The organism is Bradyrhizobium forestalis (assembly GCF_002795245.1).
In the GTDB taxonomy this organism is placed as follows: Bacteria; Pseudomonadota; Alphaproteobacteria; order Rhizobiales; family Xanthobacteraceae; genus Bradyrhizobium; species Bradyrhizobium forestalis.
In genome coordinates, this window is the sequence record NZ_PGVG01000028.1 from 1 (window position 1) to 56597 (window position 56597).

The window sequence follows — 56597 nt, forward strand, 5'->3', positions numbered from 1 at the left end:
GTAGATAGTCAAGGCTGGCCGAAGGCCACCGCCGAAAGGCGGGGCGCAGCCGCCTTGACTACCGAGCACGATGCCGCATCCTCTGCGTTCGATCGATCCCTTGACACGCAAGACGGTAGATCTGCGCTCCGCTTCGCTGCGCTTGTCCGGGACGACAGCCTACACTTCGACTCCCACCATCACGTCAATCGCGCCCTTCACGATCGCCTCCAGCTCCTTGCGCGGCACGCGGGCGCGCGAGCGGATGGCAATGGTGTGGATGGTGGCTGATGCGATCTGCGCCAGCGCGAACGGATCGGCGCTCTCCGGCAGCTCGCCTTTCTCCTTGGCGCGGCGGAAGCAACTGGCAAAAGCCTTGTCGAGGCCGGTAAGGCCGTCCAGCACCATGGCGCGAATCTCGGGATCGCCAACGGCCTCGGACGCCGCGGTCACGACCGTGAAGCAACCGCGCGGTCCGGTGTCGCCGGACAGATAGATGTCCAACGCGGATGCGTAGATGCGCTCCAGCCGCTGGCGCAGCGGCATCTCCTGGCGAAAGATCTCGACCATGGAAGCGCCGGCCTCCTCGCGATAGCGCTGGTAGCTCTTGATGTAGAGCTCGCGCTTGTCGCCGAAGGCGCCGTAGAGGCTGGGGCGGTTCATGCCGGTTGCTGCGCTGAGATCGTCGAGCGAGGTGGCCGCGAAGCCTTGCTTGCGGAACAGATCGAGCGCCTTGCCGAGCGCGATATCGGGCTCGTAGGCGCGCGGACGGCCACGGCGCTTAGGTTCGCCGCGGCGCTCGGGTTCGCCGCGGCGCTCGGGCTGATTGGCAGCAGCTGGCGGCTTCGATTTTTGTACCATCTCGCAAAATAATCCTTGACCGTACTCATATTATGCAAGATGGTACAAAAATCAATCTGGCCAGGTTGAGCGACACCCAAAAAGGAATTGCCCAAGGAGGCTACAGATGGATCTCTATTTCTCGCCGCTCGCCTGCTCGATGGCGACACGCGTCGCGCTGTATGAAGCCGGCGCCGAGGCGAATTATCTCGAAGTCGATCCGCCGACCAAGAGGGTTTTGAACGACGGCTCCGACTTCCGCGCCGTCAATCCGATCGGCCTGGTGCCGACGCTGCGCACCGACGAGGGCGTGGTGCTGACCGAGAACGCCGCCATCCTGCAATATGTCGCGGACCGTTTTCCGCAATCCGGCCTCGGCGCCACGGCAGGTATCGAGCGCACCCGGCTGCATCAATGGCTCTGCTTCATCGGCACCGAGCTGCACAAGGGCCTCTTCATCCCCGTGCTCGACCGCAAGGCGCCGCAGGAGACGAAGGCCTATGCGCTGGAGAAGAACCTGTCGCGGCTCGACTATCTCGACGACTACCTGAAGGGTCGCGAGTTCCTGCTCGACCATTTCAGCGTGGCCGACGCCTATCTCGTCACGGTCATCAACTGGACCATGGCGACACCGCCGATCGAGCTTGCGAAATGGCCGAACGTAAAGGCCTATTATGAGCGCCTGCGTCAGCGGCCTTCGATTGCCAAGGCGATCGCGGAGGAGTTCGAGCTGTACAAGGCCGAGCTCGCGCGGAAGAAGGCGGCGGCGTAAGGCCAACGCGATCTCCGTAGTTCGCACGGCAGCGACACCGTCCCGGCTCAGCTGGGACAGCGTCGTTCCGTCGTGAAGCTCGATTATCTCGGCGCCTGCAGCACGATCCCATAGCGGCCGTAGATCCGGTCGATCGTGCCGTCGCCTCGCAGCCGCTCCACTGCTCCATCGATGGCTTCGCGCAACGCATCGTCCGGACGGATCATGCCGACTGCGACGTTCCAGTTGAGATCGGCCGTGCTCTCATCACGATCCAGGATCCGGAGCGCCTTGTCCGGATGCGTCAGATTGAAATAGCTCGCCGCGGTAGGCGTGACAGCGGCGGCATCGATCTCGCGGTTTGACAGCGCCTCGAGGCTGTCGCTCTCGAAGCCGAAGGTCGACGTCGGCACGTGCCGTTGACCGATGATCATCGCTGCGACCGATCCGACCTGCACCCCCACCTTGGTGCGCTCATTGAGGTCGTGGAACGAGGCCAGCGTGCTGGATAACGGCACGGCAAGTGCGACACCTGTGCGATAGTACGGCTTTGAGATCCTCAGGCGGGTCTCGCCTTGCGCCTCGCGGTCGGCGATCACATCGAGCAGAATGTCACAGCCGGCGCTCCGCATCTGATATTGCGTGATGATCCAGTCCAGCCGCAGCGACACGCCGAGCTCGCGTGCCAGTGCCTGTCCCAATTCAACCTGAAATCCGGGAGGATCGCCGGCCTTGCTCGCGAAGGGGAGCGAGTTGGGATGGGCGCATAACCCGAGCGCGCCTGACGAACGGATCGCGTCCAGCGTTCGCGCCTGCGCCGGACCGAACAGTCCGATGACGGCGCCGACTACAAGCGGGAGAACTGTCTTCATTCCGCATTTCTCGTCTCGATGGGCCGGCCTTGGCGACTTAACCTTCGCGCGGCTTCAAGGCGCGGATGTATTTGACGATCAGGTCGATCTGCGCGTCGGTGAAAGCCCCACCGAATGCCGGCATCGCACCAGACTTGCCGCTCTTGATGCGGTTATGCAGAAAGTCATCGTCGCGTGGCGAATTCATCAGCTGCGGCCCCTTGCCCGCGGCCCGGCCGCCGTCGGAGTGACAAAATCCGCAGGTCCCCGCGAACAACTGCTCGACGTCGAATGTCCCGTTCTCGGGTGCAGGGGTGGCGGACTGCGCTTGAACCGGTGCAGCATGGAGCGATGCGGCGCCCAGCACGGCCGATAGCAGCGCGGCGAAGGTCTTCAGATGCAATTTCAAGGTAACAGCTCCACGTCCTGAAGCGTGCCTGCAATTTCAATGCACGGGGAGCAAGCTTGCGCCTGCTCCCCGGCAATCTGCGATGATCTATTTCAGGCTGAAGACGACCAGCGCGCCGTCGTCACGCGGCATGCTCTTGTAGATGCCGCCGAAGTTCGGCGCGTATTCGTCTGCCAGCATCCCGCCAAAGCCTGCGGCCACGGCGATGTACTGCTTGCCGTTGACGGAATAGCTGACGATGCCGCCCTGATGGCCCGTGCCGTTGTTGTGATTCCACAGCTCGGTCCCGGTTTCGGCATCGTAGGCATGGAGGATGCCGCGGGAATCGGGCACGAACACCAGATTGCCCGCGGTCGACAGCACACTGCCAAGCGGCGGCTCGGGATAGCGAACCTCCCACTTCTTGGCCCCGGTGATGGGATCGCGCGCGTCGAGATGTCCATAAATCTCGCCGCCCGGAGGGGGAGCCATCTTGAAGTCAGCGCCGATATTGAGCTGGACCTGGGGTGTGGTGACCGGCGTCGTCTTCTGGATGTCGAGCGTCATGCACCATTCCTGGCCAATCTTGTAGTACAGGCCCGTCTTTGGGTTGTATGATCCGGCGTTCCAGCTGATGCCGCCGCCGATGAATGGGCAGAGCGGCGGTTCGGTGACCTTTCCCGCAGTGAAGTCGCGGCGACCGATCAAGGCGCCCGTCTTGGGATCGATATCCTTGACGAAGTTGATGTTCTCGACGAGCCGCCAGACATTCTTCACGGCAAGATTGCGGTCGTAGACGAAGACGAAACCGCCCTTGTTCGGATGGACCACGAACTTCTGGCCGTCGCGCTCCAGCATCACAAACTCGCCGACGGCGCTGTCGAAGTCCCAAGCGTCGTGCGGCAGTTCCTGATGATAGAATTTCAGCTTTCCTGTATCGATGTCGAGACCGATCACGGAGCTCGTATAGAGATTGTCGCCGGGACGCGCACCTTGCGTCTTGTAATCGGCGCCCGACCAATCGTAGAGCGGCGCCGGATTTGCGGTGCCCCACAGGATGGTGTTGGTCTCGGAGTCGTAAGTGCCCGGCATCCAGCCGCCGCCCCCGCCTGTGCGCCAGGAATCGCTTCCCCACGTCTTCATGGCCTCGTCGGTGCCTGCAACTGTCAGGAACTCCCACTTCTTTTTCCCAGTGGTAGCATCCACGGCGAAGATCGGGCCGCGGCCCGGCCATTCACCGCCTTGCGCGCCGATGATCACCGTACCCTTGGCGTAAAGCGGCGCACCGGTGAAACCAACCGTGAGCTTCTGCGAGTCGATCAGCCTGGTTTCCCAGAGGACCTTCCCCGACTTCATGTCCAGGCCAATAAGCCTGCCATCCATGGTGCCGACAAAGACCTTGCCCTCGCCGAGCGCCACACCGCGATTGTAGGGAGAATGGGTCTGCCGGGCGATCAGCGTCTCGTCCAACTCCGGAAAATGGGTCCAGACCACCTCGCCGGTCGTGCCGTTGAGCGCGAAGACCCGGCTGTACGAGCCCGTGTAGTAGAGCATGCCATCAGCCACGAGCGGCATTGATTGCAGGCCACGGGTAGAGCGGCCGGGAATATGGATCCAGGCAACGCTCAGATTTCGGACGTTGCTCGCGTTGATCTGCGCGAGAGGGCTGTAGTGATAGGATTTGTATGAACCGTGATAGGTCAGCCAATCGTTCTGGCCGGCATTCTCGATCCGCGCAGTATCCACGGTTTGGGCCAACGCTGACGACACGATCAGTGTTGCGCCGGCAACAAGAGGTAGACCAGAATTACACCAACGCTTCTTCATCCGTTCCTCCCGCTCTTATTGATTTGTTGAACTTGCGTCTTGCCAAGTCGCCGCGAGGGATGTCAGCAGCTCGCTATGTGTCGGTTCCTCCCCATCGCGTATGAGCTGCCAACAGTTCTCACTCCCTCTCGGCGGACGTCGCCAAAAGAGCTACATTCTTTGGATCGATTGCTGCAGCGCTCCTGCTCGCTCTCATAGAGTACGCCGGATGAAAGGGAGCGCAAAGATGGAATGCGTGGCCGGCGCGAATTTGACGCGCGAGTCGGATGGAAACGTCAGCTGCGCTTACCGTTTATCTCTCAAGATGTCGCTGCCGGCGCTGGCGGCCGCGCAAGCAGACGAGACATCCTCCACGCAAGTCATTATCCGTACAGCACCCGCGGCAGGATCGTGACGATTCCGGGCCAGAGCGTCAGCAGCAGCACGAAGCCGATCATGATCATGAGATACGGCATCGTGACACGCGCGATGTAGCCGAGGCCGTCCTCGGTCAAGCCCTGGATCACGAACAGGTTGAAGCCGACCGGCGGCGTGATCTGCGCCATTTCGACGGCGAGCACGAGGAAGACGCCGAACCAGACCTCATCGAAGCCGGCGCCCTTCACGATCGGCAGCACGATCGGCAGCGTCATCACGATCATCGAGAAGCCGTCGAGGAAGCAGCCGAGCACGAGATAGAAGACGATCAGCGCCACGATCAGCATGAACGGCGACAGGCCGAGGCCCTTGACGAAGGCGGCCACCGCCTGCGGGATGCCGAGGAAGGCCGCGGCATTGCCGAGGATCGAGGCCCCTAACACGATCAGCGCGATCATCGAGCAGGTGACGACCGAGCCGATCAGCACGTCGTGCATTACCTTCTGCGACATCGAGCCCTGCGCCCAGGCCACCAGCCCCGCGCCGAGCACGCCGACGGCGGCGGCCTCCGACGGCGTTGCGAGCCCGCCATACATCGAGCCGAGCACGCAGGCGATCAGGAACAGTGCCGGCGCGAGGTCCTTCAGCGCGGCGAAGCGCTCGCCCCACGGCACTTGCGAAAGCTTGGCTTCCGTCTCCGGCACCATCGCGGGCTTGAGGCTCGTATGCAGCATCACCCAGGCCATGAAGGTCGCGGCCAGCAGGAATCCTGGCAGCACGCCGGCCGTGAATAGTTTCAGGATCGAGACATCACCGAGCACGCCGTAGATGATCATGATGTTGGACGGCGGAATCAGGAAGCCGAGCGTGCCGGCGCCGGCGAGCGAGCCGATCGCGATGTCGCGGGAATAGCCGCGGCGCAGCAGTTCGTTCAGCGACATGCGGCCGATCACCTGCGTGGTCGCGGCCGACGAGCCGGAGATCGCCGCGAAGATGGTGCAGCCGATCACGTTGACATGCAGCAGGCGGCCGGGCAGCAGACCAGCCCACGGTGCCAATCCCTGAAACAGCGATCGCGACAGGCGGGTGCGAAACAGAAGCTCGCCCATCAGGATGAACAGCGGCAGCGCCAGCAGCTCCTGCGTGGTCAGGATGTTCCAGGCATATTGCGGCAGCAGCTTGTCGAGCGGGATCGAGCGGAACATCGCGAGCAGCAGCGTCGCGGTGAGCGCAAGCGTAAGGCCGATCCAGACGCCGCAGGCCAGCAGCGCAAACAAGATCGAGAACAGTGCAACGACTTCGATGGTCATGCGATCTTGGATCCGGGAGCGGGCGATGCGGTCATTCGACGGGCGAGGCCTTCATGCGATGATCCTCCAGCGGCAGGCCAAGCGCGGCCTGGATCGCGCGCGCCAGGAACTGGAGCGTCAGCAGCAGCATGCCGAAGGTGACGACGGCTTCCGGAAACCACAGCGGCGTGTCGCTGGAGGTCGAGACCTGGCCGCGCACGAACGCGCTCCAGGCGAATTTCGCCATGGCCGAGGTCAGGAACGCCATGAAGGCGAAGCCGGCCGCCGCCGAGAGGATCTCGAGCGCGCGCTGCACCGGCGCTGGTGCATTCTTCAGCAGCAGCACCACGCGGATATGGCCGCCGACGCGCAAGGTCATGGCTGCGCCGAAGGTGAAGGACGCCGCCATCAGATAAGACGAGTATTCCCACGCGATCGAGATGGTCGGCGGGAAGAACGGCAGGAAGTTCGAGAGGAAGCGGGTTGCGACCTCGCACAGCATCAGCAAGGTCAGTGTGAGCAGACAACCGCCACCGATCCAACCGTCGAGCCGGCCGAGGCGATCGATGCCATCGAGGACGATGCGCAGCGGCGCGGGCGCCGCTGCATTGAGGCTTTGCGGTGCTTCGGGCGAAATGCTCACCACGGCTCCAGCCCTCAGCCGCGCTTCATTTCGGCGAGATAGGCCCGCACCGGCTTGTCGGCAGCCGGCACGCGCTTGAGGAAGGCATCTAACTGCGGCGCGGTCTTGGCCCGGATGTCCGTCATCATGGCTTCCGAGACCGGCACCACCTCCATGCCGCCTTCCTTGAGGCGGGTGAGGCTGTCGACATCGGCCTTGAGCGAGTTCGCCCAGAAGCCCGGCTCCATCTTTGCCGCGATATCGGAGACGAGCTTCTGCTGGTCGGCGCTCAGCGCCTTCCAGGAATCGAGATTGACTGTGAGCATCTGCGACGACCAGACATGGTTGGTCGGGTAGACGTATTTCAGGAATTCCCAGAACTTGCCGTCGACGCCCGACACCGACGAGGTGGAGACGCCGGCCACCGCGCCAGAGGCGAGTGCGGGAATCGTCTCGCCCCAGGGAATCATCACCGCCGCCATGCCGATCGCATTCAGCATGTCGACCGCGTTCTTGTCGGGCACGCGGATCTTGATGTTCTTCAGGCCCTCGACGTCGGAAACCTTCGCCTTGAGATGCAAATATTGCGTCGGCCACGGCACGATATAGAGGATCTTCTGGTTGTTGCGCGCGGCGATCTTCTCGTATTCGGGCCGCACATATTTATGCAGCACCTTGAGCTCGTCCACCGAGCCGCAGAGGAAGGGAATGCTCTCGAGGCCCATGAAGGGCTCGTCGCCGACCTGCTGGATGTTGAGGACATCGGCGAGCGGCACCAGACCGTCGCGCACGGCGCGTAAGTGCTCGGGCCCCTTGAAGCCGAGCTGGCCGCCGGCCTTCACGGTGATGGCGACCGTGCCACCGCTCTGCTTCTTCACCTCTTCCGCGAAGGCCATCGCGTTCTGGGTGTGGAAATTGCCGTCGGGCCAGACCGTCGACATGTCCCAGCTTGTCGTCGCCGCCCGTGCACGGGTGGAGATGTGGCCGGCGGCGAGCAGCGTCGCTGCCCCCGCGGTGAAATTCCTTCGCGTGATCATTGCTCCCCTCCGTTCGCTATGCCCGACGCCGGATGGCGTCACCGCGCATACCCATAAACTGAAGCCGCATTGTCGGCAGACACGAGGCCGCTTTCGATGTCGCCCTTGACGGCCGCCCGATCGCGCTCGGTTGGCGCACCGATGCCGGCACCGCCGGGCGTCAGCACCACCAGGCGATCATCCGGAGGCACCTGCTGAAAGCCCTTTCCACGCAACTTCTTCCCGGATTTGAGGCCGACATAGCCGGCCTCGCCGTTCCGGCCGCCATCGCGGCCGCGCGGCGGATGATCGATGCGGTCGAACGCAGCCAGGATATCGAACGGCGCATCGACGCCGCTGCCGACCTCGATGATCTGGCCGAGGCCGCCGCGGGTGCGCCCTGCCCCGCCGGAATCCGGGCGCAGCTCCTTGCGCCAGAAGATCAAGGGCGTCTGCGTCTCCGCGATCTCGCCCGGCGTGCCGCGCACGCCGCTGGGGTAGGCGGTCGCCGACAGCCCGTCCTTGCCGAAGCGCGCGCCGGTGCCGCCATTGGAGGTCACCGCCATGGAGAACCCGTAATTGCCGCCGACGCCGCTTCGTGTCTGTCCGCGCACATTGAGATTCCACAGGCACGAGGTGCCCTCCGCCGGCACGCGCTCGGGAATGATCTGGCGCAGGCAGCCGAACACGACGTCCGGCAGCATCTGGCCGATGACGTGGCGCGAGGCGACCGGCGCGGGCTTCGGCGCATTGAGGATCGCGCCCGCCGGCGCCGACACCGTCAGCGGCGACAGCGAGCCGGCATTGTTCGGGATCTGCGAGGCGACGACGCAGCCGAGGCCGAACACGGTGTAGGCGGTGGTGTAGGACAGAGGCACGTTGATGCCGAACTTCGAGGCCGCGGATGTGCCGTCGAAATCGACGTGGATGCCCGTATCCGAGATCGTCAGCGTCGCGGCCAGCGTGACCGGGGCATCATAGCCGTCGACCACCATGGTGTTGCGCCAGCTGCCCTTCGGCAGCTTTGCGATCTCGGCCAGCACGGCCTCGCGCGAGCGATCGCAGATGTAGTCGCCGAGCTCGTCGAGCGTATCGATGCCGAACTCGGTCATCATCTCGACCAGGCGCTCGCAGCCGACGTCGTTGCAGCCGGCGAGCGAATAGGTGTCGCCCTCGGTGTCGATCGGCAGCCGCGTGTTGGTGCGGATCATCGCCATCAGCGTCTCGTTGACGACGCCCTGGTCGATCAGCTTCAGCATGGGGATGTAGAGCCCTTCCATGAACACGTCGGTGGCGTCGGGCCCGAAGCCGATGCCGCCGATGTCCATGAGATGGCTCGTGCAGGAGAACAGCGCGACGACCTTGCCGTCCTTGAAGCAGGGCGTGGTGACGACGAAGTCGTTGAGGTGGCCGGTGCCCATCCAGGGGTCGTTGGTGATGTAGGCATCGCCCTGCTTCATCGTCTCGATCGGAAAATGATCGATGAAGTGCTTGACCGATTCCGCCATCGAGTTGACGTGACCGGGCGTGCCGGTCACCGCCTGCGCCAGCATGCGCCCCTTGAGGTCGAACACGCCTGCGGAGAGGTCGCCGCATTCGCGCACGATCGGGCTGAAGGCGGTGCGGAGCAGCACCTGCGCCTGCTCCTCGACCACGGCGATCAGCCGGTGCCACATGATCTGGAGGTCGATCAGGCTCGCGCCATTTGCCTTGCTCATGATCAGGCCGCCTTTCGTTCCATGACGATGCTGCCGGCACCGTCGATATGCGCGTCAAAACTGGTCGAAACAAAAGTAGACGTCTCGTCTTCCGCGATCACGGCGGGGCCCGCGATGGTCGCACCCGGCGCCATGTCCTCGCGGCGATAGAGCGGAATCTCAATCACCTCACCGGCCCGCCCGTCGAAGAATTTGCGGCTGCCGGACGCCTTGGCCGCAGGCTTGCGCGCGACGGAAGCAACGGCGGGCGGATTGCGCGCCTCGGTGGTGGCGAGGACCGACCAGCTCAACACCTCGATCGCCGCGCCTGGGATCGGCCGCTCGAACATCGCGGAATAGTCAGTCTCGAATTTCTGGCGCAGGCCGGCAAGATCGGCTGAGGTCAGCGGCTGGTTCGGCAGCTCGACGGTGATCTCGTGGCCCTGGCCGACATAGCGCATGAAGGCCGCGCGGCGCTCGCGCACCGGCGCGCCGGCTGCACCGGGCTCGACCAGCGCCCGCGCCTCGGCCGCCATCTCCTGCAAGAGGTCCGAGACGGCCTTGGTGTCGAAATCGTCGAGCCGCACATGGCGGCTGCGCACCAGCTCATAGGCGATGGGAGCCGCCAAGAACCCGACGGCCGAGCCGACACCGGCATTGGACGGTACGATCACGCGGGAGACGCCGATCTTCTCGGCGACGCGGGCCGCATGCAGCGGCGCGGCACCGCCGAACGCGATCAACGTGTGCTGGCCGACCACGGCACCGCGCTCGACCGCATGCACGCGCGCCGCGCTCGCCATATTTTCGCAGACCACCTCGTGCACGGCATAGGCCGCGGTTTCCGCCGACAGCCCCAGCGCCTCACCGACATCGCGCAGCAGCGCCTGTTTCGAAAGCTCCGGATCGAGCTTGATGGTGCCGCCCGCGAACGCGTCAGGATCGATCATGCCGAGCGCAACGTCCGCGTCGGTCACGGCCGGGCGCTGGCCGCCGCGGCCGTAGCAGGCGGGCCCCGGCTCCGACGAGGCGCTCTCCGGGCCGACGGTGACGCGCTTCATCGCGTCGACATGGGCGATCGAGCCGCCGCCGGCGCCGATCTCGACCATCTCGATCACGGGAATGCGCACCGGCAGGCCGGAGCCCTTGAGGAAGCGCGCGGCGCGGTCGACCTCGAACACGCGTGAGGTTTCCGGCTGGTATTTCTCGATCAGGCAGATCTTTGCGGTGGTGCCGCCCATGTCGAAGGACAGCACCTTGCTCTCGCCGAGGCGCGCCGCGATCTGCGCCGCGAAGATCGCGCCCCCGGCGGGGCCGGATTCGACGAGGCGCACGGGAAAGCGCCGCGCCGTCTCGATCGAGGTCACGCCGCCGCCTGACGTGACGAGGTAGATCGCGCCGCGAAACTGCTCGACATGCAAGGCATCGGCCATGCGGGCGAGATAGCCGTCGATCAGCGGTTGCACATAGGCATTGGCGACCGCGGTGGAGGTGCGCTCATATTCGCGGATCTCCGGACACACCGCCGAGGACACGGTCACGGATATGCCGGGCAATTCCTCACTGATGATCGCCGCAGCGCGGCGCTCGTGCTCGGGATTGGCGTAGGAGTGCAGGAAAGCGATCGCCACGCTCTCGACACCAAGCTCACGCAATTTCGGCGCGAGCGCGCGCACCGAGGCTTCGTTCAGCGGGAGGCGAACGGCGCCATGGGCGTCGATGCGCTCGGGCACGGTGAAGCGCAGGGAACGCGGCGCCAGCGGCTTCGGCTTGTCGATGCCGAGATCATATTGATCGTAGCGGCTCTCGGTGCCGATATCGAGCACGTCGCGGAAGCCATCCGTCGCGATCAGCGCGGTTTTTGCACCGCGGCGCTCGATGATGGCGTTGGTGGCGAGGGTGGTGCCATGAATGAAGACGTCGATGTCGCTGATATGCGCGCGCGCGTCGGTGAGAATGAGCCGCATGCCGTCAAGCACCGCCTGCTCGGGCCGCTGCGGCGTCGTCAGCACCTTGCGCGTCTTGCGATCCTGCCCCACGTCCAGCACGATGTCGGTGAACGTGCCACCGATATCGACGGCAAGCCGCACCTCGGCTCCCTCAAGCATTCCAAATTCTCCGGCTGATCGTCAAAACTCAGGGTGAAAACTGAGCAATTTTCATACCAGCGAGTGCGTCGGTCGAGAAGGCGGTTTTGCGTGGCACCTATGCAGCATTGCCAACGTGGCTGGGTCAAGCTCCCGTGCAAGTCAGGGCCGGTTGTTCGACCGGCCCTGACCACACTCTTTCTGGAAAGACGGCATTGCTCATGAAGGGCTGGGCAGTGCGCGCATGAATTCAACGAGAGCGGCACTGACTTCGCCTGGTCGCTCCTGCTGGGTCCAATGGCCGCACCCCGGAAGCATCTGGACCTTTCGCAGGCCGGGAACGATTGTCTTCAGATTTGCGAGCAACTGATCCGTGCCGGGAAAAGACAGCAGGAAGTCGCGATCGCCCGCCATGTAGAGCGCGGGTATTGTGACCTGAAGCCCAGTCAAGGCGCCCGTGATTTCCCAGTTGCGATCGAGATTGCGGTAATAATTCAGCGCGCCGCGAAAGCCGGTGCGCTTGAATTCCTCGCCATAATGGTCGATGTCGCGTTCGCTGATCCACGACGGCAAGGTTGGCGGCGCGCCGGGTCCTTGCAGGAATCCGCCGCCTTTCGGGACGATCGCGAGGTTCGGCGTCGTCCCGCCGGCCGCGCGCGCCGCGGCCACGCCGTCGCCGGACGCGCCAAACAGCATGTTGCGAAGGGTCGCACGCGGATCGCGTCCGAGCTCCGCCTCCGCAGGACCCGGCTCCTGGAAATAGAGCTGATAGAACTGCGCAGCCTCGGTGTGTGGCATGAGACTAGTCGGTGGCGCCTTGGCGCGCGGCCGGAACGGGACGCTGAGCGCGGCGATGGCCCTGAAGCGATCAGGCCGCGTGAGAGCCGCCTGCCAGGCAACGCTGGCGCCCCAATCATGCCCGACAATGACGGCGGTCGGCGCGCCCAATGCGTCGAGAATGCCGACCATGTCTCCGACGAGGTGCAGGATCGTGTATTGGTCGATCGCCTGCGGCGCATCGCTCTTGCCATAGCCGCGCATGTCGGGAGCGACGACACGGAAGCCGGCGGCAGCAAGGTCGTCGATCTGATGCCGCCAGGAGTACCACGTCTCGGGGAAGCCGTGGACCAGTAGCACCAGCGGCCCTTCGCCCTGCTCGGCGATGTTGATGTGGATTCCATTCGCTTCGATAATTCGTTGCGTTGTCTTGGTCATGTTTTCGTCCCGTTCCGAATTTGCCGCAGAGGCATTTGATGACGCTGTGCCTGGCACCACTTGCAATGCGAGCGGAGCCAGGGCCGCAGCCAAGAACTGGCGTCTGTCCATGAGCATCCCTCCCGCCTAGGCCGTCGCCTTCGCGGCGGGCGCCGGCGCAAGCAGCTCGGATTTTCGCTCGCGAACGAATTGTTCGAATGTCTTGGGCTCAGCACCGCCGATCTTTTCGATGGTATCGGTAACGGCGAAGCGTGCGGTCTCGGCCGAGAGCCGGGCGGCCCGCAGAGACTTCCAGAGCGAGGAGAGGTGCTCGACCGCGTGCGCGTTCCAGCCGCGCGCCAGAACCTCGCTGCGCCACTCCTCGTCGCTGATTTCTTCGTAGTGGATGTCCCTGTCGAAGACGCGCGCGAACGCCCTGACGATGTCACCGACCGAATTGACGCTTCCGATGATGGGATACGCGGATCCCGCGGCTTGCTCCGAACCGGCGAGCAGACCGACAGCGACCCGCGCGACGTCCTCAGCCGAGATCAACGGCAGAATGGTGCCTTCATCGCCGAGCGGCAAGCGGATCGCGCCGCGCTCCGGCAGGTTCGCGCCGACGAGACGCGCCACGTTCTCGTAGAAGACGGTGGCGCGCAGATGCAGCGGCCCGACGCCCGCCCATTCGAACAGCTGTTCGGACAAATAGTTCTGCCGCATCCGCGGTGTCGGCGCATCGATGGACGACTGGTACATCACGAGGTTGACGAGCCGCGCAATGCCATGCCGCCGCGCCGCGAATGCCATCGCCGCGGTTGCTTCCGCCAATCCGTCCTGGACCGGATAGGCGAAATAGATCGACGAGACGCCCCTCGTCGCCTGTTCGACGGAGCGGACGTCAAGAAAGTCGCCGACGAAAATCTCCGCACCGAGTGACTTCAGCCGATCGGACCGACTGTCGATTTGACGCACGAAAGCTCGAACTTGGTGACCTTGCTGGAGCAGCATCTCGGACACATGCCGGCCGGTCTGACCTTGAGTGCCCCCTGCCGCGGAGGTCACGAGGGTAATCTTTGTCATCGTCTCGTCCTTTCCCGTTTCGCCTGGTTCTGGTACGATGCGGTACCACGCCAGCAGCGATATGGTACCGACTGGTACCAAGTCAAGGGGAAGCAGAGGAAGATTGCGTCGATGAGTCCGAAGATCGAGCCGCGCGAAGACGACGCCGAAGGGCCTGAGGTCCGGAAGCGGATCCTGAGCGCAGCGCTTTCCGCGTTCATGGAAGGTGGTTACGCGCAGACCAGCACCCTGGAGATCGCAACGCGCGCACGCGTTTCAAAACGCGAACTCTATTCGTTGTTCGGCAACAAGGAGGCGATGCTGGTCGCATGCATCACCGAGCGCGCCGAGCGGATCAAGGCACCGACGGACCTGCCCGCGATCCGAGACAGGGAGATGCTGGCCAAAGTGCTCACTGCATTTGGGACGAAGCTTCTGACGGAAACGACCGATCCGGTCGTCGTCGCCGTATTCCGGCTGGCGATATCCGAAGCCGTCCATGCGCCAAAGGTCGCGCATGCGCTGGATAGCATCGCCCGCAAGCCCATCCGCGATTCGCTGCGAACGATCATGACGAACGCCAGATCAACAGGCCTCGTTGCCGGTGAGCCCGAAGCGACGACCGAGACGTTCCTTGGACTGTTGTGGGGAGACCTGATGACGGGTCTGTTGCTGCAGGCGGCCAATCGCCCGAGCACCGGCGAGATCGCGCGGCGAGCAGGCGAGGCGTCAACGGCGTTCCTGCGGCTCTATCCGAAGCCCGGCTAGCCGCCGCCCTCTCTCAGAGCAGGAATGCAAGCGCCGCTTCGCAGCGCTCCTCGACCTTCAGCGTCAGGAGATCGTCGGCGCGGGTGCGGCCGAGATTGACCGCCGCAATCGGAATGTTGCGCTGCGCGGCCGCCCGCACGAAGCGGAAGCCGGAATAGACCATCAGCGAGGAGCCGACGATCAGCATCGCATCAGCCCGCGCCAGATGGTCCTGCGCGGTGGCGACGACATCGCGGGGGACGTTCTCGCCGAAAAACACGACGTCGGGCTTGAGGATACCGCCGCAGGCCTCGCAGGCCGGCACCTTGAACGACGAGAAATCCGCGTGCTCGAGATCGGCGTCGCCGTCCGGCGCATCCGCGGCATCGAGCGTCAGCCACGCCGCGTTCATGCGTCCCAACGTATCCTGAAATTCGTCACGCGGAGTCTTGCCGCCGCAGCCCATGCAACGGACGAGATCGAGCCGGCCATGCAGGTCGATCACCTGCCGGTGGCCGGCGGACTGATGCAGCCGGTCGACGTTCTGGGTCAGCAGCATCCCGCAACGCCCGTCGGCCTCGAGACGTGCCAGCGCATGATGCGCATCGTTCGGGCGCGCCTGGCCGAACCGCCGCCAGCCGATCAGGCTGCGCGCCCAATAGCGCCGGCGCGTCTGCGCTTCCGACATGAAGGCCTGGAAGTTGACCGGCTGGGTCCGCTTCCAGTTGCCGTGGCTGTCGCGATAGTCGGGAATGCCTGAATTGGTGCTGCAGCCGGCGCCGGTCAGCACGAACAGACGTTCGTGCCGGCCGACGAAATCTTCGAGCGGTGGTTTTGCCGGCGGAGGATTTGTCATGGCGCAGATGTAGTCCGCGCGGGCGGGTTTTGCCAGATCACGACAGTCGCGGCGGATCGGCGGCTATCGCGGAGGCCGGCGCCCGGTGAGATCGAGCGGACGGGCCTTCTCTTGTCCTGCAATGCGGGCAGCTTGCTGCAAAGTCAGCCGGAATTCATCCCGCTTCTCGTGCACCGAGGCGATTGCATGCCCGACCGCGACTCCGAGGCCGATCAATGCGGCTTCGGACAGCTGCAAGCTTGCCTCGATCGTCTCCGGCACCGCATCGGTGGCGCCGATCGCATAGAGGTGACGGGCATGATCGGCGTCCCGCGCCCGTGAAACGATCAGCACATCCGACCGCACCGCGCGGACCCGCTCGACGACGGCATCGATCGCTGGTCGCGACTGAATGGTGATGATCACACCGGTCGTCTGCATCAGGCCGCAGGCTTCGAGGAAGCCCGGTTCTGTCGCATCACCAAAAAAGACCTTGTGACCGTCGCGGCGGTCGCGCGCCACGGCAACAGGGTCGTGATCGACCGCGATGTAGTCCAGGCCATGGCTGGTCAGCAGCGAGCAGACGACCTTTCCAACGCGGCCGTAGCCAACCACGATGGCCTGCGCCCGGTCGCCGGGCGGCCGAACCGCGAGTTCAGGATCGAGCGCGCGCTCGTGACCGAGCTTCGCGGCCAATCGCCGGCCGAGCATGCCCAGAAGCGGCGTCAATGCCATCGTCACGGCGGTGATGGCAACGGCAAAGCTCGACACGCGTGGCTCGATCAGGCCGCCGGCCGCCGCCATTCCGATGCTGACGAAGGCGAATTCGCCGACGGGACCCAGCAAGAAGCCGATTTCGATCGCCGCCGGCCAAGAGAGTTTGAAGAGGCGACCCAGGATGATGAGCACGATCGCCTTGCCGGCGAGAATGCCGATCACGGCTGCCAGCAGCCATCCAGGCTCGCGCATGAACACGCGGAAGTCGATGGCCATACCGACGGTGAAAAAGAAGATGCCGAGCAGCAGGCCCTTGAACGGCTCGACGGTGGCCTCAATAGCCTTGCCATACTCGGTTTCCGCAAGCATCAGTCCTGCAACGAATGCTCCGAGCGCCATCGACAGGCCGGCCTGGTGCGCGGCAAGCCCCGCGCCGACGATGACGAACAAGGTCGCGGCGACAAACAACTCCGTCGAATGAGTGCCCGCGACCATCTGGAAGAGCGGACGCATCAGCAGCCGTCCGATCAGAATGAGAAAAGCGACCGCCACAACCGCCTTCAGGATCGCAGTGGAGATGTGCGTCACGACCGAGCCACCGCTGCCTGCGCCGAGCACCGAGACGAAGACGAGAATGGGGACCACGGCGAGGTCCTGGGCCAGCAGCACCGAGAAGCTGGCGCGACCCGCAGTGGTGGCAAGCCGCCGTTCGGCGGACAGCAGCTCGAGCACGATCGCTGTCGAGGACAGCGCCAGGCTTGCGCCAAGGATGACGGCAGTATCGGAGCTCTGCCCGGAGAGAAGCGCCGCGCCGAATATCATGGCGGACGCCGCCAGTACCTGCAGGCCGCCAAGCCCGAAAACCAGCCGCCGCATCGTGACGAGCCGCCTGAAAGACAGTTCGAGTCCGATCAAGAAGAGCAGGAATACGATGCCAAGATTGGCGATACCCTGGACGTTCTGCGCGTCCGTCACGGTAAACCAGTACAGAAACGGGACTTCTCGAACGAGCGAGCCGAGCCCGAGCGGACCGAGAATGGCGCCGGCACCGAGATAGCCCAGCACCGGATTGATGCCCCAGTGGCGGACGATCGGCACCACGACGCCGGCGGTCCCGAGGACCACCAGCGCGTCACTGTAGGCATTGATGTTGATCGTTGTGGTCACGAGCCCTTCATCTACCGGCGCTTGCCAATAGCGGCAGCGCCGTCCCCGGTCGATAGCACACGGCGCCGCAGACCCCTACCCGGCCCGACCTCTATCCCCGCGCGGGACACGTGGTCCGAAGCCGACGTTTAGCTCGCCCAGTTCTCGCGAAACTCCGGAAACAGCGTCAGGCCACCACAGGCATAGATCGTCTGCCCTGTGATGTAGCTCGCATCATCCGAGGCGAGGAAAGCGAACACGGCCGCGATCTCTTCCGGTGTCCCCACGCGGCCAAGCGGAATGTGGCTGGTGACGACGTCGCGTTTTTGCGGATCGCCCGTCCAGGCCGCGTTGATCGGCGTGTCGATCGCGCCTGGACCGACCGCATTGACGCGGATGCCGCGGCCGGCGAACTCCAGCGCCAGCGTGCGCGTCAGACTGGCCATTCCGCCCTTGCTGATCGAATAAGCGAGATAGCCGGGCTTCGGGACGATCTGGTGGACGCTGGAGCAATTGATGATGGAGCCCCCTCCGCCGCGCGCGACGAAATGCGCGAGCGCCTTCTGCGCGCAGAGCACGGCGCCGTTGAGATTGACGTCGATGATCCGGCGATAGGTTTCGACGTCCAGCGCCTCGCTCGGTGACTCCCTCTGGAAGCCGGCATTGTTGACGAGGCAGTCGAGCCGCTTCCAGCGCGCCAGGACCGTCTCGAACATCGCGGCAATGTCCTGCTCGTTACCGATATCGGCCTTGACGATGAAATGGTCGAGCTTGCCGTGGCCGCGGTCGGTCGACGCCGTCCGCGCCAGCGCCAGCGCCTCCTCGGCCTTTTCAGGATGATCGAAATAGTTGATGGCAACCGTCGCGCCCTCCTGGGCGAGGCGGATGGCGACGGCGCGGCCGATCCCCTGCGAGGCGCCGGTCACCAGCGCGTATTGACCAACGAGGCGCGAGGGAAGGGAGGTTGAGCGATCGGTTTGTGGCATGAGTCATCTCCGGGATGCCTGATCATCGACGGAACCGGCTTTTTGTTCCATCTCCGAGCGCATCGCTGCGATTCATCCGGCGCGGCGGGCGAGCGGCGAGGTCAGGATCTGATACAGGATGATGGCGCCAAAAGTCGCGGTGCCAATCCCGCCGATCGTGAATGCGCCGAATTTGAGCGTGAGATCGCCGGCGCCCGCGGTCAGCGCCACGGCGATGGTGATCAGGTTTGCGGGATTGGCGAAGTCGACCTTGTTCTCGACCCAGATTCGTCCCGCCATCGCCGCGATCAACCCGAACAGCACGATCGAGAGGCCGCCAATGACTGCGCCGGGGATCGACAGAATCAACGCGCCGAATTTCGGTGAGAAGCCGAGCACGATCGACACCGCGGCGGCGAAGGCGAACAGCAAGGTCGAATAGACCTTCGTCGCCGCCATGACGCCGATGTTCTCGGCGTAGGTGGTGACACCCGTGCCGCCGCCGCAGGCGGCCACGATCGTCGCGAGGCTGTCTGCGAACAGAGCGCGACCAAGATAGGCATCGAGGCTCCGGCCCGTCATGGCGCCGACGGCCTTGATGTGCCCGAGATTCTCGGCGACGAGAATGACCGCAACCGGCGCAATCAGAAAGATCGCATCGGCCTGAAAGGTCGGCGTGGTGAAATTCGGCAGACCGAGCCACGGCGCGGCCGCCAGTTGCGCGAAATCGATCGGCTTGCCGAAACCGAGGCCGTTCGCGAACAGCAAGTACAGGAGATATCCGCCGATTGCACCGGCAATGATCGGCAGGCGGCGCCACAGGCCAGGCGCTGCAACGGCAACCACGCCGATGATCAAAACGGTCGCGAGCCCGACCCAGGTGTCGAACGCGCCTCCGCTCACCGCCTTGACCGCCACGGGTGCGAGGTTGAGGCCGATCGCGGCGACGACGGCGCCGGTGACGGCCGGCGGCATCAAGCGCTCGACCCAGCCGACGCCGGACCACATCACAATCAGGGCGATCACGCCGTACAGTACGCCGGCTCCGACGATGCCGCCGAGCGCAACCGACAGGTTCGGGTTCGGTCCCTGCCCGGCATAGCCGGTGGCGGCGATAACGACGGCGATGAACGCGAAGCTCGAGCCAAGATAGCTCGGCACGCGCCCGGCGACGATGACGAAGAAGATCAGCGTGCCGACGCCGGAGAACAGGACCGCAACATTGGGATCGAACCCCATCAGCAGCGGCGCGATGATCGTCGCACCCGACATCGCGACGCAATGCTGGAGACCGGAGACGACGGTCTGGCCCCAGGACAGCCGCTCCTCCGGCATGATCACGCCCGAGGTCTTCAACGTCCAGCGCGGAAAATAGCCTTGCTGGTCCGAGCCTGTTGCAGTCGACATGTTTCCCCCAATTGCGGCGCCACGACCGATCTTCGTGCGAACAGACAAAAACGTGATTGTCGCTTCTGCGGCGGCCATCACATGATGCAGCTCATGCAAGATTCAAATCCTGCAAGATCAATGCGTTCCGGGGCTCACTCTATGACACAAGTTGCGATCCAGCCAGCCATCCTCCGCCGGCACCAGCCCTGGTACAAGATCCTCTACGTCCAGGTTCTGATCGCGATCGCGCTCGGCGTGCTCATCGGCTACTTCTATCCTGATCTCGGCAAGGCCTTGAAACCGCTCGGCGACGGCTTCATCGCGCTGATCAAGATGATGATCGCGCCTGTCATCTTCTGCACCGTGGTGCACGGCATCTCCTCGATGGGCGATCTCAAGCGTGTCGGCCGGGTCGGGCTGAAGTCGCTGATCTATTTCGAGACGGTCTCGACCGTCGCGCTCGCGGTCGGACTCCTGGTCGGCGAGGTTCTCCAGCCCGGACATGGCTTCAACATCGATGCCGCCACGATCGACCCGAAATCGGTGGCGACCTACGTCACCAAGGCCAAGGAGGAGGGCATCGTCGCCCATCTGATGGCGATCATCCCCGACAGCTATCTCGGCGCCATCGCACGCGGCGATCTCCTGCAGGTGCTGCTGATCTCGATCCTCTCGGGCTTCGCCATCGCCTTCCTCGGCAAGGCCGGCGAGCCGATCGCAGATGCAATCGACAAGGCCGCAAAGATGTTCTTCGGCATCATCCGCATCATCGTACGCGTCGCCCCGATCGGCGCCTTCGGCGCGATGGCGTTCACCGTGGGGGCCTACGGACTCGGCTCGCTGCTCAATCTCGCCGCGCTGATCGGCACGTTCTATCTCACCAGCATCCTGTTCGTGCTGATCGTGTTAGGTGCGATCGCGCGGCTGGCGGGCTTCTCGATCCTGCGCTTCATCGCCTATATCAAGGACGAGCTTCTGATCGTGCTCGGCACCTCGTCCTCGGAGACGGTGCTGCCGCAGATGATCCAGAAGATGGAGCATCTCGGCGCCTCCCGCTCCGTGGTCGGCCTCGTGATTCCAACCGGCTACAGCTTCAACCTCGACGGCACCAACATCTACATGACGCTGGCGACGCTGTTTTTGGCGCAGGCGACCAACACCCATCTGACCATCTGGCAAGAGCTCGGCATTCTGGGCATCGCCATGATCACCTCGAAGGGTGCCTCGGGCGTGACCGGCGCCGGCTTCATCACGCTCGCCGCGACGCTCTCGATCGTGCCTGATATTCCGATCCAGTCGATCGCCATCCTGGTCGGCATCGACAAGTTCATGAGCGAATGCCGCGCGCTGACCAACCTGATCGGCAACGGCGTCGCCTGCGTCGTCATCAGCATGTCCGAAGACGAGCTCGACCGTGAGGCGCTGCACGAGACCATGGCCCACCCGCTGGAGATCGGAGAGGCGCTGGAACCGGGCGGGGGTGCATAGCACCACGCCCAGTCAGATGCGGTAGTTTCCCGGAGTGGAAAATCGCCGAGATACGCGTCACAACAATGGCGTTGGGATCACGGATTGATACTCATTTTTTCCACCCGACGCGCTGGGGGCAGGGCGTCGGGTTTTTGAAAATCACTGCTAAGACTCAGCTGATATATTCAGGCCGCGAGGCGGGATCAGGTGATCCCGCCATGCTCACGTTGCGCGTTGGCGGAAAGATCGAACCGACGCGCAATCCCGATCGCTTGCAGAAACGCCTCGTCGTGGCTGACGACGAGCAACGCACCGTCGTAGGCGCTCAGGCCCGCTTCGACGGCTTCGATCGATTCAATGTCGAGATGATTGGTCGGCTCGTCCAGGATCAGCAACGATGGTGGCGCTACTCCGCCAAGCACGCAAGCAAGGCCCGCACGGAACATCTGCCCTCCGCTCAGGCTGCCGACTGCTTGCAAGGCCGCATCAGCACGAAACATGAACCGCGCCAGCGCGGCATGGCATTCGTTCGCCCCCGCCTTCGGATTGAGGCGCTGGAAGTTTCGCAGGATCGAGAGCGCGGGATCGAGCAGGCTAACCTTCTGGTCGAACAGGGCGAAGTCCGGCCTCACCCGCACGGTGCCGGAGAGCGGCCGCAGCTCGCCCGCGATCAGTTTCAGCAGCGTCGTCTTGCCGGAACCGTTCGGGCCGATCAGCGCGACCCGTTCCGGTCCGACAATCGTAAGCGAAAGATCGCGCAAGACCGGCTGCTCCGGCCGATAGCCCGCACTGACGCCGTCGAGCCAAAGCACCTCCCTGCCCGCCGGCAGGCCAGTCACGGGTAACCTGATCGAGAGTGGCTGAAGAATCTCGATACGCTGGCGCGCCGTGTCCACGGCATCGATGGCCTCCGCGCGCCGCCGCTCGGCGATTTGCGCGTTCTTGCCGCCACTGTCCTCGCTGCGATCCTTGCGTGCATCGGCCAGGATGCGCGGCATGTCGCCCTTGGCGCGCTTCTTCCTGCCGCCGCTGTCCTTGCGCGCTTTCCTTTCCGCGGCCTCTTGCGCCTTGCCGTCGATCTCGGAGAGACGCTTCTCTGCCTGCGCGAGGCCATGCCTGACAGCGGCGAGTTCGACAGCCTTCTGCTCACGATACCGGCTCCAATTGCCGCCGTATCGCGTGGCTCCGAGCGACGTCAGCTCGACGATCGCATCCATGGTCTCCAGCAGGCTCCGGTCGTGGCTGACGACGATCGCGCCGCCGCGCCAGGAGGCAAGGAGATTGGCCACCGCCCTGCGTCCGTCCTGGTCGAGATTGTTGGTGGGCTCGTCCAGGAGCAGGAAGTCGGGTTCGGCAAACACCAATGCGGCAAGACGAACCCGCGTGATCTGGCCCCCGGACAGGCAAGACAGCTCCGTGTCGGGAGACGGATCGAACCCGAGGCGCGCCAGCGCGGCCTCGAGCCGCATGTCGAGCGTCCAGTCGATCGCGGCGATATCGTCGGCCGAGGCTTCGCCGCGCTCCGCACGGCGAAGCAGGTCCAGCGCCTGACGGGCGCCGAACAGGTCGGCCACGGTCGCTCCGGCAAGGACCTGCACATTCTGACGTAACAATCCGATGGCGCCGTTGATCAGAATGCGCCCTGATTGGGGAGCATGTTCCCCTAGGATCGACGCAAGCAGCGTCGTTTTCCCGACGCCGTTGCGGCCGACGAGACCGGTTCGCTCAGCCGCGAATGTCAGATCGATGTTGGAGAGAAGAGAACGGCCGTCAGGCGTGGACAGCGACAGGTCGGACAGAATGATCGAAGCAGGCATGGAATTCCCCGTGGGCAAGGCAGGTGGGCTTTGCGGTCGGGGTGAAATCCATGGCTGCGACTATCCTGATCGAGGAACTCCCTAGGTAGTCCCATCGAAGGGCGAGATCAAGGCGCGGCGCGAAGGACGACAGCGCAGAGAGCGCTGACGCCTTCGCCGGCCTATCGCGTTCAGCCCTTGAGCGCGGTGACCACCACCTCGATCAGCGCGCCGCCGCCGAGATCGGCGACGCCGACGGTGGCGCGCGTCGGCAGATTGTCGCCGAAGAACTCGGTCCAGGCCGCGTCCATCTCCTTCTTCTTGGAGAGATCGGTGACGAAGATCGAGGCGCTGACCACGCGCGACTTGTCGGTTCCCGCTTCCTTCAGATAGCCGGCGATCTTGCCGAGGATGTTGCGAGTCTGCTCGCCCATCGAGACCGAGGTGTCGTCGGCGATGGTGCCGCCGAGGAAGACGAAGCCGTTTGCTTCGACGGCGCGGTGCATGATGGGCGTGCGGATGCTGCGGGTGATGCTCATGATGTCCTCTTCTTAGAGCGTGGAGGGATGGAAGCGGTCGATGCCGAGATCGCCGATTCGGGTCTGGGTGCCGCCATTGACGATCAGTTCCGCCATCACGGCGCCGGCGCCGGGGCCGAGCTGGAAGCCGTGCAGCGAGAAGCCGAACTGGTGATAGAGGCCCTTGTGGCGGGAGCTCGGCCCGAACACGGGGATATCGTCCTTCATCTTGGCCTCGATGCCGGCCCAGGCGCGGACGATGGTCGCGCTGCGCATCACCGGAAACAGCTCGAACACGGTCTGCGCGCTGGTCGCAAGGCTCTTCCAGTCCAGCACCGTCTCGTTGCGCTCCTGGTAGGGCGTTGCGAGATGGCCGCCGCCGATCAGCACCGTGCCGTTCTTGAACTGCTTGAAGGAGAGCTTGCGCCCGCGCAGGATCACGACGGGATCGATGAAGTGCGGCACGCGCGAGGTGATCATCAGCATCGGCGCCACGGTCTCGACCGGCACGGGCTCGCCGAGATCAGCCGCGATCTTGCCGGCCCAGGCGCCGGCCGCATTGACCAGCACCGGCGCAGCATAAGTCTCGGCGCCGACATCGACGTACCAGAGGCCGTCGCGGTAGCGGATGTTGCTGGCGACGACGCCCTCGCACACAGCGGCACCAAGCTGCTCCGCCTTGCGGCGGAACGCCGTCGTCGTCTGCGCCGGATTGGCGGCGCCGTCACGGCGCGAGACCACGCCGCCGGGACAGGTCTCGGCCACCGCAGGCACCAGCCGGCGCAGCTCGGCCGCGTCGATCAGCTCCTCATGGGTGAAGCCGAGCGCATTGAGCTCGGCGACGCGCGCGCGGCAGACGGCGAGCTCGTCCTCGTTCTCGGCAACCAGCACCTGGCCGTGGCTCTCAAAACTGCAATCGTCGTCGAGGAGATCGCTGATCTTTTCCCAGATCCCCATCGAGCGGATCGAAAGCGGGATCTCGGGAATGTGCCGCGCGAGCTGGCGCACGCCGCCGGCGTTGACGCCCGAAGCGTGGCGGCCGGCATAGTCCTTCTCGATCAGCACCGGCTTCAGGCCGGCAAGGCACAGATGCAGCGCGGTCGAGCATCCGTGGATGCCGCCGCCGACGACGATCGCATCCACGTTTTTCGTCATCCGCGCACCACCGCCTTGACGTCGTCCTCGGTCTTCGGGACGGCGGCGAGCTCGGCGAGCGTGATCGGCTTCACCGGCGCGCGCAGCCGGTAGTAGCCGATCTCCTGCGGAGTCTTGCCGCGCGCCTGCGCCATCAGCTCGGTGACGGTGAGGCCGCAGAGCCGGCCCTGGCACGGACCCATGCCGGTGCGGCGATAGGCCTTGAGCTGGTTCGGCCCGGTCGCGCCGATCGCGACGGACTCGAGAACGTCCTTTGCCGTCACCTCTTCGCAGCGGCAGACGATGGTATCGCCCGAGGGAATGCGGAACTGCGGCGACGGGCGGAACAGCGTGTCGAGGAAGACCCGGCCGCGCTCGGCCTTGGCAAGTTCGGTACGGAGCGCCGCCATCGGCGCGAGCTTCGCGGCAGCGGCGGGCGCCAGCGCTTCCACCGCGGCACGCGCGGCAATGCGACCGCGCACCACGGCTGCATTGGCACCACCGATGCCCGCGCCATCGCCGGCGATCGCGATGCCGGTGACCGACGACATGCCGCTCGCGTCCAGCACCGGCGACCAGCACAATTGCAGATCATCCCAGCGATGCTCGACGCCAGCCGCCATCGCCAGATTGACGTTGGGCACGACGCCCTGATGCAGCAGCAGCAAATCCGCGGGAATGGTCTCGCGCTTGCCGCCGGCGACATAGCTCACGCTGGCGAGCTGGCCATCACCGGAGGCCGCAAGCTCGGTGACGCCGGAGACGACCTGCACCTTCGCCTTCACCTCACGCATCATGGAGAGGCCCTTGGTGAAATAGGGCGACGTCAGGAAGGCAAAAGCGTGCGGCAGCGCGGCGAAATAATTGCCGCGCTCGGTGGTGTCGAGGATGCGGTCGATACGGCCGCCGAGGCGGAGGATCTGCGCGGCGAGCAGCCAAAGCAGCGGCCCCTGCCCCGCGATCACGGTGCGGCCATCGGGCACCAGCGCCGAGGACTTCAACATGGTCTGCGCCGCGCCCGCGGTCATCACGCCCGGCAGCGTCCAACCGGGAATCGGGAACGGTCGTTCCAGCGCGCCGGTCGCGAGGATCACGCGCTTCGCCTTGACGAAGGCCGAGGCGCCGCCGATCGAGACGGCGATCTCAAGGTTGCGGTCGAGGCTCCAGACCGTCGCGCGCTGGATCACCTCCGCGTTGCTGGCGCGCAGCGACTGCACGAGATCGGCACCGACCCAATAGTCCGCACCGAGCTGATTGCGGTCGGTCACTGGCGTGGAAGAGATGGCGCGAAACACCTGGCCGCCGGGGCCGACGTTCTCGTCGAGCAGCAGCGTGGAAAGACCAGCATCGGCGGAGGTCGAGGCGGCAGCGAGGCCGGCGGGCCCGGCTCCGATCACCACGACGTCGTAATCTTCGCGCTTGGGAGCCACAGTCATTTTCCGATCTCCCGCTTGCCCTTCTGGATTTCGACCTGCATGCCTTCAGCCACCGGCACGAGGCACCCCTGCCGGTTACCGACGCCGTCGATGGTGACGAGGCAGTCGAAGCACACGCCCATCATGCAATAGGGCAGACGCGGCGCGCCGCTCACCGCGGTGGAACGCCGCGCGTCAACGCCGGAGGCCAATAACGCCGCGGAGACGGTGTCGCCCTGGCGCGCCGCGACTGCAACGCCGTCGACGAAGATCTGCACCTGTGGCCGCTTGTCCTGTTCGGATCGTCTAAACATGGGATGCCTCTTGGCTCCTTGATATCTCTAGTAGCCGCTGTTGTTCGCCGCGCCCGCGCCGCCAAAGCGGCTCGCCGAGAACGCGCCGACCAGCTCCGGCTCGAGCGCACCTTGCGCCACCATCCGCGCGATCTCGAAAGCGTGGTTGGAGGCGAGCGTCACGCCGGAATGGCAGCAGGCGAGGAAGGCGCCGGGATGCGTCTCCGACTGGTCGTAGATCGGAAAGCCGTCCTGCGGCATGACGCGGATGCCGGACCAGCTCCTGATCACGTTGAGCCGCGACAGATGCGGGAACATGCGCTGCGCGCGGTCGGCCATGACGCCGCTGATCGAGGGCTTCAGCGTGCGATCATCGAGCTCGTCTTCCTTGCTGTCGCCGATCATCACCGTGCCCTCGTCGGTTTGGCGGATCGTGGTCAGCGGATGCGGCAGGAACGGCACGGTGCGCTCGGTCACGACGACCTGGCCGCGGGTCGGCCCCATCGGCGCATAGAGGCCAACCATCGGCGCCAGCGTCTGGTTGGCATTGCCGGCGGCAAGCACGATCTTAGCGGCACGCAGCTCGCCCTCGGGCGTCGTCAGGCGGAATTCGCCGCCGCTCTTGCCGATCGCCGAGACCGGACGCTCCGGAAAATAGTCGATGCCGAACGCCTTGAAGCCGGTGTGGAACGCGCGGAACGTACGCAGCGAATTGACGTGGCCGTCGAGCGGGCAATAGCTGCCGCCGGAAACTTCGGGCCCGATCAGCGGCAGCGATCTCTTCACCTCGGACGCCGAGAGCATCTCCATCTTGTAGTCGGCCGCGCCGACCTGGTTGTGCATGCGCTTGACGAGCTCTGCGCGCTGGCCGAATTCGTCCTCGCCGAGCGTGAGGTGGAAGCCGCCGTTCTGCTGCAGGGCGACATCGAGCCCGGTCTGCTGCTTCAACTCGGAGGCAAGCCGGCCCCACGCCTGCGAGGCCTGCACGGTCCACACCGTGTAGGCCGGCATGCCGAGCCCCTTGCTCTGCACCCAGACCAGCGCGAAGTTCGCGCGCGAGGCGCGCTTGGTGATGTCGCCTTCGTCGAGCACGGCGACCTTCTTGCCGAGGCGGCCGAGGCCCCAGGCAATGGCGGAGCCGAGCAGTCCGCCGCCGACGACGGCGACGTCGTATTCTCCTGACATAGGTTCTCCTATCGCCCCGTATCGCCCTTGCCGGCGAGCACGCGGTCGAGCCCGTAGAAGCGGTCGAGCAGAATGAGGGCGGTCATGGTGATCGCGATCACGCAGGCCGAGACCGACGTCACCAGCGGATCGATGTTGTCCTGGATATAAAGGAACATGCGCACCGGCAACGTCTCGGTGCCGGGCGCCGCGAGAAAGACGGTCATGGTGAGATCGTCGAAGGACTGGATGAAGGCGAGCGCCCAGCCGCTGATGACGCCGGGCAGGATCAGCGGCAGCGTCACGCGACGGAACAGCGTCCAGCCGCCGGCGCCGAGCGAGACTGCCGCCATCTCAACCGTGCGGTCCATGCCGGTCGCCGCCGCCAGCGTCAGCCGCAGCGCGAACGGAAACACGATGATGACGTGGGCGATGATCAGCGCCGCAAAGCTGCCGCCGAGCCCGGCCGAGGTGAAGAAGCGCAGGAAGGCGATGCCGAGCACGACATGCGGAATCATCAGCGGCGACAGGAACAGCGCCGCCAGCGCATCGCGGCCGCGGAAGCGGTAGCGCGCGATCGCGAGCGCGGCAGGCACCGCGAACAGCAGCGCCACCAAGGACGAGAGCGCCCCGAGCCCAAGGCTGACCCAGAAGGCGTGAATGAATTCAGGGTAGTTCGCGATGGTCCTGAACCAGCGCAGCGAGAAGCCGTTGGTCGGCAGCGACAGGAAGCCCTCAGGCGTGAAGGCGACGAGGCAGACCACCAGGATCGGCGCCACCATGACGATGACGAAGATGGTGTGGAAGATCAGCGCCAGCGGGCCGTTCCGTCTCATCGAAACACCTCCGCATAGCGGCGCTCGATCAGCGCGTTGCTGCCGACGACGATCAGCACCAGCGCGACCAGCAGAAGCGTCGCCACGGCAGCGCCCAGTGGCCAGTTCAGCGTGTTGAGGAATTCGTCATAAGCGAGCGTCGCCGCGACCTTGAGCCGGCGGCCACCGATGATCGCGGGCGTCGCAAAGGCGCTGGCCGAGAGCGAGAACACGATGATCGCGCCCGACAGCACGCCCGGCATGATCTGCGGCATGACGATGCGGCGGATGATGGTCGCAGGGCCCGCGCCGAGCGACATCGCGGCGTTCTCGATCTGCGGATCGAGCCGCTGCAGCGCCGCCCACACCGAGAGCACCATGAACGGCATCATTACATGCGCGAGCGCGATGACCATGCCTGTCTCGGTGAACATGAAAGGAAGGGGCGAACGGATCGCGCCAAGCGACATCAGTAGCTTGTTGACGAGCCCGTTGTTGCCGCCGAACAGCAGCGCCCAGCCGAGCGTGCGCGCCACCACCGAGATGAGCAGCGGCCCCAGGATCACCAGCAGGAAGAAGCTCTTCCAGCGGCCGCTCATGCGGTTGAGGATGTAGGCTTCGGGTGCACCTAACAGAGCGGTGAGCAGCGTGGTCAGGATGGCAATGCGAAACGTCCGCCAGAACATCTCGGCGTAATAGGGATCGGTCGCGATCTCGTGCCAGTTCTTGAGGATGAAGACCGGCTCGATGCCCTTGTACTGGCCCCAATCGTGGAACGACAGCATCACGGTCATCGCCAGGGGGATCAGCAGCACGCCGACGAACAGCATCAAGGCGGGCGCGGTCAGCGCCCACGGCGCACGTGCACTGCGCTCCTCGGCGGCCGCGCTCATGCGCCGGCCCTCGCGCGCACGCTCATGTCCTCGGGACGCCAGGTAAGGTGAACCGCCTCGCCTTCGCCAGGCTGCGCCTGTCCGTCGTTCTGGCGGATCACGATCGCCGGGCCGCATTCGCTCTCGCACTGGAACAGCCAGTGATTGCCCTGGAAGATTCGCGTGACGATCTTTGCGGTGAGGCCGGCATCGTCGAAGCCAATGCGCTCGGGGCGAACGCTGACGGTGACGGGGCCGCTGAGTCCGGCCGGCGCCGGTGCGCGCCAGGAGCCCGCAACCAGCTGCGTCGGCGAGACGGTCCGGTCGATCGTCGCGGCAAAGTCGTTGGTCTTGCCGAGGAACTGCGAGACGAAGGCCGAGGCCGGCTTCTCATAGGTCTCTTGCGGCGTGCCGATCTGCTCGATCTTGCCCTGGCTCATCACCACGATGCGGTCGGACAGCGACATCGCCTCGTTCTGGTCATGGGTGACCAGGATCGTGGTGGTGCCGATGGTGCGCTGGATCTGGCGCAGCTCGATCTGCATCTCCTCGCGCAGTTTTGCGTCGAGGTTGGAGAGCGGCTCGTCGAGCAGCAGCACGCTCGGCTTGATCACCAGCGCCCGTGCCAGCGCCACGCGCTGCTGCTGGCCGCCGGACATGCGGCGGGGGTGGCGGTCCTCGTAACCGGCAAGGCCCACCATCGCGAGCGCGGCGCGGACGCGCTCGGCCCGTTCGCCGCGCGGCACGCCACGCATCTCGAGGCCAAAGGCGACGTTCTCCGCCGCGGTCATGTGCGGAAACAGCGCGTAACTCTGGAACACGATGCCGAGCCCACGCTTGGCCGGATGGATCGCGGTGAGATCCTTTCCCTCGAGGCGAATCGCGCCACGCGTGGGATCGAGGAAGCCCGCGATCATCTGCAACGTCGTGGTCTTGCCGCAGCCGGACGGGCCGAGGAAGGAGATGAACTCCCCCTTCCCCACCGACAGACTGAAGTCATCGACCACAGTCTGCGTGCCGAACTGTTTTGCGACCCGATCGAGCTCGAGATAAGCCATGCGCTGTCTCCGCTACCGACGATCAGATCAGCGCTCGACCTCGCGATTCCAGCGCTTGGTCCACTCCTCGCGCTTCTCGTTGATGACGGTCCAGTCCGGATTATAGAGTTTTGCCGCGCGCTCGCCGATCGGCGCCATCTTGCCGAGCTCGGGCGGGATCACCAGCGATTTCAGCACCGGGCCGTAGCCGTAATCCTTCAGCATCACGAGCTGAACCTTGGGATCCAGCAGCATCTTGACGAAGCTCGCGGCCAGCGGCGAAGCATTGGGCTTGGCGATCGGACACGCCGTGGTCAGCAGCGTTGCCGCGCCTTCCTTCGGATAGACGAAGTCGACGGGAAAGCCGGTGTTGGCAAAGCTCTGCACGCGGCCGGTGCCCCACACCGCGATCACGGCCTGGCCGGACTGGAACAGCTCGGTCATCTTGCCCGGCGACGGCTCATAGGCGAGCACGTTCGGATTGATCTCTTCCTTGAAGATCTTGAAGCCGGAATCGACATTGGTCTCGCCGCCGCCATTCATCTTCGACAGCATCACCAGCGCTTCGAGACCGTAGGTGTTGTTGATCGGCGGGATCACGAGCTGTTTTGCGTATTTCGTGTCCTTCAGGTCGTTCCACGAGGTCGGCGGCGCCCAGCCTTTGTCTTTGAACACCTTGGTGTTGTACATCAGGCCGGTCGCGACGATGCCGATCGCGACCGCGCGATCGTCCTTGAAGCGCGCGGTGCCGTAGAGATCGGCCGGCAGGCCGTCGAGCTTGCCGCAGAAGCCGAGCTGGATCGCCTGATACATCGGGCCGTCATCGACGATGGCGACGTCGATCTGCTGGTTGCCCTTCTGCGCCTGAAGTTTCGCCAGCGTGTCGGTGGAGTTGCCGGCGACGTACTCGACCTTGACGCCGTTCTCCTTCTCGAAGGCCGGGATCACCTCGTCGCGGATCGTCTTCTCGAACGAGCCGCCATAGCCGGCGACATAGAGCGTTTTCTGCTGGGCCGAGGCGACCGAGGGGGCGGCAATGAGCGCCGCGATGCTGACCGCTGTCAGAAGGCGAAGAGTCTTCATATGGACCGATCTCCAATACCGGAATGAGGTGATGTGCCGACGAGTCTCGCTGGCTGAAGCACGTTCCGCATTTCCTTCCGCGCCAATCCGTTTCCGATCAGGGCTCCGGCCCCCATTCGGCGGGTTTTGGCGCGATCTGAAGGTTTGAACCCTTCCAATCTGCCGAAAAAGCGGGCTGTCTCCAGTCCTGATGAAAAAGATCGCAACCTATACTTCCATCGTCCAATGAATAATGGCACCCTTTGCATGCCGAAATGTTATGGATGGAATTCGGGATGGCGCGGATCAATTCTCGGCAGGTGGAGGCCTTCCGGGCGACGATGCTGACCGGCAGCGTCACCGAGGCGGCGAAGCTGATGGTGGTGACGCAGCCGGCGGTGAGCCGGCTGCTGCGCGACCTCCAGGCGCTGCTGAAGATGGAGCTGTTCGAGCGGCGCGGCACCGGCCTGGTGCCGACCGCCGCGGCGATGGCGCTCTATACCGAGGTCGAGCGTTCCTTCGTCGGTCTCGAGCGCATCACGGCGGCGGCCGAGGAAATCCGCGGCCGGCGCACCGGCTCGTTGCGCATCGCGGCACTGCCGGCGCTGGCGAACGGATACTTGCCGCGCCTTGCCGGACACTTTTTGATGGAGCGGCCCAACCTCAACCTCGCCTTCTTCGGCGTGATCTCGCCGATCGTGGTCGACTGGGTGTTGAACAATCAATGCGACATCGGCTTTGCCGAGGTGCCGATCGCGCATTCCGGCCTGCCGAGCCAGCGGCTGCCGGCATTGGCGCGCGTCGCGGTGCTGCCGACCGGTCATCGCCTGGCAGAAAAGGAAGTATTGGAGCCGCGCGATTTCGAGGGCGAGACCTTCATCTCGCTGTCGGCGGGATCGTCGAGCCGGCATCTCGTCGACCAGGAGTTTCATCGCCATGACGTCCGCCGCGTGCTCAGGGTCGAGACCACGCTGTCGGAGATCATGTGCGGCATGGTGTCCTCGGGACTCGGGGTGTCGATTTGCGATCCCTTCACCGCGCAGGAGTTTGCCACGCGCGGCGTCGTCGTGCGGCGCTTCCTGCCGCGCATCGACTTCGAATTCTCCGCGGTCTTTCCGGCGCAGCGCAGCCCCTCGCCGGTGGCGCTGGACCTGGTCGAGACCATGCGCAAGGCGCTGGTGGCGTTCGAGGATTAGATTGAGAGTTTCGATTGCGGAGGCAGCCCCTCACCCCACCCTCTCCCCGTAAGAACGGGGCGAGGGAGTGAGAGGCCGGCGCGTCCCTCACTCTCAACCTCTCCCCGCCCTTCTGCGGGGAGAGGTCGGATCGCTCCGGCGATGCGAAGCAGCGTCCGGTGCGATCCGGGTGAGGGGCCGGGCACGACGTTGCCCCGCGTGACCGCCTATCCGACTCGCGAACCCAAATGTGGCAGCCGCTCAACCGCTGAACGCCGCCTGCGCTTCCGGCAGATCCCAGATCTTGCCGATCGCAGCACTGCCCGCTACCGTGATCGCCGCCTCGTCGGCGCCGAGATAGCGTCCCTCATCGACCAGCACGCGGCCGTCGACCATGACCTGATCGATATTGGCGCGGTTGGCGAGCGCGATCAGCGCTCGGCGCGGGTCGAACAGCGGTTGAAGATGCGGATGGCTGAGATCCACGACGGTGAGATCGGCGGTCGCGCCGGGCTCGATGCGGCCGAGGTCCGGCCGCTTGATGACATCGGACGCAATGGCCGTGTTCGCCTCGATCAACTCAGGTGAGTTCGCGACGTCGGGGCGCGCCGAGGTGATCTTGGAGATCAGCGAGGCGGCATTGAGCTCGCCGAGCAAATCCATGTTGTAGCCGTCGGTGCCGACCACGGTGCGCACCCCGTGCTCGGCGAAGCGGCTGAAGGCGGCGGTGATGCCGGCGCGCGCGAACACGCGCGGGCAATTCAACACGGTCATGCCGCGCGCGGCCATGAGCTTGAGATCGTCGTCGCTGCTGAACATGCAATGCGCTGCCATCAGGTCGGGCGCCAGCAGGCCGAGCCAGTCCAGATACTCCGCCGGCGTGCGGCCGCCATAGCGCTTGCCGATGGTCTCGACCTCGGCGCGGCTCTGCGCCATGTGCGTCGTGATGGGCACGCCGAGCTCGCGCGCCCGCGTGGCGCAGGCTTTCAAGAGATCGGGGCCGCAGGTGTCAGTGGCATGCGGGCTCATCGCAAGGCTGATGCGGCCGTCGCCGCGATTGTTCCAGCGCTGATAGAGCGCGTTCCATGTCGCCATGTCGGCTGCGCCGTCGTCGCCGGAATAGCGCACCACGCCGTCGGGACCGGCCTTGGCGTCGGACGTCGAGAACAGATAGGGCGCGCCGTAGAAGCGGATGCCCATCTCCTCGGCGGCGTCGAACATCTCCGGGATCGAGTTGCGGAACGGCTCCATCACCGTGGTGGCGCCACCCTTGAGCAGTTGGAGGATGCCGAGCCGCGCCACCGCGAGCCGCTCTTCCGCCGACAAAATATCGGCGCCGCGCTTGGTCAGTGGCAGCAGCACCGTATAGACGATGCTCTGGTTGTTCTTGCGACCGTTACCGTCCTCGGTGTGGCTGCGCGCCACCGCCTCAGAGAAGCAGTGATTGTGCAGGTTCAGAAGGCCCGGCAGCACGAAGCGGCCGGGACGATCATAGACCTGGTCCGCGCTTGGCCTGTCGCGCGTGACCGCCGCGATCCTTTTGCCTTCGACCAGAACCCAATGGTCGCGCAGCACATCCTGCGCGCCGTCTTTCCGTGACAGCACATAGCTCCCGAAGATTGCTGTGGTGCTCATGCGGGGCGTACGTTCCAGAACACGGCGGTGCCGTCGAGAATGCCGGTGATGGCCTTGCGATAGGCGGTCGGCTGCTTGTACAGGCCGATCGGAATATAGGGGATTTCCTCGAACGCGACCGCCTGGATCTCGCGGCAGATGCGCTGCTGCTCGGCGAGCTCGGAGGCCGCCAGCCACTGGCTGCGCAACTCGCCCATCTTCGTGCTCGCATACCAGCCGGCGACCTTGCCTTCGCCGCGGATGTTGGTGTTGCCGGCCGGGTTGAGCCAGTCGATGCCCTGCCAGTTGCCGACCGCCGCGCTCCAGCCGCCCTGCGGAAGCGGATCCTTCTTGAGCTGGCGCTGCAGCACCACGGCGAAATCGAGCCCGGCATATTCGACGTTCATGCCGGCCTTGCGCAGGGAGTCCACGGCGATCTCGCCGAGCGGTTTTTGCGCCAGCGAGTTGGTGGGGACGAGCAGCACGATCTTCTCGCCGTTGTAGCCTGCGGCCTTCAGGTCGGCCTTGACCTTGTCGTAGTTGCGCGGGCCGCGGAACACGTCGAGGCCGACGTCACTTGCCATCGGTGTGCCTGGAGCGAAATAGCCGATGGGCGAGACCTGGAAGGCCGGATCGGTACCCGCGACCGCCGTCATGAACGCGGACTGGTCGATTGCGCCGAGCAGCGCGCGGCGGATGGCAGGATTGTCGAACGGCGGCTGCAGGTGGTTGAGGCGCAGCATGCAGGCATAGCCTCTGGGATCGAGGACGCGCGTCTCGATGTCGCCGGCGGCCTTGATCACCGGCAAGAGGTCATGCGGCGTGGTCTCCTGCCAGTCCTGCTCGCCGGTCTGGAGTGCGGCAACGCCGGTGCCGGCATCGGGCGTGGTGGTCCAGACCACGCGATCGTAGTGCACGATCTTCGGACCCGCGGTCCAATCCGGCTTGCCGTCGGTGCGCGGCTGGTAGCGCTCGAATTTGGCATAGGCGTTGCGGGCGCCCTGCACACGCTCGTCGGCGAGATAGCGGAACGGGCCGCTGCCGATCACCTCGGTGAGCGGCTTGAACGGATCCTGGCTCGCCAGCCGCTCCGGCATCATGAAGCAGGCATTGATCGCGGCCTTGCCGAGCGCCTGTGGCAGCAGCGGAAACGGGCGCTTGAGACGGAAGCGGATGGTGCGGTCGTCGGCGGCCGACAGCTCATTGGTTGCCTCCATCAGCTCGCCGCCAAAACCGTCGCGCGCCGCCCAGCGGCGGATGCTGGCGACGCAATCGCGCGCGAGCACACGCTCGCCATCGTGCCAGAACAGGCCGTCGCGCAAGCTGAGGTCCCACTGGAGACCGTCGCCTGAGATTGTGTGGCCCGACAGCATCTGCGGCGAGACCTGGAGCGAGGAGCTCATGCCATAGAGCGTGTCGTAAACCATGAAGCCGTGGTTTCGCGACACCTGCGCGGTCGAATAGATGGGATCGACGAAGGCAAGATCGATGACAGGGATGAAGCGCAGCGTGGTCTGCGCTTCGGCACGTACGATGCCCGGCAACGACAGTGCCGGCATGGCAGCGGCGGCCTTGAGGAGCGTACGGCGGGAGATAGACATGACGAGAGGCTCCTAGTGCAGTGATATGCAGCCGCATTGTCGGTGTGCTCCCTCCCCCGCTTGCGGGGGAGGGTTGGGGAGAGGGTGCTTCCACAGCGGGACAGCCCCCAAGAGGAGAGAGCCCCCACCCGCCGCGCTTCGCGCGTCGACCTCCCCCGCAAGCGGGAGAGGTTGCAGCGAGTGCGCGGCCAGAGCGATGTCAGTAAAACGGGGCTCCATCATTTGTGCTTCACGTGTTCAACAAGACCGCGCCGATCGCAGCGGCCACCGCCTGCTGCGCCGGTTCGACCACGGGCACGCCGATCGCATCCGCGATTCCCGCGCGATGCGAGGCCATGCCGGCGCAGCCCATCACCACGACATCGGCGCGGCATTGCGTGACCAGCGCGCGGCCGGCCTCGATCAGGCGGCCGCGGATGTCTGCACCGGCCGTCTCCGCCGCGCTCGCGCCGACCGACCAGCTTCCGGCATAGCGGCTGTCGACGCCCATCACCCGCACCATGCGCTGCTGGCGGCGGATGCTCGACGGCGACAGCGCGATCACGCCGAAACGTTCGCCCAGCATCAGCGCGCGAAAGATGCCGCATTCGGCGATGCCCATCACCGGGCGGCCGCCCGCGGCCTCGCGCACCGCGTGCAGACCAGGATCGCTGAAGCAGGCGAGCACAAAGGCATCGGCATCGTCGCGCGCGACTCGATTGACCAGCGGCATCACGACGCTGTCGGCATCGCGCTGGGAGCTGATGCCCGGCGGGCCCTCGGCAAGGCCGACCACCTCGATGTCGGGCCCGCCGGCGATGCGCAGCGGCGCCACCGCGTCATCGATCGCCGCCGTCACCGACGCCGAGGAGTTGGGGTTGATGACGAGGATGCGTCGGCGGGTCATGGCATGGCTCAACGGTTACCGGCCTCGTGGCGCAGGAAGTTTTCGGCGATCTTCTCGCCGGTCGTGATCCACACATCCGGACACGACTTCGCGTAAGTCAGGAACTCGCGCAGCAGGCGCAGCCGCATCGGACGGCCGCTGCATTGCGGATGCAGCACCGTCGTCACCATCGCGCCCCAGTCGCGGACCTCGTCCAGCTCGTCCTTCCACATCGAGAGCACATGCTCCCTCGGGAAAATCGAGCGCGGGCTGAAACGGGCGGAGAGGCCGTGCATCCAGTCGTCATAGCTCGCGGTGACCGGCAGCTCGATCGTGCCGGGCCTGCCGTCGGCAAGGCGATGGCGATAGGGCCTGACGTCGTCACGGAACGAGGAGGTGTAGACGATGCCGTGACGCACCAGCGCGACGCGCAGCTCCTCGGTGAACTCGCCATAGGGCGCGCGATAGCCGGTCGGCTTGACGCCGAGCCGGCGCTTCAGCGCCTCGAAGCCGCGCTCCAGCTCCTCCTCGATCCAGGGATCGCCGGGATCCGGCAAGAGATGGTGATAGCCGTGATGGCCGATCTCGTGGCCGGCCTTCAGAATCGATTCGGCCATCGCCGGATGCGCATCGACCGACCACCCCGTGACGAAGAACGTCGCCTTGAGATCGAGCTGGTCGAGCAGCTCCAGCAGTTTTGGCGTGCCGACGCGCGCCTCATAGCCGCCATAGCTCATGGTGATGAGCCGCTGCGCATGACCTGCGTCCTTGCTGGTCCACGCGCTCTCGGCGTCCACGTCGAACGACAGGAACATCGCCGAATTATACGGCTTCGGCCAGGGATAGTCAGGTGCGGGATCCGCGGTGTTGGCCGGAACGAGCGGGATGCTCCGGAGTGCCTCACTGTCCAGCATTGATGGTCGCCTTCTCTATTGCGTTGTCGCTCAATTTCCACTTCGCCAGCAGGGTCTTGTAAGTGCCGTCGGCGATCAGCGCATCGACGGCCTCCAGCATCGCCTGCTGCAGCACCTTCTCCTTCACCGGCAGGGCAATGCCGGTGAATTGCTGCGCAAGGGTCTGCCCGACCGGCACATAGGTGCCTGGCTCCTGATCCATGATGTAGGGCAGCGTCTCGTCGCCCTGCACGGCGGCGTCGATACGTCCCTGCCTGAGCTGCGTGCGGGCATCTGCCGAGCCGTCGGTGCCGACGAACTGAATCGGATTGCTGCCGCAGTTCTTCTCGCTCCAGGCTGTGATCTGCGCCGGGAACATGGTGCGGCGGCTGGCACCGACCTTCTTGCCGCAGAGCGCGACGGCCTCCTTGAACTCCGCCGCGCGCGACTGCTGAACGAAGAAGCGCGGACCGCTGCGAAGGTAGTCGACGAAGGTCGCGGTCTCATGCCGGCTCGCATAGTCGGTGAAGCCCGACAGGATCGCGTCGGCCCGCCCCGTCGCGATCGACGGCATGAACTCGGCGAAACTGGTCTCCTGCCATTCGATCTTGACGCCGAGCTTGCGGCCGATCGCCTCACCGAGCTCGACATCGAAGCCGGAGAGCGCGTTGGTGGCGGGATCGCGGAATTCCATCGGCGGATAGTTCGGCACCAGCGCGACCTTGATGCTGCCGCGCTTGGCGATCTCAGGCGGCAGCTCGATCGCCATCACCGATGCGTTCATGGCGCCCAGGAACGCCGCCGTAAGCAAAAGTCTCTTCATCACCACGCCCCCAGTTTCAGATCACAGCCGAAAGAAATGCCTTGGTGCGCTCCTCGCGCGGCGCGCCCAACACGTCGGATGCGCGCCCCTGCTCCACGATCGCGCCCTGGTCCATGTAGACGACACGGTCGGCGACTTCGCGGGCGAAGCCGAGCTCATGCGTCACCACCATCATGGTCATGCCGCTCTTCGCCAGCTCCTTCATCACCGCGAGCACCTCGCCGACGAGCTCGGGATCGAGCGCACTGGTGGGCTCGTCAAACAGCATCAGCATCGGCTTCATGGCAAGCGCCCGCGCGATCGCGACGCGCTGCTGCTGGCCGCCGGAGAGCTGCGCTGGATAGGAGTCCGCCTTGGCCGCAAGCCCGACACGCCGGAGCAGTTCGCGCGCCTCGGCGCGTACTTCGTCGGCTTTACGCCCCTGAACCTGGGTCGGTCCCTCGGTGATGTTCTCCAGCGCGGTCTTGTGCGGAAACAGGTTGAAGCGCTGGAACACCATGCCGGTCTTCAGCCGCTGCCGCCCAATCTGTTGTTCGCTCAGTCGATGCAGCCGTCCGCCGTGCTCGCGCACGCCCAGCAGCTCGCCGTCGAGCCAGATGCCGCCGGCATCGATCGTAGCGAGCTGGTTGATGCAGCGGAGCAGCGTGGTCTTGCCCGAGCCGGAGGCGCCGATCAGGCACATCACCTCGCCGGGCCAGACGTCGAGCGAGACGTTCTTGAGAGCCTGGAACTCTCCAAAATTCTTGCTGACGGAGCGGATCGCGACGAGGGGCTTTGTCATCGCGCCAGCCGCAATGTGCCGCGGGCAAAACGGCGTTCGAGCAGCATCTGCAGCGGCGTCAGGATCGAGACCACGAGCAGGTACCAGAGCCCGGCGACGATCAGGAGTTCGATCACGCGGGAGTTGGCGTAGTAGATGTTCTCGGCGTTGTGCAGCAACTCCGGATACTGGATCACGCTCGCGAGCGAGGTCGCCTTCACCATGCCGATGAACTCGTTGCCGAGCGGCGGGATCACCACGCGCATCGCCTGCGGCAGCACGATCCGGCGCAGCGCGCGCAGCCGTCCCATGCCGATCGCCTGCGCCGCCTCGTACTGCCCGATGTCGACCGACAGCATGCCGGCGCGCATCACTTCGGAGGTGTAGGCGCCCTGGTTGATGCCGAGCCCGAGCAGCGCGGCGAGGAACGGCGTCATGACGTCGACGGCGCGCGCAGTCCACACGCCGGGAATGCCGATGGTCGGAAACACCAGCGCGAGGTTGAACCAGAGCAGCAGTTGCAGGATCAGCGGGGTACCGCGGAACAGCCAGGTGTAGCCGGCCGCCACTGACTTCAGCACCGGATTGGGCGACAGCCGCATGATCGCGACGACGATGCCGAGCAAGATGCCGAGCATCATCGCCAGCACCGCCATCACCATGGTGTTGACGATGCCCTCGAGGATGACCTTTGCGGTCAGGAAGCGGCTGACATAGGACCATTCGATCTGGCCGTTCGCAAAGGCGCGCGCAATCGCCGCCAGCACGAGGATGATCAGGGCCGCGCTGATCCAGCGAAACCAGTGCGGCTCGCGCGCGATCCGCATGCCCGACAGATCGGGAAAACCTTGCGCGAGTGCCGGCGCCGGCTTCATTGCGGCGCCGCATTGAGCATGGGCTGGGCCACCGCATTGGCTCCTAAGCCCCATTTGTCGAGAATGGCTTTATAGGAGCCGTCGGCAATCATGGCGGCGAGCTTCTCCGTCACCACCTCGCGCAAGGCGGCATCGTCCTTGCGGAACATGATGCCCTGGTAGCCTTTGGCGAAGGCCTCGCCGACGATGCGGTATTTGCCGGGCTCCTGCGTCTGCGCATAGGGCAGCGTCTCACTGCCCTGCACGGCGGCGTCGATGCGGCCCTGCTTGAGCTGATTGCGGACGTCGATCGAGTTCTCGCCCGGAACATACTGAATCGCCGGCTTGCCGGCCGGCTCGCAATTCTGCTTGCTCCACTTCTCGATCTCGACCGGGAAACTGGTGCTGCGTGTGGTGCCGACTTTTTTGCCGCAGAGATCAGTCGCGTCCTTGGCGGCGTTGTCCGCCATCACGAAGAACTGCGGGCCGGTCGCGAGGTAGTCGACGAAATCAGCGGTCTCGCGCCGCGAGGCGCGATCCGAGATGCCGGAGATGATGAAGTCGGCGCGCCTGGTCTGGAGCGCGGGGATCAGCTCGGCGAATGGCGTCTCGCTCCAGACGATCTTGAGCCCGCCGAGCCGCTTGGCGAGCTCATTGGCGAGGTCGATGTCGAGCCCGACCAGATCGTTGGTCGCAGGATCGCGATATTCCATCGGCGCGTAAGTGGAGTTGACTGTGAGCTTGAGCGTACCCGCCTGCTTGATCTCCGCCGGAAGCTCGGCGGCTTGCGCGGAGGTCACCGCAGCCAGCGTAGCAACAGCGAGAGAAAATGAGAGGCGCGTCATGTCAGCTCCTTTGCCCATGTCAGCTCTTTAGCGTCAGCTCCTTTGCCAGCGCCGTGCCGCTTGCTCAGTCGGCGTCGAGAACGGCCGGCTCGATCACGCCGGCGCGTTCGGTGATCACCCTGTATTGCTCCGGCCGCCGGTGGGCGGCGAAATTGAACATCTTGTCCTTGCCCTGGCGGCAGAGGTCGAGATCGATATCGGCGACGATCACCTCGTCAGCGAGCGTTTGCGCCTGGGCGACGATGCGGCCGTTGGGATCGACGATGCAGGAGCCGCCGATCAGCCCGGAACCGTCCTCTTCGCCCGCCTTCGCCACCGAGATCGCCCAGGTCGCGTTCATGTAGGCGTTGGCCTGCGTCACCAATGTCGAGTGAAAAGTGCGGAGCGCGCCGTCTTCCGTCGTGCCGCCATTGGGGTCATAGGCCGCCGAATTGTAGCCAATACAGACGAGCTCGACGCCCTGCAGGCCGAGCACGCGCCAGGACTCCGGCCAGCGGCGGTCGTTGCAGATCATCATGCCCATGATGGCGTGAGCCCAGGCCGAGCCGGCCCGGAAGGCGGGAAAGCCGAGGTCGCCATATTCGAAATAGCGCTTCTCGAGCTGCTGATAGCGTCCGCCCGGCCGCGGCTCGACCGAGCCCGGCAGGTGCACCTTGCGATAGCGGCCGAGAATCTCGCCGTCGCGATCGACGAGGATCGCGCAATTGTAGCGGCGGCCGTCCGGCGTCAGCTCGGCATAGCCGACATAGAAGCCGACGCGCAGCGCACGTGCGCGGTCGAACAGCTTTGCCACTGCCGGATTCGGCATGCTGCGCTCGAAATACCGGTCGAGCGCCTCGCCTTCGAGCAGCCAGCGCGGAAAGAAGGTGGTGAAAGCAAGCTCCGGAAACACCACGAGGCTGGCGCCGCGGCCGGCGGCCTCCTCCAGCAATGCGAGCATCCGCGCCAGCGTATGCTGGCGCGAATCTGCTTTTTGCGTCGGCCCCATCTGAGCGGCGGCGGCGCGAAGGACACGAACCAAGACTGCCTCCAATCTGTGCGCAGTGCTGCCTCAATGGGCTGATGAACCCTTTGATGCGACGCGCAAATCCGCTGCCATTACGGGTGAGTGGGGCTGCAAAATCAATTCGCTTTGCTATGATGTTTTGGTCCAGAGTATAATCGCCAGTGATATGAACCTGCGTCAGCTCGAGATCCTCCGTGCCGTCATCCGCCACCGCACCACGGTTGCGGCGGCGGACGAGCTGGCGCTGTCGCAGCCCGCGGTCAGCAATGCGCTGAAGACGATGGAGACGCAGGCGGGCTTCGCGCTGTTCGAGCGCGTCAACAACCGGCTGTTTCCGACCGTAGAAGCGATGGCGCTCTACAAGGAGAGCGAGGCGATCTTCGCGCTGCACGCAAAGCTCGAGAACCGCGTGCGCGATCTGCGCGAGAACCGGTCCGGGCATCTCGCCATCGTGGCGACGCCGCCGCTCGCCTACAGCATCATTCCCTCCGCACTGTCAGGGTTCCTGCGCCGCCGCCCGGAGACGCGCATGTTCTTCGACGTGCGCCGCTACGAGGGCATCATCGAGGGTGTGCTGAGCCGCGTCGCCGAGCTCGGCTTCGCGCTCGGGCTGACGCATCATCCGGGCATCGCGCATGAGGTGGTGCATACCGGCGAGATGGTGTGCGTGCTGCCGCCGCAGCATCCGCTCGCGGAACGGCCGGTGATCTCGGCCGCGGACCTGTCCGGCCTGCCCTTCATCGGGCTCGAGCGCGGTACGCGGCTGGGCGAAGCCGTGCGCGACAGCTTTGCCCGCGCCGGCGCGCCGTTCCGGCCGACGGTCGAGGTGCGCTACTGCAACACGGCCTGCGTGCTCGCGGCCGCCGGCGTCGGCGCTGCCGTGGTCGATCCCTTCTCGCCGCGCCAGAACGGCGGCAGCGGCCTCGTCGTCCGTCCGTTCGCGCCGACGACGCAGGCGGTCGCCTATATGCTATGGTCGGAAGCCGAGCCGCTGTCGCGTCTGGCCAAGGCCTTTCTCAACGAGGTCCGTAAGCAAAGCGCTCTGCTTGAGCGCACAGCGCCGCACCAGCAACATGGTGCAGAAAGCGGCTGAGCTTCCGATCACACGCGCAACCTTTGGCCTGGGGAGCACATGGCACGCATCACCATCATCGAGACTGGGCTCGTTCCTCAAAAATATCGCGAGCGCCACGGCTCGTTTCCGGACATGTTCGCGCGCATGATCCGCGCCGAGGACCCCACAGCCGCGGTCGACGTCATCAGCATCCCGAATGGCGATGCGCTCCCCGACCCGCGCAAGGTGGAGGCCGTCCTGATCACCGGCGCCGCCGCCGGCGTCTATGACGAACTGGACTGGATGGCCCCGCTGGAGGATTTCGTGCGCGCTGCCTACAGCAACAAGACACCGATGGTCGGTGTCTGCTTCGGCCATCAACTGATCGCGCAGGCGCTCGGCGGCACCGTGCGCAAATCCGAGAAGGGCTGGGGCATCGGCCGCCACGTCTATCAGGTGCTGCCGGAGAACGGCGTCGTCGACGGCGAAGCGGTCGCGATCGCCGCCTCGCATCAGGACCAGGTGATCGATCCGCCTGATGATGCGCTCACGATCCTCTCGTCCGAATTCACCCCGCATGCCGGCCTGCTCTACGCCAACGGCACCACGCTGACCGTGCAGCCGCATCCGGAGTTCGACGTGGAGTTCGCGCAAGTGTGCTGCGATCTCCGCGACGGCAAGGCGCCGGACGAGGTCGTGGCGACGGCGCGGGCATCGCTGGCGGAGCCGATGGATAATGTGAAGCTCGGTGGGGCGATTGCGAGGTTTCTGGCGCGGCGGTGATTTCACCTCGCCCCGCTTGCGGGGAGAGGTCGGATTGCATCGAAGATGCAATCCGGGTGAGGGGGACTCTCCGCGAGTCCAACTGTTACCGAATTTGCTGAGGCAGCCCCTCACCCCAACCCTCTCCCCGTAAGAACGGGGAGAGGGAGAAGAAACAGCTCAGAACGGATCCGTTCCCAGCCCCGGCACATCGGCCGGCCGCGGGCCCGGTGCAGCCCAGTGAAATCGGCGATCCTTCTCGGCAATCGCGATGTCGTTGATCGAGGCCTCGCGCCGCTTCATCAAACCGTGCTCGTCGAACTCCCACTGCTCGTTGCCGTAGGAGCGATACCACTGGCCGCCGGTGTCATGCCATTCGTACTGGAAGCGCACGGCGATGCGGTTGCCGTCGAAGGCCCAGAGGTCCTTGATCAGGCGATAGTCCTGCTCCTTCTCCCATTTGCGGGTGAGGAAGGCGACGATGGCTTCGCGGCCCTGAAAAACTTCCGAACGATTGCGCCAGCGGCTGTCCTCGGTATAGGCGAGCGACACGCGCACCGGATCGCGCGAATTCCAGGCGTCCTCGGCCATGCGGGCCTTTTGCGCGGCGGTCTCGCGGGTGAAGGGTGGAAGCGGCGGGCGCGACATGGTGGCCTCATCGGTTGATCGGGGCCGCGAATGTATCGCCGCGATTGGCGGAGTCGATAGGCCAGCACAAATCGGGCGATCACTTATCGGGCGATCACGAAATCAAATCGGCTTTCATCAGCGCGCGGATCGACTTCGGGATAGGCTGGGCGCGACCGCCGCTGATGAAGGCAACGCGGACCTCGGCTTTTACCAGCACGTCGTCGCCGCGCCGCACCTCCTGCGCCAGCATGATGGAGGCCCCCTTCACCGCGATCGGCCAGGTCACGACATCGAGCACGTCGTCCATTCTCGCGGGCTTCAAGAAGTCCAGATGCATCGAACGTACCACGAAGGCGAAGCCGGCGCCTTCCGTCTCGGTCTGCTCGAACAGCGCCTGCTGCTCGGCGCCCATCAGCCTGAGATGATTGGTGCGTCCGCGCTCCATGTAACGCAGGTAATTGGCGTGATAGACGATGCCGGAAAAATCCGTGTCCTCGTAGTAGACGCGGACCTGCATATGGTGGCGGCCGTCGCGGATCTCGCCGTCGAGATGAGCAGTCACGTCGGAAGCCTCTTCACTTGTCGGTAACCGGCCCGTTTTGCGCAAAAACAGCCGGACACGCAAGCGCGTTAGGACACAACCAGCCCTGATCTTCCCAGCGTCACCTCGACGATCTCCGGCGGCACGCCGACGCGGAGCGGCATGATGCTGCAACCGAGGCCGCCCGAGATGATGACGTCGCATTTCAGCCTGACATGACCATAGGCGAGGCGGACGCCATGCTGCGGCGGAACCGCGGGGGACCAGCCGAGCAGGCGGACCTGACCGCCATGGGTGTGGCCGGACAGTTGCAGCGCGACGCGCGCGGGCACGCGCGGCGCGATGTTGGGCTCATGCGCGAGCAGAATGATGGGCGCATCATCCGTGACCTTGGCGAGCGTCGCATTGAGATCGTCGGCACCAAAGCGCACCATGCTCCGGAAGCGGCGCGCCGGCAGGAAGGCGAGCTGATCGCCGAGCCCGGCGAGCCAGAACGGACGGCCGTCCTTGGTGAGGCGCACGACATCGTTCTCGTAGACGGGTATGCCGGCCGCCTCCAGCGCACGATGCGCGACGGTCGCCCCCTGCCCGGCCCGCTGCACCGTCCTGTCATCCCAATAATCGTGGTTGCCCATGACGGCATGGACGCCGAGCGGCGCCTTGAGGCCGCCCAGCACTCTGGCCCATTCGCTCGACGGGATGATGCGCGTGACCTGGTGCAGGCCGGCGACGTAATCGCCGAGCAGCACGATGATATCGGCGTTCAGCGCGTTGGTGCGGTCGACGATGGCCTCGATCCGATCCAGCGGCATCCAGGGATCGCAGGCATGGATGTCGGCGATGACGGCGATCTTCAGCGGAAGATCCGCCGGCCATTGCCGCGGCGTCGGATGATAGCGGGTGACGCGGAGCCGCAGCATCGGCTCGACGCCGACGCCATAGGCCGCGGTCGAAGCCCCGAGGGCGGACAGGGCGCCGATGGAACGGATGAGATGACGGCGCGTGATCATGGAAGCCCGATGGTGATGCGGCGTCTTGATGATATCTGATTGGAGCGGAATTGGGGTGCGTTCGTGCAGATCGTCTGCACGAGATTACCGAAAATTCATCAATTCCGGAACGGCGAACGCTTCAGCAGATCACTCGTCGCTATCATCCGTGCCGAACAGGCCGAACTGTGCCGCCGCATCGCGCGACGGCTCGGCGAGACCGAGATGACGGAAGGCGTGCGAGGTGAGCAGGCGGCCGCGCGGGGTGCGCTGGAGATAGCCGCACTGGATCAGATAGGGCTCGATGATGTCCTCGATGGCATCGCGCGGCTCGGACAGCGCTGCAGCCATGGTCTCGACGCCGACCGGGCCGCCGCCATAGTTCATCGCGATAGTCGAGAGATAGCGGCGGTCCATCGCGTCGAGGCCCGCGGCGTCGACCTCGAGCGCGCTCAGCGCGTGATCGGCAATCTTGCGGTCGATCTTGTCCGCGTCGGCCGCCGAGGCGAAATCGCGCACGCGGCGGAGCAGACGGCCGGCGATGCGTGGCGTGCCGCGGGCGCGGCGCGCGATCTCGTTGGCGCCGTCAGCGCTCATGCCGACATTGAGCACGCGCGCGCCGCGGCTGACGATGCTCTCCAGCTCCTCGATGGTGTAGAAATTGAGCCGGACCGGAATGCCGAAGCGGTCGCGCAGGGGATTGGTGAGAAGGCCGGCGCGCGTGGTGGCGCCGACCAGGGTGAATTTCGACAGCTCGATCTTCACCGAGCGCGCCGCCGGGCCCTCGCCGATGATGAGGTCGAGCTGAAAGTCCTCCATCGCGGGATAGAGCACCTCTTCCACCGCCGGGCTGAGGCGATGGATCTCGTCGATGAAGAGCACGTCGCGCTCTTCGAGATTGGTGAGAAGGGCTGCAAGATCGCCGGCCTTAGCGATCACCGGCCCCGATGTGGCGCGGAAGCCGACGCCGAGCTCCTTGGCCACGATCTGCGCCAGCGTGGTTTTGCCGAGACCGGGGGGACCGACGAACAGTACGTGATCCAGCGCCTCGCCGCGCTTGCGCGCCGCCTCGATGAAGATCGAGAGATTCTTGCGCGCCTGCTGCTGGCCGACGAAGTCAGACAGCGATTGCGGACGCAGCGCGGTGTCGCCGACATCGTCGCTGCGGCGCTCGGGCGAGACCATGCGGTTGGGAGTCGTCATATCGCCAGCCTGCCAAACAATCTTCCGACCAACAGGGACAGTTGAACGTTAATGAACAAGATCGCGCTCTGTACCCACACCTCGGGCTCACCGACGAAATCAAGCGACTTGGACGTCGAGACTATAAGCACGAAATACAGGACCGGCGCGAGGAGAACAACGTTCCACCAGGCCACACGACCGCGGAGCCGTCCGACTACGACGACGACCACCGAGGCAATGAAGGCCGGCAAAGCCCACATCTTCAAACCAAGCAGCGTAACTCCGATCGCGTCGCGCGAGATCGAAAAACAGCGAACGACCCGGCTGAGGAAACATCCGGAAGCCGAAAATGCAATCGTTTCGAGAATACCTGCGATCACCGTCATCAGGAAAACAACGACGAAGGCGCATCCCAAACTTACCAGCTCCGGTCTGCCTGATCTTTCAACAGCGTACAGGCCAGGACTCACTTCGCGAGCTCCTTCAGGCCGAGGCGAATGAGCTGCGCGGTCTCGGCGCCTTCACCCGCGCTGCGCGAGGCCGACGCGATCGCCGCGGCGGCCTGCGGCTGGCCGTAGCCGAGATTGACCAGCGCGGAGATCGCATCCGCAACCGGGCGCGGTGCGCGATGGTCGTCGACGGCGCCGGCGAGGTGCACCACGGCCGGGTCGACATTGGCGAAGGCCGGCGCCTTGTCCTTCAATTCGGTAACGATGCGCTCGGCGACCTTGGGGCCGACGCCGGGCGTGCGCGACACCGCGGCCTTGTCGCGCAGCGCGATGGCGTTGGCGAGATCGGAAGGCTGTAGCGTGCCGAGCACGGCGAGCGCGACCTTTGCGCCGACGCCTTGCACGGTCTGCAGCAGCCGAAACCATTCGCGCTCCTGGTCGGTGCGGAAGCCGAACAGTTTGATCTGATCCTCGCGGACGTAAGTCTCGATCGACAGCACGGCAGCTTCGCCGGGCGACGGCAGATGCTGCAAGGTGCGCGACGAGCAATGCACCTGGTAGCCGACGCCGCCGACGTCGAGGATCACAAAATCCTCGCCGTAGGAATCGATCAGGCCCTTGAGCTTGCCGATCATATCCCCACCACCTTCAGCCGGAGCGCCGCACTCTGGCGGTGATGGGCGTGGGTGATGGCGATGGCGAGCGCGTCGGCAGCATCGGCCGACGGCGGCTCGGCCTTGGGCAGCAAGATCTTCAGCATCATCGCGATCTGTTGCTTGTCGGCGTGACCGGCGCCGACCACCGTCTTCTTCACCTGGTTCGGCGCATATTCGGCGACACTGATGCCGAACATTGCGGGCGCCAGCATGGCGACGCCGCGGGCCTGGCCGAGCTTCAGCGTCGCGACGCCGTCCTTGTTCACAAAAGTCTGCTCGACCGCGGCTTCCATCGGCTGATGGTTCGAAAGCACGGCCGCGAGCCCTTCATGGATCGCGAGCAGCCGGCCCGACAGCGGCAGATCGTCCGGCGGTTCCACCGAGCCGCAAGCGACGTAGATCAGGCGATTGCCCTCGGCCTCGATCACGCCCCAGCCGGTGCGGCGCAGGCCGGGGTCGATGCCGATGATGCGAACGGGTTGGCGAATCGGGAGCGCGGTCATGGGCCAGTGATAGCGGTTGGCCCATGATAGCGAAACAGAAACAGAACAGAAGTAACAGGGGAAGTGGGGAGCGAGTGCGCCGCTGCCCACGCCATACTCCGTCGTCATACCCCGCGAAGGCGGGGTATCCAGTACGCCGCGGCTCATCCGTATTCCTCTGGCATCTCTGGAATACTGGATCGCCCGCCTTCGCGGGCGATGACGGCGGAGGACAAAGGCTAGAAGGACGCTTTACCCGCCCATCTTCGCCATCAGCGCGTCCGACACCTCGAAATTGGCGTAGACGTTCTGGACGTCGTCGTGCTCGTTGAGCAGATCCATCAGCTTGAGCAGCTTCTCGCCGGTCTCGTCGTCGACCGCGACCGTGTTCTGCGGCTTCCAGATCAGCGCGGCCTTGCGCGGTTCGCCGAACTTGGCTTCCAGTGCCTTGGCGACGTCGCGATAGCTTTCGGTCGAGGCATAGATCTCGTGGCCGCCCTCGCCGGAAACGACGTCGTCGGCGCCGGCCTCGATCGCGGCGTCCAGCACCGCGTCGTCGGAGGCGACGCTGCGGTCATATTCGATGACGCCGGTGCGGTCGAACATGAAGGACACCGAGCCGGTTTCGCCGAGATTGCCGCCGGACTTGGTAAAGAAGGAGCGGATATCGGACGCGGCGCGGTTGCGGTTGTCGGTCAGCGCCTCGACGATGACGGCGACGCCGCCGGGGCCATAGCCCTCGTAGCGGATCTCGTCATAGTTCTCGCCGTCGCTGCCGAGCGCCTTCTTGATGGCGCGCTCGATATTGTCCTTCGGCATGTTCTCCTGGCGTGCGGCGATCACGGCGGCGCGCAGGCGCGGATTCATGGCGGGGTCGGGCGTCCCCAGCTTGGCCGCGACGGTGATTTCCCGCGCCAGCTTGCCGAACAGTTTCGACTTCTGGGCATCCTGCCGCCCCTTGCGGTGCATGATGTTCTTGAATTGGGAATGTCCGGCCATGCGTGTCTCTTGAGGAATAGTCAGCCAACGGTGAGCGTGGGAAGCGCGGCCTTATAGGCCGCCAACCCACCGGAATCAAAGGGCTCTGGTAGCCTTACGGTAGCACCGTAGAGGTAGCCACCGGAATGGTCCGTGCCTAGAGGTCGGGCACCGTTAACCCTGATTTCATTCCGGCCTGCGAAAATAGCGTCCGCCCGTTCCCCGACAAGAGAGACGTGATGGCGTTCGGACTTTTTCGGAAGCGTCTGCCTGATATGGCTGTACCTGTGGCAGCTCCGCAGGCCACGCAGCCGGTGGCCAATTCCGAGCCCGCCCCGGCCAGCGAGGGCGATTCCGCCAGGGAAATCCTGGAATTGCTGGAACTCGAGCTCGGCGCGATGATTCGCCAGCTCGAGCGCGCCGCCAATTCGGTGGCCGGCGGCGCCGAGGCGACCGCCGCCACGCTTGCCGCCATTCGCGACCGCACCGACGCCCTGACCGGCCGCACCAACGCCGCCCAGTCGACCGCCTCCACCTTCGCCCATGCCGCCGACAAGTTCACCCAGTCCGCCCTGGGGATCGGCGCGCAGGTCCGCGAGGCCGGCAAGCTCGCCGACGAGGCCAGCGCCGCGGCGCAGGAAGCCCGCGCCAATGTCGACCGCTTGCGCGAGTCCTCCGCCGCCATCAGCAATGTGGTCAATCTGATCGCGCAGATCGCGCGGCAGACGACGCTGCTCGCACTCAACTCGACCATCGAGGCCGCGCGCGCGGGCGCCGCGGGAAAGGGTTTTGCGGTCGTCGCCACGGAGGTCAAGGCCCTCGCGGTGCAGACCCAGAGCGCGACGGAAGAAATCACCCGGAAGATCGATGCGCTGCAGCGCGATGCGGCCGGCTCTGCGGACGCGGTGCATCGCATTTCGCAGGCGATCGAGGCGATCCGCCCGGTGTTCGACACCGTCAACGGCGCGGTCGCCGAGCAGAACGCCACCACCAGCGAAGTCTCCGGCAATGCTGCCAGCGCCTCGGAGTTCATCATCTCGGTCGGCGAGAGCGCGGCCGAGATCGATGCCGCGACCAAGGCGGCCGAGACCCATGGCGAGAGCGTCGCCAGTGCCGGCAAGGCCGTCACCACTTTTGCCCACAAGCTGAAATCGCGCTGCGCGGTGCTGCTGCGCCAAAGCGAGCACGACGACCGCCGCAAGACCGAGCGGCTGCCCTGCCACCTCAAGTTCGAGACCACGCGCGGCGTGATGCCCGTCTATGAGATCGCGATGGAGGGCGTGCTGATCGGCGGCACGGACGCCGGCCGGCTTGCGGCGCAAGCGATGATCGAAGGCACCCTCGAAGACATCGGCGCCTGCCGCCTGCGCGTGGTCGAGCAATCCAAGGCCGGCGCCCGCGCGCAATTCCTCGGCGCCAACGCCGCACTCAACGAGAAGATCGAGGATAAGCTCTGGTCGATCCATGAGGAGAACACAGAGTTTGTCACCCGCGCTTTGGAAGCGGGCAATGCGCTGACGAAGATATTCGAGCAGGCGGTTGCGCGCGGCGAGGTTGGGATCGACGATCTTTTCGACACAGACTACGTGGAAATCGCGGGCACCAATCCGCCGCAATACCGCACCAGATATCTCGACTGGGCCGACCGCGCCCTGCCGCCGTTCCAGGAAGCTTTTCTGGCGAGGGAGCCGCGGATGGCGTTCTGCGCCATGGTGGACCGCAACGGCTTCCTGCCGGTGCACAACAAGATCTATTCGCATCCGCAGCGGCCGGGCGATGTCGCCTGGAACATGGCCAACAGCCGCAACCGGCGCATCTTCAACGATCCGGCGGGGCTCTCTGCCGCGCACAACCTGCGCTCGTACCTTGTCCAGAGCTATGCGCGCGACATGGGCAACGGGAACACGGTGATGATGCGCGAGATCGACGTCCCGATCCGCGTGCAGGGCCGGCACTGGGGCGGATTTCGCACGGCTTACAAGCTGTAGTGCACGCTCAGGCAAGACGCCGCCCCCGAATCATCCTCTAAGTCGCAAATTGGAATGGGAATGCCGCGGAGGGCCGACGAACGGCTCTGACTGGAGGAAGCCCAAGACATGTCCGCCGCACAACTTGCAGTATTGGACACCGGATCCAACCGGACACTCGCCGAACGGCTGATCGACCAGCTCGCCGACCGCATCGGCGGCCTTGGCGTCGAGCTCGCCGACATCGCCGGCAACGTCCAGGAAGTCGCGAACCGTGTCGCCAACCAGTCGGAGCGGTTCCACCACCTCCAGAAGACGGCGGAGACGATGGTCTCGGCCAACCACGACATCGCCAATGCATCGCAGGCGGTGCAATCGACCACATCGGCGGCGGTCGGCGAGATCGCGCAGTCGCGCAGCGCCGTCGACACCGCGGTCAACCATATCTCCGAGCTGGTTGCAGCCGTGGAGCGGATCGAGGCGCGCCTCAGCGCCGTCGGCTCGGCGCTGGCGCAGGTGGCAAAGGTGTCCGGCTCGATCGAGGCGATCGCGAAGCAGACCAATCTGCTTGCACTCAACGCCACCATCGAGGCGGCCCGCGCCGGCAACGCCGGCCGCGGCTTTGCGGTGGTGGCGAGCGAGGTCAAGAACCTCGCGGAGGCCACCCGCCAGGCCACGCATGAGATCTCCGACACCGTGCGCGATCTCGACGGCCAGATCGAAGGCCTGATCGGCGAGAGCAGCGACGCCTCGCAGCGCGCCAAGACCGCCGGCGAGGGCGCCCAGCAGATCTCCGGCATCATCTCGCGCGTCCAGCAGGGCTTTGCCTCCGTGGAAGCGGAGATCGACAGCGTCGCGCGCGCGGCGACCTCCAATCTCGGCCATTGCGACACCGTCATCAGCGAGCTCAACGAACTCGCAAGGGGCGTCGACCTCTCCTCGCGCGACCTCAAGAGCGCCGACGAGCGGGTGGCGAAGCTGCTCGACACCTCCGAAGGCCTGATCGCGCTGATCGCCGACAGCGGCGTGGAGACGTCGGATGCGCCGCTGATCCGTGTCGTCGTCGAGACCGCGAAGCGGATTTCAGCAGAGTTCGAAGCCGCGATCGACCGCGGCGAGATCACGCTCGACCAGCTCATGGACGAGAACTATCGCGAGATCCCCGGCACCGATCCAAAGCAGTACAACACCAGCTACGTCGCGTTCACCGACCGCGTGCTGCCCGCGATCCAGGATCCGATTCAGAAGTCCGATCCCCGCATCGTGTTCTGCGTCGCCTGGGCCAAGGGCGGGTACCTGCCGACCCACAATCCGAACTACCGCCTGCCGCAGGGCAAGGACCCGGTCTGGAATAACGCCAACTGCCGCAACCGCCGCCTGTTCACCGATCGCGCGGTGAAGAAGGTCGCGGCCAACACAAAACCCTTCCTGCTCCAGACCTACCGCCGCGACATGGGCGGCGGGCAGTTCGTGCTGATGAAGGACCTGTCCTCGCCGATCATGATCCGCGGCAAGCACTGGGGCGCCTTCCGGATGGGTTTTCGCCAGGGCTGACGGGCGTTGCGTGACGGCGTTTGAGCGTCCCTGAAATAAAAAGCTCGAAAACAACCCCATGCACAGTAGGCGGGGTGTGCGGAATCAATGGCTTATGCATCTGGCGAAATCAGACTCGATCGGCCGGGCGTGGCTCACCTCTCCCTTCGGGAGAGTTGATCCGAGCGCTGGGGCACACACTGATGCGTTCAACGATTGACCCGTCGGGCAAAACAGGGGCATAATACTAATATTCCGAAATATGACTCGTCACCATCATATCCAGCAGGATTATCGCTGGTGACTTCTTGGCGGCCGTCTGAGCAAGCGCCTCCTCCTTCGAGACGACCGCTTCGCGGCCCCTCTCCATGAACCACCTGTCAGACGACGTCTGGCAGGTGGTTCATGGTTCCATGTGCAGCGCCCGCTTTCGGCGCTGGGGGCTCAGGATGAGGCTCAGCAGCGTCGGCGCCCATTGAAATTGCTGCCGCGCGCTCGGTCCCTCATCCTGAGGGCCCGCCAATGGCGGGCGTCTCGAAGGATGGCTGCGGGCGAGCTATTCGCCACGCTTCTCCATATGCGATTGCCCTCTCCTGGAGGGGCGGCGATTGACGCGCAGTTCAACTCAACCAGAACTTCGGCGTCGCCGGCTCCAGCCTTCCCCCCACGCGCACCGGTGCGATGCGCAGCGCGAGGCCCGTCGCATCATCCGTCTCCACCGCGACGCCGCTGAGCGTTGCCGCGCCCGCCGCCGGCTCGAAGCGGCTCGACGGAATCCCCGATGTGAACCGGCGCAGCGGCTCTTCCTTCTGCATGCCGATGATGGAATCGTAATCGCCGGTCATGCCGGCGTCGGTCATGTAGGCGGTGCCGCCTGCGAGGATCTGGTGGTCGGCGGTCGGCACGTGCGTGTGCGTGCCGACGACGAGGCTGGCGCGGCCGTCGCAGAAGAAGCCGATGCCCTGCTTCTCGCTTGAAGCCTCGCAATGGAAATCGACGACGATGGCATCTGCCGCGACGCCGAGCGGACAGGCCCCTAGCTCGCGCTCGAGCGCGGCAAAGGGATCGTCGAACGGGGTCATGAAGACGCGGCCGAGCGCGTTGACGACGAGGGCGTGCTTGCCGTTCTTGGTCTCCACCAGGGCGGCGCCGCGGCCGGGCGTGCCGCGCGGATAGTTGGCGGGGCGCACCAGGCGGTCGGCGCGCTCGATGAAGACGAGGGCCTCGCGCTGGTCCCAGGAGTGATTGCCGAGCGTCACCGCATCGGCGCCGGCCTCGAGAAATTCCTGGTAGATCGCTTCCGTGATGCCGAAGCCGCCGGCCGAATTCTCGCCGTTGACGACGACGAGATCGAGCGACCAGTCCTTGACCATGCCGGGCAGATATTCGGAGACGGCCTCGCGCCCGCTACGGCCGACGACATCACCCACGAAGAGAATGCGCAACTTCAGAACTCCGGAAATCGAACACGTCCGATTCCGTTAGCACATAATCCAGCGCGACGTCGTGGGATAGTGCCGGAACCGCCTCGATCTCCTGCGCGGCAAACGCAAGCCCGATGCCGACGATGTGCTTGGCTTTGCGCAAATGCGCGAAGGTGAAATCGTAATGCCCCGCGCCATAACCGATGCGATGGCCGAGGCGGTCGAACGCCGCGAGCGGCGTCAGCATGATGTCGGGGATGACCTCGGCCGCTGCAGGCGACGGCTCGGGAATGCCGAGCGGGCCGAGCATCAGGCGGTCGTTCGGGTGGAAAATGCGGAAGATCAGCGACTGGCCGCGCGCGGTGACGCAAGGCAGCGCCAGCTTCGCGCCCTGCTCGGCGAGCTTCGTGAGCAGCGGCATCGGATCGATCTCGCTGCGGATCGGCGAATAGCCGGAGACGATGCTGCCCGGCAGCAGCTCGAACGGCAGCCCGCGCTTGGCGAGCTTGGCGGCCGCAGCAGCGCGCTTCTTCTCGCTCAGCGCATCGCGCTTGGCGAGGGCTTTGGCACGGAGCTCGGCTTTGGAGTTGGACATGCGCGTTTTCCCCCGAAAGCGAAGCCTTGCTCCGCCGTCATCACCCGCGAAGGCGGGTGATCCAGTATTCCAGAGACGCCAGTGCTAGAACCTCGACGCCGCGGCGCACTGGATGCCCCGGTCAAGCCGGGGCATGACACCGAGATTGATTGAACCGCAAGCGTGTCGGGGACGCAATTCGACAGACCAGAAGAAAACAGTGCGAAGCCGCGTACGCCGTTGAAGCACTCGATCCCGGAGTTCCCTACGAAAGTAGGTGGGCACCATATGTCCGGGCCCACGGGCCCGGCCAGGGACAGTTCCCTAAAGGATCGATAAGGCCCCGGGGATATATGGCTCCTGACGCACGTCGCAGCCTCGCTCAGGCAATCTAACAACGATACTGACGAATCGCCAGCCCGGCCGCTGCCGCGCGTTCGCACGAGATCTTACCCTCCCCTGGAGGGGGAGGGTCGGCTCACATGGAGCGCAGCGAAATGTGAGACGGGGTGGGGTGACGGTCTCTCCACGTCCAACAGTGCCCGTGTGGAGAGATCACCCCACCCCGCTCGCGCTGCGCGCGATCGACCCTCCCCCTCCAGGGGAGGGTGGCCACCATCAGCCGATCGCGATGCCGTTGCCGACGGTGCGGTTCAGGACCTGGGTCGATTTCTCGATGCGTTCGGCGGCGGCGTTCAGCGCGTTCACCACCGCGGTCTGCGTCATCCTTGCGCGCTCGACGGCGGCGTTGCGGAAGTCCCTGAGCTCGGTCAACTCCTGCTCGAGGGTTCGGACACGGTTGCTGGTGTCGATCAGTTCGTCGCACACGGTCAGCGCCGCCATCACCGTGAGGCGCGCATCGCCGATCTCGCCGAATTTTCCGCGCAGCGACTGGATGCGTGTCTCCAGGGTTTCGGCGAGCTTGAGCAGCCGCACCTCCTGGCCCTCCTCGCAGGCCATGCGGTATTGCCGGCCGTTGATGGTGACGTTGATGTGGCTCATCCATCCTCTCCGGTATCGAGCACCGAGCGTATCGTGACGATTGCGGAATCCAGCCGGTCGGAGATCTCGCGATTGGTGCGCTCGAGCTTGCGCGCCTTCACCAGCGCGCCGTCGAGCTCGTCGGCAAGCCGCGAACGATCCGCGCCGAGCGCTTGAATGCGTGCCGCAAGCTCGTTCTCATCGCGATCGGCATCGCGCCGCCGCTCCACCGCGCTTTCGAGCGCGTCGAGCGCCGCCGTGAGCCTGCGGGTCGCAATCTCGATCTCGACGGCGGACGACTCCGTCATGGCGGAACTGTTGGATACGCGATCGTTCATGCAGTCAGCGGCGGAACCTGGCGGCCTTTGCCCAGTGGCCTTTCCCTGGAGCTTGCCGTCCGGCAAAAGACTCGGTTCGGCAAGCGGTTAGAAGCAGAAATTTACGTGGCAAGCTAGGGAAGCGCAACGCCGCCGCGAAACTATGCACCGATAAGCAATTTTTGCGGCCAAACCGGCGTTTGATTGCCTTGGACTCCCGAAACCGAGATGCTATCCAACCCCAGCTCCCGTGGCCGCCAGGCTCGACCCCGCGCGGCGTGCACGGCCATCAAGCACCTCATTT

General features: G+C 65.1%; 54 protein-coding genes and 1 other RNA gene. 8 read left to right on the top strand and 47 right to left on the bottom strand.

Annotation, left to right across the window (positions count from 1 at the left end; translation table 11 throughout):
- Window positions 1-159: 159 nt before the first annotated feature.
- The gene (locus tag CVM73_RS27180; RefSeq protein WP_100234877.1) at window positions 160-840 is read right to left on the bottom strand and encodes a TetR/AcrR family transcriptional regulator; all 681 of its coding nucleotides are present in this window, start codon (window positions 838-840) and stop codon (window positions 160-162) included.
- A 106-nt stretch (window positions 841-946) separates the two neighbouring features.
- On the opposite strand from CVM73_RS27180, the gene CVM73_RS27185 reads away from it, so the two are divergent.
- On the top strand, window positions 947-1591 hold the full coding sequence (locus CVM73_RS27185; RefSeq protein WP_100234878.1) for a glutathione binding-like protein: 645 nt from the start codon (window positions 947-949) through the stop codon (window positions 1589-1591).
- Between the two features lie 83 nt (window positions 1592-1674).
- Here the strand turns inward: CVM73_RS27185 and CVM73_RS27190 are convergent, their stop codons facing one another.
- The 10 genes from CVM73_RS27190 to CVM73_RS27235 all read right to left on the bottom strand — a co-directional run bounded on the left by CVM73_RS27190 (window position 1675) and on the right by CVM73_RS27235 (window position 13981).
- The gene (locus CVM73_RS27190) at window positions 1675-2442 is read right to left on the bottom strand and encodes a substrate-binding periplasmic protein (protein ID WP_100234879.1); all 768 of its coding nucleotides are present in this window, start codon (window positions 2440-2442) and stop codon (window positions 1675-1677) included.
- 37 nt (window positions 2443-2479) lie between these two features.
- A complete protein-coding gene (locus tag CVM73_RS27195) occupies window positions 2480-2824 on the bottom strand; it encodes a c-type cytochrome (protein ID WP_245452443.1) in 345 nt (114 codons plus the stop codon).
- 93 nt (window positions 2825-2917) lie between these two features.
- A complete protein-coding gene (locus CVM73_RS27200) occupies window positions 2918-4636 on the bottom strand; it encodes a pyrroloquinoline quinone-dependent dehydrogenase (protein ID WP_100234881.1) in 1719 nt (572 codons plus the stop codon).
- A gap of 362 nt (window positions 4637-4998) precedes the next feature.
- Window positions 4999-6303 carry a TRAP transporter large permease gene (locus CVM73_RS27205; RefSeq protein ID WP_100234882.1) on the bottom strand — a complete coding sequence of 435 codons (1305 nt, stop codon included), beginning with the start codon at window positions 6301-6303 and terminating at the stop codon, window positions 4999-5001.
- A 31-nt stretch (window positions 6304-6334) separates the two neighbouring features.
- Window positions 6335-6928 (bottom strand): TRAP transporter small permease subunit, encoded by a 594-nt coding sequence (locus CVM73_RS27210; RefSeq protein ID WP_100234883.1) that lies wholly within the window; start codon window positions 6926-6928, stop codon window positions 6335-6337.
- 11 nt (window positions 6929-6939) lie between these two features.
- On the bottom strand, window positions 6940-7941 hold the full coding sequence (locus tag CVM73_RS27215; protein ID WP_100234884.1) for a TRAP transporter substrate-binding protein: 1002 nt from the start codon (window positions 7939-7941) through the stop codon (window positions 6940-6942).
- Window positions 7942-7979: 38 nt separating this feature from the next.
- On the bottom strand, window positions 7980-9638 hold the full coding sequence (locus tag CVM73_RS27220; protein WP_100234885.1) for a hydantoinase B/oxoprolinase family protein: 1659 nt from the start codon (window positions 9636-9638) through the stop codon (window positions 7980-7982).
- Window positions 9639-9640: 2 nt separating this feature from the next.
- Window positions 9641-11725 carry a hydantoinase/oxoprolinase family protein gene (locus CVM73_RS27225; RefSeq protein WP_100234886.1) on the bottom strand — a complete coding sequence of 695 codons (2085 nt, stop codon included), beginning with the start codon at window positions 11723-11725 and terminating at the stop codon, window positions 9641-9643.
- 198 nt (window positions 11726-11923) lie between these two features.
- Window positions 11924-12919 carry an alpha/beta fold hydrolase gene (locus tag CVM73_RS27230; RefSeq protein ID WP_100234887.1) on the bottom strand — a complete coding sequence of 332 codons (996 nt, stop codon included), beginning with the start codon at window positions 12917-12919 and terminating at the stop codon, window positions 11924-11926.
- 126 nt (window positions 12920-13045) lie between these two features.
- Entirely contained in the window at window positions 13046-13981 is a 936-nt protein-coding gene (locus CVM73_RS27235) for an NmrA family NAD(P)-binding protein (protein ID WP_100234888.1), read from the bottom strand.
- Between CVM73_RS27235 and CVM73_RS27240 the strand changes: the two genes are divergently transcribed.
- The gene (locus CVM73_RS27240) at window positions 13889-14728 is read left to right on the top strand and encodes a TetR/AcrR family transcriptional regulator (RefSeq protein WP_245452445.1); all 840 of its coding nucleotides are present in this window, start codon (window positions 13889-13891) and stop codon (window positions 14726-14728) included. The genes CVM73_RS27235 and CVM73_RS27240 overlap by 93 nt on opposite strands.
- A 13-nt stretch (window positions 14729-14741) precedes the next feature.
- Here CVM73_RS27240 and CVM73_RS27245 read toward each other — a convergent pair whose 3' ends face one another.
- From CVM73_RS27245 to CVM73_RS27260, 4 genes are all read right to left on the bottom strand, one after another.
- A complete protein-coding gene (locus tag CVM73_RS27245; protein ID WP_100234890.1) occupies window positions 14742-15563 on the bottom strand; it encodes an NAD-dependent protein deacetylase in 822 nt (273 codons plus the stop codon).
- 63 nt (window positions 15564-15626) lie between these two features.
- Entirely contained in the window at window positions 15627-17426 is a 1800-nt protein-coding gene (locus CVM73_RS27250) for a cation:proton antiporter domain-containing protein (RefSeq protein WP_100234891.1), read from the bottom strand.
- A gap of 128 nt (window positions 17427-17554) precedes the next feature.
- On the bottom strand, window positions 17555-18391 hold the full coding sequence (locus CVM73_RS27255; RefSeq protein ID WP_100234892.1) for an SDR family oxidoreductase: 837 nt from the start codon (window positions 18389-18391) through the stop codon (window positions 17555-17557).
- Between the two features lie 72 nt (window positions 18392-18463).
- Entirely contained in the window at window positions 18464-19777 is a 1314-nt protein-coding gene (locus CVM73_RS27260) for a solute carrier family 23 protein (RefSeq protein WP_100234893.1), read from the bottom strand.
- Window positions 19778-19918: 141 nt separating this feature from the next.
- Here CVM73_RS27260 and CVM73_RS27265 point away from each other — a divergent pair, with 141 nt between their 5' ends.
- Window positions 19919-21247 carry a dicarboxylate/amino acid:cation symporter gene (locus CVM73_RS27265; RefSeq protein ID WP_100234894.1) on the top strand — a complete coding sequence of 443 codons (1329 nt, stop codon included), beginning with the start codon at window positions 19919-19921 and terminating at the stop codon, window positions 21245-21247.
- A 185-nt stretch (window positions 21248-21432) separates the two neighbouring features.
- Here the strand turns inward: CVM73_RS27265 and CVM73_RS27270 are convergent, their stop codons facing one another.
- The 10 genes from CVM73_RS27270 to CVM73_RS27315 form a co-directional block, all read right to left on the bottom strand.
- Window positions 21433-23046 carry an ABC-F family ATP-binding cassette domain-containing protein gene (locus CVM73_RS27270; RefSeq protein ID WP_100234895.1) on the bottom strand — a complete coding sequence of 538 codons (1614 nt, stop codon included), beginning with the start codon at window positions 23044-23046 and terminating at the stop codon, window positions 21433-21435.
- 170 nt (window positions 23047-23216) lie between these two features.
- Window positions 23217-23564: a RidA family protein gene (locus CVM73_RS27275; RefSeq protein WP_028138431.1), complete on the bottom strand. Its 348-nt coding sequence runs from the start codon at window positions 23562-23564 to the stop codon at window positions 23217-23219.
- Window positions 23565-23576: 12 nt separating this feature from the next.
- Window positions 23577-24698, bottom strand: coding sequence for an NAD(P)/FAD-dependent oxidoreductase (locus tag CVM73_RS27280; protein WP_100234896.1), 1122 nt, complete (start codon window positions 24696-24698; stop codon window positions 23577-23579).
- Window positions 24695-26113 carry an FAD/NAD(P)-dependent oxidoreductase gene (locus tag CVM73_RS27285; RefSeq protein ID WP_100234897.1) on the bottom strand — a complete coding sequence of 473 codons (1419 nt, stop codon included), beginning with the start codon at window positions 26111-26113 and terminating at the stop codon, window positions 24695-24697. Before CVM73_RS27285 ends, CVM73_RS27280 begins: the two co-directional genes overlap by 4 nt.
- Entirely contained in the window at window positions 26110-26406 is a 297-nt protein-coding gene (locus CVM73_RS27290) for a (2Fe-2S)-binding protein (protein ID WP_028178984.1), read from the bottom strand. The genes CVM73_RS27285 and CVM73_RS27290 overlap by 4 nt, the downstream gene beginning before the upstream one ends.
- Window positions 26407-26433: 27 nt before the next feature.
- Window positions 26434-27570: an NAD(P)/FAD-dependent oxidoreductase gene (locus CVM73_RS27295; RefSeq protein WP_100234898.1), complete on the bottom strand. Its 1137-nt coding sequence runs from the start codon at window positions 27568-27570 to the stop codon at window positions 26434-26436.
- A gap of 8 nt (window positions 27571-27578) precedes the next feature.
- Window positions 27579-28385 (bottom strand): ABC transporter permease, encoded by an 807-nt coding sequence (locus CVM73_RS27300; RefSeq protein ID WP_100234899.1) that lies wholly within the window; start codon window positions 28383-28385, stop codon window positions 27579-27581.
- Complete coding sequence (locus tag CVM73_RS27305) at window positions 28382-29257, bottom strand: ABC transporter permease (RefSeq protein ID WP_100234900.1); 876 nt, start codon at window positions 29255-29257, stop codon at window positions 28382-28384. The genes CVM73_RS27300 and CVM73_RS27305 overlap by 4 nt, the downstream gene beginning before the upstream one ends.
- Window positions 29254-30294, bottom strand: a complete 1041-nt coding sequence (locus CVM73_RS27310; RefSeq protein ID WP_100234901.1) for an ABC transporter ATP-binding protein — start codon at window positions 30292-30294, stop codon at window positions 29254-29256. Before CVM73_RS27310 ends, CVM73_RS27305 begins: the two co-directional genes overlap by 4 nt.
- 27 nt (window positions 30295-30321) lie before the next feature.
- On the bottom strand, window positions 30322-31356 hold the full coding sequence (locus CVM73_RS27315) for an ABC transporter substrate-binding protein (protein ID WP_100234902.1): 1035 nt from the start codon (window positions 31354-31356) through the stop codon (window positions 30322-30324).
- A 275-nt stretch (window positions 31357-31631) separates the two neighbouring features.
- Between CVM73_RS27315 and CVM73_RS27320 the strand changes: the two genes are divergently transcribed.
- Window positions 31632-32531, top strand: a complete 900-nt coding sequence (locus CVM73_RS27320) for a LysR substrate-binding domain-containing protein (protein ID WP_100234950.1) — start codon at window positions 31632-31634, stop codon at window positions 32529-32531.
- 240 nt (window positions 32532-32771) lie between these two features.
- Here CVM73_RS27320 and CVM73_RS27325 read toward each other — a convergent pair whose 3' ends face one another.
- The 9 genes from CVM73_RS27325 to CVM73_RS27365 form a co-directional block, all read right to left on the bottom strand.
- Window positions 32772-34145, bottom strand: coding sequence for an amidohydrolase family protein (locus tag CVM73_RS27325; RefSeq protein WP_100234903.1), 1374 nt, complete (start codon window positions 34143-34145; stop codon window positions 32772-32774).
- Window positions 34142-35725 (bottom strand): ABC transporter substrate-binding protein, encoded by a 1584-nt coding sequence (locus tag CVM73_RS27330; protein WP_100234904.1) that lies wholly within the window; start codon window positions 35723-35725, stop codon window positions 34142-34144. The genes CVM73_RS27325 and CVM73_RS27330 overlap by 4 nt, the downstream gene beginning before the upstream one ends.
- A 229-nt stretch (window positions 35726-35954) precedes the next feature.
- Window positions 35955-36611 carry an aspartate/glutamate racemase family protein gene (locus CVM73_RS27335; RefSeq protein ID WP_100234951.1) on the bottom strand — a complete coding sequence of 219 codons (657 nt, stop codon included), beginning with the start codon at window positions 36609-36611 and terminating at the stop codon, window positions 35955-35957.
- An 8-nt stretch (window positions 36612-36619) separates the two neighbouring features.
- Window positions 36620-37504 (bottom strand): polysaccharide deacetylase family protein, encoded by an 885-nt coding sequence (locus CVM73_RS27340; RefSeq protein ID WP_100234905.1) that lies wholly within the window; start codon window positions 37502-37504, stop codon window positions 36620-36622.
- Window positions 37491-38306 carry an ABC transporter substrate-binding protein gene (locus CVM73_RS27345; protein WP_167407085.1) on the bottom strand — a complete coding sequence of 272 codons (816 nt, stop codon included), beginning with the start codon at window positions 38304-38306 and terminating at the stop codon, window positions 37491-37493. The genes CVM73_RS27340 and CVM73_RS27345 overlap by 14 nt, the downstream gene beginning before the upstream one ends.
- A 16-nt stretch (window positions 38307-38322) precedes the next feature.
- On the bottom strand, window positions 38323-39087 hold the full coding sequence (locus CVM73_RS27350) for an amino acid ABC transporter ATP-binding protein (RefSeq protein WP_100234907.1): 765 nt from the start codon (window positions 39085-39087) through the stop codon (window positions 38323-38325).
- Window positions 39084-39941, bottom strand: coding sequence for an amino acid ABC transporter permease (locus tag CVM73_RS27355; RefSeq protein ID WP_167407086.1), 858 nt, complete (start codon window positions 39939-39941; stop codon window positions 39084-39086). The genes CVM73_RS27350 and CVM73_RS27355 overlap by 4 nt, the downstream gene beginning before the upstream one ends.
- Window positions 39938-40765, bottom strand: a complete 828-nt coding sequence (locus CVM73_RS27360; RefSeq protein WP_100234909.1) for an ABC transporter substrate-binding protein — start codon at window positions 40763-40765, stop codon at window positions 39938-39940. The genes CVM73_RS27355 and CVM73_RS27360 overlap by 4 nt, the downstream gene beginning before the upstream one ends.
- Before the next feature lie 64 nt (window positions 40766-40829).
- Window positions 40830-41786, bottom strand: a complete 957-nt coding sequence (locus CVM73_RS27365) for an N-carbamoyl-D-amino-acid hydrolase (protein ID WP_100234910.1) — start codon at window positions 41784-41786, stop codon at window positions 40830-40832.
- Between the two features lie 151 nt (window positions 41787-41937).
- Between CVM73_RS27365 and CVM73_RS27370 the strand changes: the two genes are divergently transcribed.
- On the top strand, window positions 41938-42864 hold the full coding sequence (locus CVM73_RS27370) for a LysR family transcriptional regulator (RefSeq protein ID WP_100234911.1): 927 nt from the start codon (window positions 41938-41940) through the stop codon (window positions 42862-42864).
- Window positions 42865-42903: 39 nt separating this feature from the next.
- Window positions 42904-43608 (top strand): type 1 glutamine amidotransferase, encoded by a 705-nt coding sequence (locus CVM73_RS27375; protein WP_100234912.1) that lies wholly within the window; start codon window positions 42904-42906, stop codon window positions 43606-43608.
- Between the two features lie 159 nt (window positions 43609-43767).
- On the opposite strand, the gene CVM73_RS27380 is transcribed toward CVM73_RS27375, so the two are convergent.
- The 8 genes from CVM73_RS27380 to CVM73_RS27415 all read right to left on the bottom strand — a co-directional run bounded on the left by CVM73_RS27380 (window position 43768) and on the right by CVM73_RS27415 (window position 49518).
- Window positions 43768-44235, bottom strand: a complete 468-nt coding sequence (locus CVM73_RS27380; protein WP_100234913.1) for a nuclear transport factor 2 family protein — start codon at window positions 44233-44235, stop codon at window positions 43768-43770.
- A gap of 94 nt (window positions 44236-44329) precedes the next feature.
- Window positions 44330-44779 carry a tol-pal system-associated acyl-CoA thioesterase gene (gene ybgC, locus CVM73_RS27385; RefSeq protein ID WP_100234914.1) on the bottom strand — a complete coding sequence of 150 codons (450 nt, stop codon included), beginning with the start codon at window positions 44777-44779 and terminating at the stop codon, window positions 44330-44332.
- A 68-nt stretch (window positions 44780-44847) separates the two neighbouring features.
- Complete coding sequence (locus tag CVM73_RS27390; RefSeq protein ID WP_100234915.1) at window positions 44848-45768, bottom strand: metallophosphoesterase; 921 nt, start codon at window positions 45766-45768, stop codon at window positions 44848-44850.
- A gap of 129 nt (window positions 45769-45897) precedes the next feature.
- The gene (ruvB, locus tag CVM73_RS27395; RefSeq protein ID WP_100234916.1) at window positions 45898-46950 is read right to left on the bottom strand and encodes a Holliday junction branch migration DNA helicase RuvB; all 1053 of its coding nucleotides are present in this window, start codon (window positions 46948-46950) and stop codon (window positions 45898-45900) included.
- Window positions 46947-47402, bottom strand: a complete 456-nt coding sequence (locus CVM73_RS27400; protein ID WP_146006667.1) for a hypothetical protein — start codon at window positions 47400-47402, stop codon at window positions 46947-46949. The genes ruvB and CVM73_RS27400 overlap by 4 nt, the downstream gene beginning before the upstream one ends.
- The gene (gene ruvA / locus CVM73_RS27405; protein ID WP_100234918.1) at window positions 47399-48016 is read right to left on the bottom strand and encodes a Holliday junction branch migration protein RuvA; all 618 of its coding nucleotides are present in this window, start codon (window positions 48014-48016) and stop codon (window positions 47399-47401) included. Before ruvA ends, CVM73_RS27400 begins: the two co-directional genes overlap by 4 nt.
- Window positions 48013-48540, bottom strand: a complete 528-nt coding sequence (gene ruvC, locus CVM73_RS27410; RefSeq protein ID WP_100234919.1) for a crossover junction endodeoxyribonuclease RuvC — start codon at window positions 48538-48540, stop codon at window positions 48013-48015. The genes ruvA and ruvC overlap by 4 nt, the downstream gene beginning before the upstream one ends.
- Window positions 48541-48771: 231 nt before the next feature.
- Window positions 48772-49518: a YebC/PmpR family DNA-binding transcriptional regulator gene (locus CVM73_RS27415; protein ID WP_100234920.1), complete on the bottom strand. Its 747-nt coding sequence runs from the start codon at window positions 49516-49518 to the stop codon at window positions 48772-48774.
- Between the two features lie 218 nt (window positions 49519-49736).
- Here CVM73_RS27415 and CVM73_RS27420 point away from each other — a divergent pair, with 218 nt between their 5' ends.
- Window positions 49737-51485, top strand: coding sequence for a methyl-accepting chemotaxis protein (locus tag CVM73_RS27420; protein WP_167407087.1), 1749 nt, complete (start codon window positions 49737-49739; stop codon window positions 51483-51485).
- Window positions 51486-51593: 108 nt separating this feature from the next.
- The gene (locus tag CVM73_RS27425; RefSeq protein WP_100234922.1) at window positions 51594-53018 is read left to right on the top strand and encodes a methyl-accepting chemotaxis protein; all 1425 of its coding nucleotides are present in this window, start codon (window positions 51594-51596) and stop codon (window positions 53016-53018) included.
- A 599-nt stretch (window positions 53019-53617) separates the two neighbouring features.
- On the opposite strand, the gene CVM73_RS27430 is transcribed toward CVM73_RS27425, so the two are convergent.
- From CVM73_RS27430 to CVM73_RS27450, 5 genes are all read right to left on the bottom strand, one after another.
- A complete protein-coding gene (locus tag CVM73_RS27430; RefSeq protein WP_167407088.1) occupies window positions 53618-54442 on the bottom strand; it encodes a TIGR00282 family metallophosphoesterase in 825 nt (274 codons plus the stop codon).
- Entirely contained in the window at window positions 54420-55016 is a 597-nt protein-coding gene (locus tag CVM73_RS27435; protein ID WP_100234923.1) for a 5-formyltetrahydrofolate cyclo-ligase, read from the bottom strand. The genes CVM73_RS27430 and CVM73_RS27435 overlap by 23 nt, the downstream gene beginning before the upstream one ends.
- Window positions 55017-55216: 200 nt before the next feature.
- Window positions 55217-55377: non-coding RNA, 6S RNA (gene ssrS, locus CVM73_RS27440), on the bottom strand.
- 236 nt (window positions 55378-55613) lie between these two features.
- Window positions 55614-55997 carry a cell division protein ZapA gene (locus tag CVM73_RS27445; protein ID WP_061025095.1) on the bottom strand — a complete coding sequence of 128 codons (384 nt, stop codon included), beginning with the start codon at window positions 55995-55997 and terminating at the stop codon, window positions 55614-55616.
- Complete coding sequence (locus CVM73_RS27450; RefSeq protein WP_014439722.1) at window positions 55994-56314, bottom strand: DUF4164 domain-containing protein; 321 nt, start codon at window positions 56312-56314, stop codon at window positions 55994-55996. The genes CVM73_RS27445 and CVM73_RS27450 overlap by 4 nt, the downstream gene beginning before the upstream one ends.
- Between the last annotated feature and the right edge of the window lie 283 nt (window positions 56315-56597).

Bases quoted from the DNA above. Each gene is read 5' to 3' on its own strand.
- CVM73_RS27390 (WP_100234915.1), bottom strand. From the start codon at position 45,768: ATGATCACGCGCCGTCATCTCATCCGTTCCATCGGCGCCCTGTCCGCC.
- CVM73_RS27310 (WP_100234901.1), bottom strand. From the start codon at position 30,294: ATGGCTTATCTCGAGCTCGATCGGGTCGCAAAACAGTTCGGCACGCAG.
- CVM73_RS27295 (WP_100234898.1), bottom strand. From the start codon at position 27,570: ATGTCAGGAGAATACGACGTCGCCGTCGTCGGCGGCGGACTGCTCGGC.
- CVM73_RS27225 (WP_100234886.1), bottom strand. From the start codon at position 11,725: ATGCTTGAGGGAGCCGAGGTGCGGCTTGCCGTCGATATCGGTGGCACG.
- CVM73_RS27445 (WP_061025095.1), bottom strand. From the start codon at position 55,997: ATGAGCCACATCAACGTCACCATCAACGGCCGGCAATACCGCATGGCC.
- CVM73_RS27300 (WP_100234899.1), bottom strand. From the start codon at position 28,385: ATGAGACGGAACGGCCCGCTGGCGCTGATCTTCCACACCATCTTCGTC.
- CVM73_RS27190 (WP_100234879.1), bottom strand. From the start codon at position 2,442: ATGAAGACAGTTCTCCCGCTTGTAGTCGGCGCCGTCATCGGACTGTTC.
- CVM73_RS27245 (WP_100234890.1), bottom strand. From the start codon at position 15,563: ATGACAAATCCTCCGCCGGCAAAACCACCGCTCGAAGATTTCGTCGGC.
- ruvA (WP_100234918.1), bottom strand. From the start codon at position 48,016: ATGATCGGCAAGCTCAAGGGCCTGATCGATTCCTACGGCGAGGATTTT.
- CVM73_RS27305 (WP_100234900.1), bottom strand. From the start codon at position 29,257: ATGAGCGCGGCCGCCGAGGAGCGCAGTGCACGTGCGCCGTGGGCGCTG.
- CVM73_RS27360 (WP_100234909.1), bottom strand. From the start codon at position 40,765: ATGACGCGCCTCTCATTTTCTCTCGCTGTTGCTACGCTGGCTGCGGTG.
- CVM73_RS27235 (WP_100234888.1), bottom strand. From the start codon at position 13,981: ATGACAAAGATTACCCTCGTGACCTCCGCGGCAGGGGGCACTCAAGGT.
- CVM73_RS27260 (WP_100234893.1), bottom strand. From the start codon at position 19,777: ATGTCGACTGCAACAGGCTCGGACCAGCAAGGCTATTTTCCGCGCTGG.
- CVM73_RS27180 (WP_100234877.1), bottom strand. From the start codon at position 840: ATGGTACAAAAATCGAAGCCGCCAGCTGCTGCCAATCAGCCCGAGCGC.
- CVM73_RS27370 (WP_100234911.1), top strand. From the start codon at position 41,938: ATGAACCTGCGTCAGCTCGAGATCCTCCGTGCCGTCATCCGCCACCGC.
- CVM73_RS27255 (WP_100234892.1), bottom strand. From the start codon at position 18,391: ATGCCACAAACCGATCGCTCAACCTCCCTTCCCTCGCGCCTCGTTGGT.
- CVM73_RS27375 (WP_100234912.1), top strand. From the start codon at position 42,904: ATGGCACGCATCACCATCATCGAGACTGGGCTCGTTCCTCAAAAATAT.
- ruvC (WP_100234919.1), bottom strand. From the start codon at position 48,540: ATGACCGCGCTCCCGATTCGCCAACCCGTTCGCATCATCGGCATCGAC.
- CVM73_RS27205 (WP_100234882.1), bottom strand. From the start codon at position 6,303: ATGACCATCGAAGTCGTTGCACTGTTCTCGATCTTGTTTGCGCTGCTG.
- CVM73_RS27420 (WP_167407087.1), top strand. From the start codon at position 49,737: ATGGCGTTCGGACTTTTTCGGAAGCGTCTGCCTGATATGGCTGTACCT.
- CVM73_RS27200 (WP_100234881.1), bottom strand. From the start codon at position 4,636: ATGAAGAAGCGTTGGTGTAATTCTGGTCTACCTCTTGTTGCCGGCGCA.
- CVM73_RS27270 (WP_100234895.1), bottom strand. From the start codon at position 23,046: ATGCCTGCTTCGATCATTCTGTCCGACCTGTCGCTGTCCACGCCTGAC.
- CVM73_RS27315 (WP_100234902.1), bottom strand. From the start codon at position 31,356: ATGAAGACTCTTCGCCTTCTGACAGCGGTCAGCATCGCGGCGCTCATT.
- ruvB (WP_100234916.1), bottom strand. From the start codon at position 46,950: ATGACGACTCCCAACCGCATGGTCTCGCCCGAGCGCCGCAGCGACGAT.
- CVM73_RS27185 (WP_100234878.1), top strand. From the start codon at position 947: ATGGATCTCTATTTCTCGCCGCTCGCCTGCTCGATGGCGACACGCGTC.
- CVM73_RS27340 (WP_100234905.1), bottom strand. From the start codon at position 37,504: ATGCTGGACAGTGAGGCACTCCGGAGCATCCCGCTCGTTCCGGCCAAC.
- CVM73_RS27335 (WP_100234951.1), bottom strand. From the start codon at position 36,611: ATGACCCGCCGACGCATCCTCGTCATCAACCCCAACTCCTCGGCGTCG.
- CVM73_RS27325 (WP_100234903.1), bottom strand. From the start codon at position 34,145: ATGAGCACCACAGCAATCTTCGGGAGCTATGTGCTGTCACGGAAAGAC.
- CVM73_RS27290 (WP_028178984.1), bottom strand. From the start codon at position 26,406: ATGTTTAGACGATCCGAACAGGACAAGCGGCCACAGGTGCAGATCTTC.
- CVM73_RS27265 (WP_100234894.1), top strand. From the start codon at position 19,919: ATGACACAAGTTGCGATCCAGCCAGCCATCCTCCGCCGGCACCAGCCC.
- CVM73_RS27415 (WP_100234920.1), bottom strand. From the start codon at position 49,518: ATGGCCGGACATTCCCAATTCAAGAACATCATGCACCGCAAGGGGCGG.
- CVM73_RS27425 (WP_100234922.1), top strand. From the start codon at position 51,594: ATGTCCGCCGCACAACTTGCAGTATTGGACACCGGATCCAACCGGACA.
- CVM73_RS27345 (WP_167407085.1), bottom strand. From the start codon at position 38,306: ATGAAGAGACTTTTGCTTACGGCGGCGTTCCTGGGCGCCATGAACGCA.
- CVM73_RS27285 (WP_100234897.1), bottom strand. From the start codon at position 26,113: ATGACTGTGGCTCCCAAGCGCGAAGATTACGACGTCGTGGTGATCGGA.
- CVM73_RS27320 (WP_100234950.1), top strand. From the start codon at position 31,632: ATGGCGCGGATCAATTCTCGGCAGGTGGAGGCCTTCCGGGCGACGATG.
- CVM73_RS27355 (WP_167407086.1), bottom strand. From the start codon at position 39,941: ATGAAGCCGGCGCCGGCACTCGCGCAAGGTTTTCCCGATCTGTCGGGC.
- CVM73_RS27215 (WP_100234884.1), bottom strand. From the start codon at position 7,941: ATGATCACGCGAAGGAATTTCACCGCGGGGGCAGCGACGCTGCTCGCC.
- CVM73_RS27280 (WP_100234896.1), bottom strand. From the start codon at position 24,698: ATGACGAAAAACGTGGATGCGATCGTCGTCGGCGGCGGCATCCACGGA.
- CVM73_RS27275 (WP_028138431.1), bottom strand. From the start codon at position 23,564: ATGAGCATCACCCGCAGCATCCGCACGCCCATCATGCACCGCGCCGTC.
- CVM73_RS27330 (WP_100234904.1), bottom strand. From the start codon at position 35,725: ATGTCTATCTCCCGCCGTACGCTCCTCAAGGCCGCCGCTGCCATGCCG.
- CVM73_RS27435 (WP_100234923.1), bottom strand. From the start codon at position 55,016: ATGTCCAACTCCAAAGCCGAGCTCCGTGCCAAAGCCCTCGCCAAGCGC.
- CVM73_RS27450 (WP_014439722.1), bottom strand. From the start codon at position 56,314: ATGAACGATCGCGTATCCAACAGTTCCGCCATGACGGAGTCGTCCGCC.
- CVM73_RS27230 (WP_100234887.1), bottom strand. From the start codon at position 12,919: ATGACCAAGACAACGCAACGAATTATCGAAGCGAATGGAATCCACATC.
- CVM73_RS27350 (WP_100234907.1), bottom strand. From the start codon at position 39,087: ATGACAAAGCCCCTCGTCGCGATCCGCTCCGTCAGCAAGAATTTTGGA.
- CVM73_RS27220 (WP_100234885.1), bottom strand. From the start codon at position 9,638: ATGAGCAAGGCAAATGGCGCGAGCCTGATCGACCTCCAGATCATGTGG.
- CVM73_RS27380 (WP_100234913.1), bottom strand. From the start codon at position 44,235: ATGTCGCGCCCGCCGCTTCCACCCTTCACCCGCGAGACCGCCGCGCAA.